Source organism: Xenorhabdus sp. Sc-CR9 (assembly GCF_963897815.1).
Taxonomy (GTDB): domain Bacteria; phylum Pseudomonadota; class Gammaproteobacteria; order Enterobacterales; family Enterobacteriaceae; genus Xenorhabdus.
The window spans coordinates 1-43,249 of sequence record NZ_CAWQTY010000169.1; the positions used below are offsets into that span (position 1 = coordinate 1).

At 42.5% G+C, this 43,249-nt stretch carries 48 protein-coding genes, 2 tRNA genes and 3 pseudogenes; 39 read left to right on the forward strand and 14 right to left on the reverse strand.

Annotated elements, in window-relative coordinates; translation table 11 throughout:
• The first annotated feature begins 128 nt into the window (after nt 1–128).
• The 16 genes and pseudogenes from AACQ81_RS09040 (at nt 129) to AACQ81_RS09115 (ending at nt 6,613) form a co-directional block, all read left to right on the forward strand.
• Nucleotides 129–383, forward strand: a complete 255-nt coding sequence (locus AACQ81_RS09040; RefSeq protein ID WP_237386998.1) for a hypothetical protein — start codon at nt 129–131, stop codon at nt 381–383.
• A 51-nt stretch (nt 384–434) separates the two neighbouring features.
• Nucleotides 435–806, forward strand: a complete 372-nt coding sequence (locus AACQ81_RS09045; RefSeq protein ID WP_237386999.1) for a hypothetical protein — start codon at nt 435–437, stop codon at nt 804–806.
• Nucleotides 803–1,129, forward strand: coding sequence for a hypothetical protein (locus tag AACQ81_RS09050; protein ID WP_237387000.1), 327 nt, complete (start codon nt 803–805; stop codon nt 1,127–1,129). Before AACQ81_RS09045 ends, AACQ81_RS09050 begins: the two co-directional genes overlap by 4 nt.
• Nucleotides 1,116–1,538: a hypothetical protein gene (locus AACQ81_RS09055; protein ID WP_237387001.1), complete on the forward strand. Its 423-nt coding sequence runs from the start codon at nt 1,116–1,118 to the stop codon at nt 1,536–1,538. The genes AACQ81_RS09050 and AACQ81_RS09055 overlap by 14 nt, the downstream gene beginning before the upstream one ends.
• A gap of 72 nt (nt 1,539–1,610) precedes the next feature.
• Nucleotides 1,611–1,946, forward strand: coding sequence for a hypothetical protein (locus tag AACQ81_RS09060; protein WP_237387002.1), 336 nt, complete (start codon nt 1,611–1,613; stop codon nt 1,944–1,946).
• Nucleotides 1,943–2,224 (forward strand): ANR family transcriptional regulator, encoded by a 282-nt coding sequence (locus AACQ81_RS09065; protein WP_237387003.1) that lies wholly within the window; start codon nt 1,943–1,945, stop codon nt 2,222–2,224. Before AACQ81_RS09060 ends, AACQ81_RS09065 begins: the two co-directional genes overlap by 4 nt.
• Entirely contained in the window at nt 2,211–2,399 is a 189-nt protein-coding gene (locus AACQ81_RS09070) for a PerC family transcriptional regulator (RefSeq protein ID WP_237387004.1), read from the forward strand. The genes AACQ81_RS09065 and AACQ81_RS09070 overlap by 14 nt, the downstream gene beginning before the upstream one ends.
• A complete protein-coding gene (locus AACQ81_RS09075; RefSeq protein WP_237387005.1) occupies nt 2,399–3,262 on the forward strand; it encodes an ORF6N domain-containing protein in 864 nt (287 codons plus the stop codon). Before AACQ81_RS09070 ends, AACQ81_RS09075 begins: the two co-directional genes overlap by 1 nt.
• Nucleotides 3,259–3,894 carry a hypothetical protein gene (locus AACQ81_RS09080; RefSeq protein WP_237387006.1) on the forward strand — a complete coding sequence of 212 codons (636 nt, stop codon included), beginning with the start codon at nt 3,259–3,261 and terminating at the stop codon, nt 3,892–3,894. The genes AACQ81_RS09075 and AACQ81_RS09080 overlap by 4 nt, the downstream gene beginning before the upstream one ends.
• A 12-nt stretch (nt 3,895–3,906) precedes the next feature.
• Complete coding sequence (locus AACQ81_RS09085; protein ID WP_237387007.1) at nt 3,907–4,251, forward strand: hypothetical protein; 345 nt, start codon at nt 3,907–3,909, stop codon at nt 4,249–4,251.
• On the forward strand, nt 4,248–4,472 hold the full coding sequence (locus AACQ81_RS09090; RefSeq protein ID WP_237387008.1) for a hypothetical protein: 225 nt from the start codon (nt 4,248–4,250) through the stop codon (nt 4,470–4,472). The genes AACQ81_RS09085 and AACQ81_RS09090 overlap by 4 nt, the downstream gene beginning before the upstream one ends.
• Entirely contained in the window at nt 4,465–4,686 is a 222-nt protein-coding gene (locus tag AACQ81_RS09095) for a hypothetical protein (RefSeq protein ID WP_237387009.1), read from the forward strand. Before AACQ81_RS09090 ends, AACQ81_RS09095 begins: the two co-directional genes overlap by 8 nt.
• A pseudogene (locus AACQ81_RS19710) lies at nt 4,683–5,031 on the forward strand (KilA-N domain-containing protein); the annotation flags it as partial. The gene AACQ81_RS09095 and the pseudogene AACQ81_RS19710, both read left to right, overlap by 4 nt.
• A 241-nt stretch (nt 5,032–5,272) precedes the next feature.
• Nucleotides 5,273–5,416, forward strand: a complete 144-nt coding sequence (locus AACQ81_RS09105) for a hypothetical protein (RefSeq protein ID WP_237387011.1) — start codon at nt 5,273–5,275, stop codon at nt 5,414–5,416.
• Nucleotides 5,389–6,299: pseudogene (locus tag AACQ81_RS09110) on the forward strand (DNA cytosine methyltransferase). Before AACQ81_RS09105 ends, AACQ81_RS09110 begins: the two are co-directional and overlap by 28 nt.
• Nucleotides 6,296–6,613: a hypothetical protein gene (locus AACQ81_RS09115; RefSeq protein ID WP_237387012.1), complete on the forward strand. Its 318-nt coding sequence runs from the start codon at nt 6,296–6,298 to the stop codon at nt 6,611–6,613. The pseudogene AACQ81_RS09110 and the gene AACQ81_RS09115 overlap by 4 nt, the downstream one beginning before the upstream one ends.
• 138 nt (nt 6,614–6,751) lie before the next feature.
• Here AACQ81_RS09115 and AACQ81_RS09120 read toward each other — a convergent pair whose 3' ends face one another.
• A complete protein-coding gene (locus AACQ81_RS09120; protein WP_237387013.1) occupies nt 6,752–8,011 on the reverse strand; it encodes a tyrosine-type recombinase/integrase in 1,260 nt (419 codons plus the stop codon).
• A gap of 204 nt (nt 8,012–8,215) precedes the next feature.
• Here AACQ81_RS09120 and AACQ81_RS09125 point away from each other — a divergent pair.
• The 3 genes and pseudogenes from AACQ81_RS09125 to AACQ81_RS09135 all read left to right on the forward strand — a co-directional run.
• Nucleotides 8,216–8,617: pseudogene (locus AACQ81_RS09125) on the forward strand (MFS transporter); the annotation flags it as partial.
• Between the two features lie 83 nt (nt 8,618–8,700).
• Entirely contained in the window at nt 8,701–9,264 is a 564-nt protein-coding gene (locus AACQ81_RS09130) for a lipoprotein (RefSeq protein WP_237387014.1), read from the forward strand.
• A 160-nt stretch (nt 9,265–9,424) separates the two neighbouring features.
• Nucleotides 9,425–9,553 (forward strand): hypothetical protein, encoded by a 129-nt coding sequence (locus tag AACQ81_RS09135; RefSeq protein ID WP_272903029.1) that lies wholly within the window; start codon nt 9,425–9,427, stop codon nt 9,551–9,553.
• A gap of 25 nt (nt 9,554–9,578) precedes the next feature.
• Here the strand turns inward: AACQ81_RS09135 and AACQ81_RS09140 are convergent, their stop codons facing one another.
• Nucleotides 9,579–10,121: a TorD/DmsD family molecular chaperone gene (locus tag AACQ81_RS09140; RefSeq protein WP_237387015.1), complete on the reverse strand. Its 543-nt coding sequence runs from the start codon at nt 10,119–10,121 to the stop codon at nt 9,579–9,581.
• Nucleotides 10,122–10,204: 83 nt separating this feature from the next.
• On the reverse strand, nt 10,205–11,146 hold the full coding sequence (ghrA, locus tag AACQ81_RS09145) for a glyoxylate/hydroxypyruvate reductase GhrA (protein ID WP_237387016.1): 942 nt from the start codon (nt 11,144–11,146) through the stop codon (nt 10,205–10,207).
• A gap of 313 nt (nt 11,147–11,459) precedes the next feature.
• On the opposite strand from ghrA, the gene AACQ81_RS09150 reads away from it, so the two are divergent.
• Both AACQ81_RS09150 and AACQ81_RS09155 read left to right on the forward strand, forming a co-directional pair.
• Nucleotides 11,460–11,549 (forward strand) — tRNA-Ser (locus tag AACQ81_RS09150).
• A gap of 96 nt (nt 11,550–11,645) precedes the next feature.
• Nucleotides 11,646–11,735 (forward strand) — tRNA-Ser (locus AACQ81_RS09155).
• Nucleotides 11,736–11,838: 103 nt separating this feature from the next.
• Here AACQ81_RS09155 and AACQ81_RS09160 read toward each other — a convergent pair.
• The 3 genes from AACQ81_RS09160 to AACQ81_RS09170 all read right to left on the reverse strand — a co-directional run bounded on the left by AACQ81_RS09160 (nt 11,839) and on the right by AACQ81_RS09170 (nt 14,247).
• Complete coding sequence (locus AACQ81_RS09160; RefSeq protein WP_237387017.1) at nt 11,839–12,612, reverse strand: alpha/beta fold hydrolase; 774 nt, start codon at nt 12,610–12,612, stop codon at nt 11,839–11,841.
• Between the two features lie 23 nt (nt 12,613–12,635).
• Nucleotides 12,636–13,454, reverse strand: a complete 819-nt coding sequence (locus AACQ81_RS09165; protein ID WP_237387018.1) for a VOC family protein — start codon at nt 13,452–13,454, stop codon at nt 12,636–12,638.
• A 100-nt stretch (nt 13,455–13,554) separates the two neighbouring features.
• Nucleotides 13,555–14,247 carry a helix-turn-helix transcriptional regulator gene (locus tag AACQ81_RS09170; RefSeq protein ID WP_237387019.1) on the reverse strand — a complete coding sequence of 231 codons (693 nt, stop codon included), beginning with the start codon at nt 14,245–14,247 and terminating at the stop codon, nt 13,555–13,557.
• A gap of 287 nt (nt 14,248–14,534) precedes the next feature.
• On the opposite strand from AACQ81_RS09170, the gene dauA reads away from it, so the two are divergent.
• Nucleotides 14,535–16,229, forward strand: a complete 1,695-nt coding sequence (dauA, locus tag AACQ81_RS09175) for a C4-dicarboxylic acid transporter DauA (RefSeq protein ID WP_237387020.1) — start codon at nt 14,535–14,537, stop codon at nt 16,227–16,229.
• A 35-nt stretch (nt 16,230–16,264) separates the two neighbouring features.
• Here the strand turns inward: dauA and AACQ81_RS09180 are convergent, their stop codons facing one another.
• Complete coding sequence (locus tag AACQ81_RS09180; protein WP_237387021.1) at nt 16,265–18,208, reverse strand: sigma 54-interacting transcriptional regulator; 1,944 nt, start codon at nt 18,206–18,208, stop codon at nt 16,265–16,267.
• A gap of 246 nt (nt 18,209–18,454) precedes the next feature.
• Here AACQ81_RS09180 and AACQ81_RS09185 point away from each other — a divergent pair, with 246 nt between their 5' ends.
• Genes AACQ81_RS09185 through AACQ81_RS09215 form a run of 7 tightly spaced genes read left to right on the forward strand, consistent with a single transcriptional unit; the run spans nt 18,455 to nt 24,305 of the window.
• A complete protein-coding gene (locus tag AACQ81_RS09185) occupies nt 18,455–18,937 on the forward strand; it encodes an MSMEG_0572/Sll0783 family nitrogen starvation response protein (RefSeq protein WP_237387022.1) in 483 nt (160 codons plus the stop codon).
• 30 nt (nt 18,938–18,967) lie between these two features.
• Nucleotides 18,968–19,960, forward strand: coding sequence for a Nit6803 family nitrilase (locus AACQ81_RS09190; protein ID WP_237387023.1), 993 nt, complete (start codon nt 18,968–18,970; stop codon nt 19,958–19,960).
• Between the two features lie 36 nt (nt 19,961–19,996).
• A complete protein-coding gene (locus AACQ81_RS09195) occupies nt 19,997–21,091 on the forward strand; it encodes an MSMEG_0568 family radical SAM protein (RefSeq protein WP_237387024.1) in 1,095 nt (364 codons plus the stop codon).
• Nucleotides 21,092–21,103: 12 nt separating this feature from the next.
• Nucleotides 21,104–21,667, forward strand: a complete 564-nt coding sequence (locus tag AACQ81_RS09200) for an MSMEG_0567/Sll0786 family nitrogen starvation N-acetyltransferase (protein ID WP_237387025.1) — start codon at nt 21,104–21,106, stop codon at nt 21,665–21,667.
• A complete protein-coding gene (locus AACQ81_RS09205) occupies nt 21,664–22,713 on the forward strand; it encodes a sll0787 family AIR synthase-like protein (RefSeq protein ID WP_237387026.1) in 1,050 nt (349 codons plus the stop codon). Before AACQ81_RS09200 ends, AACQ81_RS09205 begins: the two co-directional genes overlap by 4 nt.
• On the forward strand, nt 22,701–22,991 hold the full coding sequence (locus tag AACQ81_RS09210; protein WP_237387027.1) for an MSMEG_0570 family nitrogen starvation response protein: 291 nt from the start codon (nt 22,701–22,703) through the stop codon (nt 22,989–22,991). The genes AACQ81_RS09205 and AACQ81_RS09210 overlap by 13 nt, the downstream gene beginning before the upstream one ends.
• Before the next feature lie 12 nt (nt 22,992–23,003).
• Nucleotides 23,004–24,305: an MSMEG_0569 family flavin-dependent oxidoreductase gene (locus tag AACQ81_RS09215; protein ID WP_237387028.1), complete on the forward strand. Its 1,302-nt coding sequence runs from the start codon at nt 23,004–23,006 to the stop codon at nt 24,303–24,305.
• A gap of 122 nt (nt 24,306–24,427) precedes the next feature.
• On the opposite strand, the gene kdsA is transcribed toward AACQ81_RS09215, so the two are convergent.
• The 5 genes from kdsA to hemA form a co-directional block, all read right to left on the reverse strand.
• Nucleotides 24,428–25,282 (reverse strand): 3-deoxy-8-phosphooctulonate synthase, encoded by an 855-nt coding sequence (gene kdsA, locus AACQ81_RS09220; protein ID WP_237387029.1) that lies wholly within the window; start codon nt 25,280–25,282, stop codon nt 24,428–24,430.
• A gap of 121 nt (nt 25,283–25,403) precedes the next feature.
• Nucleotides 25,404–26,213 (reverse strand): invasion regulator SirB1, encoded by an 810-nt coding sequence (sirB1, locus tag AACQ81_RS09225; protein ID WP_237387030.1) that lies wholly within the window; start codon nt 26,211–26,213, stop codon nt 25,404–25,406.
• On the reverse strand, nt 26,197–27,045 hold the full coding sequence (prmC, locus tag AACQ81_RS09230; RefSeq protein ID WP_237387031.1) for a peptide chain release factor N(5)-glutamine methyltransferase: 849 nt from the start codon (nt 27,043–27,045) through the stop codon (nt 26,197–26,199). The genes sirB1 and prmC overlap by 17 nt, the downstream gene beginning before the upstream one ends.
• A complete protein-coding gene (gene prfA, locus AACQ81_RS09235; protein WP_237387032.1) occupies nt 27,045–28,127 on the reverse strand; it encodes a peptide chain release factor 1 in 1,083 nt (360 codons plus the stop codon). The genes prmC and prfA overlap by 1 nt, the downstream gene beginning before the upstream one ends.
• A gap of 30 nt (nt 28,128–28,157) precedes the next feature.
• Nucleotides 28,158–29,420 (reverse strand): glutamyl-tRNA reductase, encoded by a 1,263-nt coding sequence (gene hemA / locus AACQ81_RS09240; RefSeq protein WP_237387033.1) that lies wholly within the window; start codon nt 29,418–29,420, stop codon nt 28,158–28,160.
• A gap of 273 nt (nt 29,421–29,693) precedes the next feature.
• On the opposite strand from hemA, the gene lolB reads away from it, so the two are divergent.
• The 5 genes from lolB to AACQ81_RS09265 all read left to right on the forward strand — a co-directional run bounded on the left by lolB (nt 29,694) and on the right by AACQ81_RS09265 (nt 37,251).
• Nucleotides 29,694–30,311, forward strand: coding sequence for a lipoprotein insertase outer membrane protein LolB (gene lolB, locus AACQ81_RS09245; RefSeq protein ID WP_237387034.1), 618 nt, complete (start codon nt 29,694–29,696; stop codon nt 30,309–30,311).
• Nucleotides 30,311–31,216, forward strand: a complete 906-nt coding sequence (gene ispE, locus AACQ81_RS09250) for a 4-(cytidine 5'-diphospho)-2-C-methyl-D-erythritol kinase (RefSeq protein ID WP_237387035.1) — start codon at nt 30,311–30,313, stop codon at nt 31,214–31,216. Before lolB ends, ispE begins: the two co-directional genes overlap by 1 nt.
• A gap of 59 nt (nt 31,217–31,275) precedes the next feature.
• Nucleotides 31,276–32,223 (forward strand): ribose-phosphate diphosphokinase, encoded by a 948-nt coding sequence (gene prs, locus AACQ81_RS09255; protein ID WP_237387045.1) that lies wholly within the window; start codon nt 31,276–31,278, stop codon nt 32,221–32,223.
• Nucleotides 32,224–32,980: 757 nt separating this feature from the next.
• Nucleotides 32,981–34,996, forward strand: a complete 2,016-nt coding sequence (locus AACQ81_RS09260; RefSeq protein WP_237387036.1) for an autotransporter domain-containing protein — start codon at nt 32,981–32,983, stop codon at nt 34,994–34,996.
• 332 nt (nt 34,997–35,328) lie between these two features.
• Complete coding sequence (locus AACQ81_RS09265; RefSeq protein ID WP_237387037.1) at nt 35,329–37,251, forward strand: autotransporter outer membrane beta-barrel domain-containing protein; 1,923 nt, start codon at nt 35,329–35,331, stop codon at nt 37,249–37,251.
• A 116-nt stretch (nt 37,252–37,367) separates the two neighbouring features.
• Here the strand turns inward: AACQ81_RS09265 and ychH are convergent, their stop codons facing one another.
• Nucleotides 37,368–37,634 carry a stress-induced protein YchH gene (gene ychH, locus AACQ81_RS09270; protein ID WP_237387038.1) on the reverse strand — a complete coding sequence of 89 codons (267 nt, stop codon included), beginning with the start codon at nt 37,632–37,634 and terminating at the stop codon, nt 37,368–37,370.
• A 374-nt stretch (nt 37,635–38,008) separates the two neighbouring features.
• Here ychH and pth point away from each other — a divergent pair, with 374 nt between their 5' ends.
• From pth to AACQ81_RS09285, 3 genes are all read left to right on the forward strand, one after another.
• Nucleotides 38,009–38,599: an aminoacyl-tRNA hydrolase gene (pth, locus tag AACQ81_RS09275; protein WP_237387039.1), complete on the forward strand. Its 591-nt coding sequence runs from the start codon at nt 38,009–38,011 to the stop codon at nt 38,597–38,599.
• Between the two features lie 111 nt (nt 38,600–38,710).
• Nucleotides 38,711–39,802 carry a redox-regulated ATPase YchF gene (gene ychF, locus AACQ81_RS09280; protein WP_237387040.1) on the forward strand — a complete coding sequence of 364 codons (1,092 nt, stop codon included), beginning with the start codon at nt 38,711–38,713 and terminating at the stop codon, nt 39,800–39,802.
• Nucleotides 39,803–40,682: 880 nt separating this feature from the next.
• Entirely contained in the window at nt 40,683–40,862 is a 180-nt protein-coding gene (locus tag AACQ81_RS09285; protein ID WP_237387041.1) for a hypothetical protein, read from the forward strand.
• Nucleotides 40,863–41,278: 416 nt separating this feature from the next.
• On the opposite strand, the gene AACQ81_RS09290 is transcribed toward AACQ81_RS09285, so the two are convergent.
• The gene (locus AACQ81_RS09290; RefSeq protein WP_237387042.1) at nt 41,279–41,455 is read right to left on the reverse strand and encodes a hypothetical protein; all 177 of its coding nucleotides are present in this window, start codon (nt 41,453–41,455) and stop codon (nt 41,279–41,281) included.
• 259 nt (nt 41,456–41,714) lie between these two features.
• On the opposite strand from AACQ81_RS09290, the gene AACQ81_RS09295 reads away from it, so the two are divergent.
• Entirely contained in the window at nt 41,715–42,749 is a 1,035-nt protein-coding gene (locus AACQ81_RS09295; RefSeq protein WP_237387043.1) for a TAXI family TRAP transporter solute-binding subunit, read from the forward strand.
• Between the two features lie 52 nt (nt 42,750–42,801).
• The gene (locus AACQ81_RS09300; RefSeq protein ID WP_237387044.1) at nt 42,802–43,146 is read left to right on the forward strand and encodes a hypothetical protein; all 345 of its coding nucleotides are present in this window, start codon (nt 42,802–42,804) and stop codon (nt 43,144–43,146) included.
• Nucleotides 43,147–43,249: the final 103 nt, after the last annotated feature.

Consider the following 43,249-nt stretch of genomic DNA (forward strand, 5'->3'; position numbering starts at 1 on the left):
TATCACGAGTCGTATCGTGCATCAATTCGAGGGCGCGTTTTTGTTCTGGTGTCAGATGAATTTTCATGGCTGCAAGCATGATCGGGTTTGGATAAGAAATCAAGCATCTTCAATGGCGATTGGTATACATGGGCGCACCAATAATTATTAAAGAAATTAATCACGTTCCAGAAACACCAGAAGAGAATTTATGCCTTTCAGCAAAATCAGCAGCTAAATATGCTCAGGATCTTTATGATGAATTTAGTGTTTTGGGTAGCATAATGGAGGATCGATATCCTAAAGAAGCCGTCAGGCTAGTCGAACTTATGAGGCATTTATTAACAATGACAAATATAACCAAAAATAGAGCTGAAAAACTAATAAAATATAAATCTCAATAAATTATGAATTAAATAATAACTTTGAGTAAAAATAAAATTTCAGGGTGATATATGAATAATAAACTACAAACCGCCGTCGAGATTGCAGAAGAAATTGAAGCATCAATATCTCCTGTAATGACAGCAATCCAAAATGAAGCTGAGCCTGATACTCATTTAATGTGTCGCGGTGTGCATCGTCAGGCATGTAATCTAGCTCAGCAATTAAGGGAAATAAATAAAGAATATATCATGCCAGATAATCAAGCATTCGGTGAATTAGAAGGCGTTGCGTGTGAAATAGAAAATCTAAGAACATATGTTTCTTTATTAATGGATACGGATAAAAGTCTTGGTGGCCCACAATTACTTAGTATTGCATTGATCGCAGTAGATAACATTAGTAAAGAAATAGCACGCATCCGAGGAGTAGAATACTCATGAATAATATCTACAAACATACTCGTGTTAGTAACGCTCGAATACCTGAAATGAGCGATAAAGATTTACAGTTTTTATCATCATCAAGCGAAGAGGTTATTTATTCAATAACAAATGGAATGAAGTCTATTGCCAATCTAGCGAACGCAGCCATTAACAGTGAAGAATATTCTCAAGATGATGCAATGACCGATCTCAATAGATTATCCCGGCTATTTTCTGTATTACCTTTTATTATCGAAGCTGAACATGAGAATCATTGTAATGCTATCGATGAACTAAAAAGAAGACGGCAAATAATAAGGAATCTCCATGAAAACATTTGAACCCATTGAAATCGCCACTAACCACGATATCAAAATTGAACTGCGTACAGTCTATGTCGTTCGTGGTGACAAAAAGGATTATTTCAGCGTAAAAAGCGCACTGAATAAACTGGCTTACGTTCGGACGCAAGAGCAGTTTAACGAGGAAGGCAAGGAAAGCAACTTTCCCTATAAATTGGTTAAACAAGAAGACGGAACCTCTCACTTATGCCGTGGTGACATGCGCCCTGAGTTTATAGAACGACACGTACAGGTACTGGAAGAACTGAAAGCCAATTTTAATCGAGAGAGGAAACGAGAGAATGAAATTATTCTACTCAGAAAGGAATATCAAAAAGCAAAAGAGAAACTTTTAAAAGTCTCGAATGATTTAAAAAACGCAGAACACGAATACAGAAATTTAAAATAAAAACAACAAAACAAATTTAATTACAGTGTCATCACTGGGGAATTGATCACGCTAAAAACAGGAAATAAAGAAATGACACAATCAACTTTGCTTGAAAGAAAGCGAAAGGCACTTATTTACGCCAAGCTGGATACATTAAAAAAGAAGTACGGCTCTTACTCTGAATTTATTGAAGTAAATAACTTTAATTACAGACTCGATTTAGACGAGGAGATATTAACGCTGGCTTTAATTAACTTATTTGAAAAAGATGCAGTAGCCGCCGGAGAAGAGAAGTTGCTTATTGAGTCATACAGTAACTTTTACACCCAACACGGAAATTTAACCATAGAAGGCAATGAGTTCATGAATGAAATATTAAAACTTGTTGCCTGTAAAACAGAACCTATAAACGGAAATAAAAAATGAAAAATAAAACTTATTCAGACCTTGCTAATACCGCCATCCAAAATGAGAAAGAAGAAAAGTACGATCTGGCAGCCATAGAGTGGGGAAAAGCCAGAAAGGTAGCCACCAGCCTTAATGCTCAATTATGGTCTGAATGTCGCCGAGAGCATAACGAGAAAAGACATTCATTACATCACCGCCGTAGCAAGGCATTAAGCAGCCAGAAAGAAAACCAACGCATTGCCTCAGCATTAAAAAGGCACATGAATAAACAGGCGGTGAATCATGACAGCATATGAACAGGCAAAAGCATTGGCGCAGTTTTTAGAGCTGAGAGGCTTATTTCGCCGCGCTGCTGATAAATGGGGAGAAGCACTTTCATTCTCTCAAAATAAAAACCAAGAACAGGAATGCATTAAAAACGGTTCCCGTTGTATTCGGCAAGCAAAAATTATTATTCGGGAGGGGTGGTAATGACTAAGAAAAACGAATTAGTACCAGTATCCGCCAAAGAATTGCAGATCGTTGAATATCGCGGCCAGCGTGTTGTGACCACTGAGCAACTAGCTGCGGGGTATGGGGCAGATGCAAAAAATATTCAGGATAATTTCCAAAAAAATCGCCAACGATTTATTGAGGGCAAACATTACTTTTGGCTTGAAGGTGAGGAATTACAGGTTTTTAAGAGGCTCCCCGATAATTTCGGGGTGGCTAATAAATATACAAGCCGCCTCATTCTCTGGACAGAACGCGGCGCAGCGAATCACTCCAAAATGTTGGAAACCGATCAGGCATGGGGCTACTTCGACGACCTGACCGAATTCTACTTTACTCGCCGCGACAGCATCACAACGGAAGCTGAACTGCTAAGTAATCCAGCTAAGTTACGTTCAATGCTGTCTGTTTATGCTGAAAACGTTGAACGCCTTGAGGGGGAAAACAAAACCCTGAATGCCACCGTAGACAGTCTGGAAAAACACTTCACCAAAGGCATGACCCTGCCCGCTTTCTGTAAAGGCCTGAACGGGGTCAATACCGCCAAAATCATGTGGTGGGCAATGGAGCGGAACTGGCTTTACAACGAACAGAAAGATCCGGAGAAAAAACCGCGCTGGCGTGTCGCTTCTTATGCCCGTGACCGTTATCTCACCGAAGACGAAAACGAGATAAAGCCTCACGGACAAGACCCCTTTATCACCCGTACTGCTGTGTTACTAGAGAAAGGTTGTCACCGCCTGTACGCCCTGTACATGAAGGGAGAACTTCCCATGAAGAAATCATGGAACGGCGAGTACCACCACGACAAAGCCATTTATACCCCGGAGGTGAAATCATGAGCAAACATCACACCAAACCAGCAGGAGTAATCATGGGCGCAGCAAAACAACTCACTGAATTTGATTACGGAAAGTATGGCGTCATTGTCCTCACTGAGGCAGCGAACAGTGAAACCATAGGTTATATGGAAGCGTTGAAATCGTTGGATACGGGTAAATATGACCATGATTTATTGCTGGGCTTTGATTTAGTGCTGACTATTTTTCATGGCTGGAAAGCGGATTTTTATGTGCCGACCAGTGAACAGCAGTTGATGTTGTGGCGGTGGGTTGTGTCTGCCTCATTTGTGCAAGAACAAATAGACAGAAACGGCACTTGTGAGGTTGATAACGGCAAAGGGGGCACTGATACCGGGGCTATTTACGTTAATGGCGTGTCTTCAATCACGGTATATCCATCAGCCGAGCGCCTAATGTTAGCAAACCATGTTGAGGGGATCGCCTTTGAGCAGCTTGGTAGCGAAGAAGGCGCGGATATGGCGGTAAGAATGTACATGGATTTTATCAATATGCAGCCAGAGAAAGGTAACTGGCTATCTGAGAAAGGACGCGAGGGGCTTTCTATCTTGCACGATGACTTAATCAAAGCGGTAGAGGCTGGCGAGTTTAACACTATGCCCGTCATTCATTGATAGGAGGCTCACATGATAACGAAAAACTTTCGCCTCAACGCACTGGCGAACACTTACTCAGCCGCTATCTATCACGACGCAACAGCCCGTAACGGCGGCGATCACTTCACGATGCAAGTCGGAAAAACAGAAATTAATGTCGCTATTGTCGATGGTGTAAAAGGCATTCGTGAACTGGTTGACAGTTACGTACTGGGAGCACTACAGCAGAATTACCCAGCATGGGAAGTCATAGCCATTAACCTGCTGGAAAAATGTGTAGTCAATGACTATCTGACGGGACACGGACGCGAGATATGGCAGAGCATGATCAATGACATGGGTGACACGCTGGCAGCTAAGGGAATGTTTCAATGAAAATCGACTATCAGGACAAAGGCAGCACGGCACAAATTATTATTACCAGTTTCATTACTGAACGCCGCAAACATCATCGCTGTGTTGATGCTGCCCTGCTGGCTACACCTGTTCGCGCCTCTTCTGTCGGTTTCCTTTTCAGAAGAACGGTTATCACCGGCAAAGCAAATCACATGATCCGCGCTTACAAAATCATTTGTGAGGAGGCAGGCCGTGACTGAGCAGCACCGCCAGATGGTGGACATTGAAGACGAGCTGGTCAGAACTATAGTCCACATCGACGACGGCAGGGACTACACGCAGCAAATTATCCACCACATGAAGCACAACCTTTACATTCACGAGGGCATCTGCCCTCCCCTGCCACCCGCACCGAAAGTGGCAGGCGTGAAGATAACACCGATTAAGAAAGGCAAGCGAGGTAAAAAATCATGACAGGCAAATTACTACCGGTGGTTGTCGGTGTTGAAATCCCCCTCGATGAGTTCGGGCGTTATAACCTGAACACGTTACATAAGGCCAGTGGAGAGAACGAGAACAAAGTCCCCAATCAATGGCTCAGAACTAAACAAGCCAAAGAGCTTATCGCAGAATTGGAGGCTAAGTTATTGAAAAGCAATCAGACGGCATATTTGCAGTCTGGTCAAAAAACCGTCGATATAAACAATGGCGGAACCTCTCCCGGCACCTATGCCCATGAGTTAATAGCGGTCTCCTACGCGGGATGGATTCGACCAGATTTCCAGCTTGACGTGAACCAAGCGTTTATCGATTTCAAATCGGGAAATTCAGGCATCGGGATTAATTCCTTGCCTTCTCTCGATCACATGGTTGGGCGCTTTGATGAATTACGCCACCAGCTGGCACATGACGAGAAGAAAGAAACGGAACTGCTTTCTGTGTGTAGCCAAATCATGAACGCACGCAAAAAGACCAAAGGGAAGCGCCAGAAAATGATTAGTGCGCTTAAAGACGCAGGACAAATGGCGATCGACCTCGATAACCCCAACGGAGAAAAATAATGATAAGCATCGATAACGCACAGAATGAAATTGGTTTATCCGAACTCATTGACGACGGGCGCGAGTGGGCAGACTGGTTATTGAAGAAAGCGGATGAACAACAAGGGGAAATTCTGTGTACGGAGCCTACTACAACGAAATAGATCCCTACGCCGCCCAGTGGCTCAGGAATTTAATTGCAGCCGGTCACATAGCGCCGGGTGATGTTGACGAACGTTCAATTGAGGATGTGAAACCTGATGACCTACGAAATTACACCCAATGCCACTTCTTTGCCGGAATTGGCGTCTGGAGTTATGCCCTGCGCCGTGCAGGATGGCCGGATGACAAACCAGTCTGGACAGGCTCTTGCCCGTGCCAGCCTTTCAGCGCGGCAGGCGCAGGCGCTGGGTTTAATGACGAGCGGCACCTATGGCCACATTTCCATTATCTCATCGAACAGTGCAGACCTTGCGTTGTGTTTGGTGAACAGGTTGCGAGCAAAGACGGCCTCGGCTGGCTCGACCTTGTACAATCTGACCTGGAAGGAACGGGTTACACCTCAGCAGCGATTGATTTATGCGCTGCGGGCGTCGGCGCGCCGCATATCAGACAAAGACTCTTTTGGGTGGCCGACGCCAACGATCAGGGATTGGAAAGACGGAAAAGAAAGCAAAGCAAAAATCAATGCAAAGTTAGGAACGACAGTTTGGTTGAGTGGATGGGCGACACCGAACACAATGGATTCAATGGCAATGAGATCGCCGGAAGCATTGGAAAGAGCGAAAAAGAAAGGCGGTTGTTCGAACCTAAAAGACCAGATCCACGAGATAGCGTATTGCACTCAAATCATCCGACTAACGGTTACTGGAGAGATGCAGACTGGCTGTATTGTAGAGATGAAAAGTGGCGGCCAGTTGAACCCAGCACATTCCCGCTGGCTCATGGGATTACCAACCGGTGGGACGACTGCGCGCCTACGGAAATGCCATCGTTGCGCCAGTCGCGGAAACGTTCATAAGGGCGTATATGGAGGCAATCAAGTGACAACAATCGATCTACATCTCGCTCAGGTTATCAAATCGGCATGGGGTGATCCGTCTGATATCACTGATGCCATCTGGCAAGCCGGATACCGTAAGCCAGAACGGGGAGAAAAGGAAATCGCTGCGCTGACTATCGACATTATGGAAGGGGTGCCCGATCAGGTGCCCTACTCAGCAAGACCAAAGAATTTGGATGACATTCTCAGTGAGGAGCTGAACAGCATCATATCTGATGCGACATGGAGTGATCTTGTCAGGCCAGCAGCCTTAGCAATAATAATTTTGGAGAATGGGTATCAGAAAGGGGTAAAATGATGACTGAATCACCTTATATCAAAACTCAGGAACTGGCAGGCCGATACGGTGTAAAGCCACATACGATAAGGTTGTGGTGTAGCAATGGGAAGCAAAGGCGCGAAGGCTTCCCAAAACCCAAGTTTTTATCTGACCAGCTTAACTTTTTACGGCAAGACATTCTTGACTGGGAGAACGGGAAACAATTCTAGTCAGCTTCTCCCACCAGCGCTCGTATGCCTCTCTCTGCTCATTCAGGTAGGTGTGCTTATCGTACACCTGCCATATCCCCGGCAATTTATGGCCTATCATGATTTCAGCCACGTGAGGTGATGTTAATTCAGATACCCCAGTGCGCATCGTTCGGCGTAAGTCGTGGATTGACCAGCTTTCATAATTAGGCAAGTAAGAAGCCATTTTTTTATTAAGATATTTAACTATTGCATTGTATGAACTTTTTGCAAAAGGCCCTCCGCTTGATACAATAAACAAATATTCATTTCCATGGTTCAATGTCTTTGCCTGTTCAATTAATTCCTTAGCGGCTGGAGTAATTGGCCTGATAATGGGTTTTTTAGATCTTCTCCCTGTCTTATGGTTTTTTGGAGGAATGATCCAAACATCCTTCTCATAATCAAAATCACTTACTTTAGCTTTCAGTAACTCACCAATGCGGCACCCAAATAACAAACATAATTTTATTATCAGTGTATTACGTGGATTATACCCAGAGGCATTGATAAGCTGGAAAAGCACCACTAACTCCTCTTCGCTTAATGTCCTTTCACCTATCTCAGAATCTAAATTAGTATCGTCATATGTATCTTTTCCGCTTAAATCACTTTTTTCCACATCGGATAGTGGAGTGAAATTAGTCATTCCTCGCCGAACGGCCCATTTATGCGCTTTTTTGGAGTATGTTAATATACGGTTACCAATTGATGGTGCTTGTTTAGTAACATCTTCAATCAAAGTTAACCAAACATGAAGCGTTACCTCATCATGAGGTAATTTCCCTATCTTGGGGAAAACGTAAATTTCGAAAGAGCGTAATACCTGGTCAGCATTAACCTTCGCTCCCTGCATTGTTGTCTTCCACCAGTCCCGAGTTAACCCTTCTACAGTCACCGCGCTTAATACGGATTCTTTGCGAACACGTTTAACTATTTTAGGGTTGCGGTGCTGCTCTAATTCCCCCCGATAGAAAGTTACTGCGTCACGAGCATCCTTTAGGCTGGTTGCTGGATATGTGCCAATATCAATCCGATCTCCTTTGTCGTTCCAGCGATACCTAAATTGGAATATGATTTTTCCTTTAGGGGTAACACGAACAGACAGGCCGTCCCTGTCGGATTTGGTGGTGATTTTTTCTTGGGGCTTACCATTGGTAGAGCGGAGCCATGAATCAGTAATAGCCATATTACCTTCCTCGAAAAATAACATTGCTTTTAATGTAGATCATGTACACTCATGTGTACATTTTTTTCATGACACCAGATGAATATTTGTGACTATTAATGATTACACAAAACAAAAATAAAAATTAATTAATTTAAAAATCAATAAATTAAATAAAAATTCATGACTGCGCGTGACTGCCAATGATTAAGGATGACTGATTGAAGGTATTTTCGACAGGAACAACGCCTGATGGCCGGGCTGTTTTTAATGAGCCTCTGTATGTTCCCAATCGGTTGGGCAGATCAACTGCATCTCTTGTTTGGCCTGATTTGTCTGTTCTATCTGGGCATAGTGACAGCAGAACCTGCACGTGAAACACTCAGTGCTTCACTGGCTGATCCACGGGCTCGTGGTAGTTATATGGGATTCAGTCGACTGGGGTTGGCGCTGGGAGGTGCATTGGGCTATACCGGCGGCGGATGGCTTTATGACACAGGAAAAACCTTGAATATGCCACAATTACCATGGATTTTGCTGGGTTTGACAGGATTAATTACTATTTATGCTCTTCATCGTCAATTCAATCGGAAAAAAATTGAACTCATCATAATGAGTCAGCCTTAACCATGTAATACATAAATCATGTAATACGTTCATCATGTAATAAATAGTGTAAGATCTACCCGTTGCAAATAAAAGGAGACAAGATGAGACAGTTTTTATTAGGAGTAGTATTGATACTGGTAGGGTTAGTCAGTGGCTGTGACCAATTCAAAGAATTCAGCATCAACGAAGGCCTACTCAATGAATATTTATTAAAAAGAGTTCATTATCAGAAGCAAATTAGCCTTCCCGGTGCAGCCAAAGCCAATATTACACTAGGGGATTTAACCAGTCAGGTCGGCCGCAAAGATCCAGAAAAAATTGAACTATCCAGTCAGGCACAAATTCAGTTAATCACTTTATTGGGTAATGTCCAGGCTGATATGAAACTTACTATCAGAGCTAAACCGATATTTGATGCAGAAAAAGGGGCGATTTTCATTAAGGGACTGGAAATTGTAGACTACCAGACAACACCAGAAAAAGTCGCCGCTCCAATTAAGGTGTTAATTCCTTATCTGAATACTTCTTTGAGTGAATTTTTTGACACTCATCCTGTTTATGTCTTAAACCCAGAAAAAAGCAAGACTGAAGCAGCCGCATCAAAATTAGCCAAAGGTTTGGCAGTTAAACCGGGTAAATTAGTTATTGACTTGGCTGATAAATAATTTTTATTGTCAATGAAATAATAAGAGCCAGTTACTAACTATAATTGGCCCTTATTTGATCCACAATCTACCAATAATCTCGTCTATTTAAATATACCTGTCGTCTTTCAAGTTGCCGCTTTGTTGGCTGCGCTCACTCACCCCGGTCACATAGTTATCTATGCTCCAGGGGATTAATGAAAGGCTCCTGCCTTTCACCGGAGGCCAGCCTTTGGCTGGGCAAATTCGTTCCCGACGAATTTGTCATTCCCTTGCCGTCGCGCTGCATCTTGAAATCCAATGGGTATAGATACCAGCCTGATAAAGTGACATTGTCACTCAGATTCAAGTTCTTCACGCAACGCTTGCAGTGCTTCACGGGTAACAATTGCCAATGTTCGATAAAAACTGCTAGTTGCATGAGCTTCCACTTTACCGAGAAACTTTCCGCACCAAGGCAGTAAATATTCATCAAACAAAGTGATTTGGGCTTGAACTTCATCTTCTGCTGCCTGATCTTCCAACCATGACGCAGCCAATAACAAAGAGCCAAATTGATCAGCCGGTGCATCAGACAAAGGCATACCCCGCTCTGCTAAAAACTGACGCACTTCACTTTCTTTTTCATCCGTATAATCAGTACGGCAAGCTGCAACACTTGCTGACTCTCCGATAAACAGGGCGTGATAATCCGCTTCGATAACCGACAATTCACTGTTTTGCTGCAATCGCTCCAATAACTCATCCTGCTCCAAAGGCCATGCTTGTTTCAATTTTCCATCTGCAATCATGGTAATGAGGGGTTGCAGAACAGGATCTTTTGGTGCCCGATTAAATAACGTTCCCAAAATACGACAAACAATAGAAAACTCGTTCATAACTTCATCCAATCCCAATAACTTACCTAAATAATGAATTCAGTTATTGTCCCTAATCGTCTGCCTTGCTGTAAAGCAGCTTGTTAATAACCGCTGTTAATATCAACGAGACCAAAAGGTTGCTTACCATTTTCCATCCGTCGGATATTTTCGCAAATAGCATCCATAGCCTCATCAGGAATGGTATTTGCTGCAATATGCGGAGTTATATTAATGCGAGGATGAGTCCAGAAAGGATGTAAATTTGATAATGGTTCTTCGGCAAAGACATCAAGGGTCGCACCAGCAACATAACCTTTATCAATTGCAACCAGCAAATCCTGCTCGACGAGTTGAGCACCGCGTGCAATATTGATTACATATGAACCCGATTTTAACTGACTGAATAGTGAAAGATTAAGAATACCACGAGTTTCCGTTGTATCTGGCAGGATATTAATCAGCACCTTACATTCAGAAAGAAAATCGCCCAATTGCTCTTTTCCGTAAAAACTTTCGACGTTATCAATTTGTTTTGGTGTTCTGCTCCAACAACGCACATGAAAATCAAACCCCTTCAGTTTTTCGATAACGCTGCGCCCTAAAACGCCGGCACCTAAGACGCCAATAACAAAATCCTTTCTATTATATCGAGCCAAAGGTTTCCAAAGACGCTGTTCCTGATATTGCTTATATTCATCCATGCGACGGAAATAGTGTAAGACTGAAGTCATCGCATATTCCTGCATTTGCTGCGCCATTCCGGTATCTTCAAGACGTATCAGCGGAACGCTCGCAGGTAGTGTGCCGGGTTTTTTCAACTCTTGCTTGAGAACGGAATCGACACCCGCTCCGAGTACAAATAGACCTTTTATCTCCTGATGATTAGCCAACATTTCATAAGGAGGAAGCCAAACTAAAGCGTAATCGGTAGGAGCATTATCACCACGAACCCATTGCCGAACTTTAGCTTCAGGTAACCTAGCCTGTATCCCCTGAATCCATTCATCAGCATTAAAATAAGGGTGGAAGAAAATGATGTTCATAAAATCTCATTCCTTTTTGTTTTTCCGATAGGGTCAACCTATTGCTTGGAGGTTGCAAGCCTCTGATGTAAAGGAGTGAATGAAAATATTGATAATGTTATCTGGTTAACATATTTTTCATGATTCGTTGCAAAAAAAGAGGGTTCCCTTCCGTAATTGATTGCCAAGCGCACAAATTGTTTTTTATTTGTCTAATCAGTCAAAAAGCCAGAAAAAATACTTATAAGCATGTTGACGCCCGCCCTGCTTTTCCCTATAGTAGCGCCCCGTTGCAACGGTGAACACAATCTGAATTCCTGTAGCAACAAAATGTGGTGAGGTGTCCGAGAGGCTGAAGGAGCACGCCTGGAAAGTGTGTATACGTGAAAACGTATCGAGGGTTCGAATCCCTCCCTCACCGCCATATTCTATAAGAGAGCCTGAACAAAACGCTCAGGCTTTTTTAGTGCCTTAGAAGGCAAATAGGTATCTTCTATAAAGATATTGAAAAACAAAATTCGGTGAGGTGTCCGAGAGGCTGAAGGAGCACGCCTGGAAAGTGTGTATACGTGAAAACGTATCGAGGGTTCGAATCCCTCCCTCACCGCCATATTCTATAAAAAAGCCTGAACATATATTCAGGCTTTTTTATTTCTATGTTTTCGCCACATACTTCGGATTCTCTCAGACATGTTTAATTTAGCAAACTGAGATTAATTTAATAAGAATTCTTTCAAAAATGGCACCAATAACTCAGGTTTTTCTTCATGGGGTGAGTGCTCCGTAAAAGGAATATTTAGCAAGCAAGAGTGAGGAACCTGATCGGCTAATTCCGCTGCATGGATACGTGAAACCAATCTATCGTTATCTCCCCGCACTACCAATAATTCACCCACTATTTTACGAATAGTTTGATTGGGATAACCGCTCTCTTTGGTATCTGTCCACATAGGGACAATACTATCAATCAACTTGTTGAAATCCGCTTGCGGGTTCAATCTATGGTAACTGTTATAACTGTCAGGTAGCATTGCGCGCCAGCCTTCAGCCGTTACACTCTTCAGTATCTCCTGCATCGGATCATCTTCTTGTAATGTACAACCAGCGCCAATGACCACTGTTTTATCGACGGGGATGATACCTGCCGCAGCCAAGCGCAACGCAACAATTCCGCCATCGCTATGAGCAATAATGCTGAATTTTTTTAACCCTAAGCGTTTGATCACCGCTTCTACATCTTGTTGAAGGCGCTGATAGGTCAAGTTTCCTTGCCCTAAAGTAGACTTCCCCTGCCCACGGCTATCTATGCCGATGAGCTGGTAGGTATTTCCAAAGTCACCCACTATTCGGTTAAATGTCTCAATGTCACTTAATCCGCCATGCAAAAAAATTAGTGGATAACCATTTGCCTTACCTCGGATTTCATAATAGATATCCGCACCATCAATCTCTAAATAACTGCCATCTTGATGATTAAAACCGAACATACACATTATCTCCTTCATTTGCCTTAATCCAAAGGACACACTCGAATAATATGACCGTCAGGATCTATTACAAGGAAAGTGCGACCAAAAACATCAGTGTAAGGTTTTTGCTTAATTGCAATGTTTGGATTCTTTTGCCACTTTTCAAAGAGTTGATCGACATTTTCTTCGGACGGTAACATAATGCCAATTTCCGAAAATCGCGGAACAGCACTATCAGGTTTTTCTCCCCCACTCCAAATAGCAAAAATGGCTTCTTTATCTGCGGGAAATGCCACATAACGCGGACTGGAAAAGATTGGTTCAGCATTGAATAAGGTTTTATAGAAAGTTGTAGAACGCTCAATATCAGAGACATAAACCAATTGAAGATTAGGTTTAACGAAAGCAGAAATTTCTCTCTCAGCATGTTCAGCTTCTTCAACCACCGCCTTGAGCCTCGATACTGTGACCACCAAATCTTGTGTCACCTGTTTGAAGAAACTTTCCGCTTGAATACTGGGGACATTGGTTTCAGGCTCAAAAGAAACAGTGACCTGAATACGCTCCGCCATATTGTTTTCATCAGTCAGAATTTGATGACAAAAAGTTAACATTCCCATCTGCGGGACATTAATCTGATCAGTAAACTCTTTATTTATTTCAATATTAGCAAGATAAAAGCGGATTTCAGGCATGTCACTTAATGTCATCCAACCATACTGCCCTGTCCTAATTTCCCCCTCGAACTTAAAATATTCGAGATCAATTTCCCATTTTTTCCGTAAATCAAAATCGACATAATGAGCCCAAATTTGTGAAGGTTTGGCGCTCACTGATGTAGAAAAAGTTAGGATTAGCATAAAAAACTCCAACAATTATAAACTGACTTAAAATACCAAGAATCCGCAGAGTAACAACTGGGGATGTCAGTTTCTGTCAGTAGTCTTTTCATGAAAAATATTATGATTGACTCGGTATGTTTTCCGTTTCCCGCCATTCTTTCAGTAATGACTGTCTTGAACGCGGATAACTTTGTTTTTCAATATGCAAACAAATCATCCTATCCGATCTAAAATGGCGTATTGCTTCCCGTAATTCACACCAACCAATGACGATACTGATATTTTCAAAATACCCTAACGCAAATGGCCATATTGTTCTTTCAGATGAGTTGCCTTTCAGATCCAGATAAGAAAAAGTGATTTTATGCCTGTCATTAATAGCTTGACGTATTTGCCGGATATCAATAGAAGGTTGAATTTTTGTAGAAGCAGACCCGACCAATAATGAACTCGTTTCTAAAAATTGTTTAAGTTCTTCTGGAATTACCGCTGCAATTTTACTGATTGCACTATTGGCAGATTGTTTTAACTGTGGATCTGTACGCTTAGATACCCAGTTAGCCCCTAATACCAAGGCTTCTATTTCGTTTTGCGTTAGCATCAGTGGCGGTAAGACAAACCCCGGCCGTAAAACATAGCCTATCCCTGCTTCCCCTTCAATGACGGCACCCTGAACCTGCAAAGTCGCAATATCCCGATAAAGTGTTCTTAAGCTGATATTCAATTTCTGCGCCAATACTTTTCCTTGTACGGGAAAATGATAACTACGTAAAATTTCCATCAGGGATAACAAACGCTGTGCTCTAGACAATTAACCACTTCCCGAATGTTTATCAGCCAATGTAACAAGATTTGTAAAACTCATCCTCACTGATCCTTATTTTACTTTAAATTATCAAAAGTCAAGATCATTGTTATCACAAAAATATAAAATACTATTATGTAAAGATAATTCTGGTGACTTTTATGTTAATGTTAAAACGCTAACCTATTAGTTAACTTTTTGACATATAACACCTTTCAGGTCTGGTAAAAACGATATGCTAACATCACTTTTTTCAGACTGTCATCGACATCTTATTTTTGGTTTTTATTTCAATGAATACTCGTAAAGTTAAGGGGATACGTCCATTTAGTGCGTTTATTGACTCATGTTGGAAGGAGCCTTACTCTTTTTCCCGTTTTATCAAAGATATCATCGCTGGGATTACCGTGGGAATTATTGCAATCCCACTGGCAATGGCTTTAGCAATCGGCAGTGGAGTTGCACCACAATATGGCCTGTATACCGCAGCTATTGCAGGCATTGTTATTGCTCTCACCGGAGGTTCACGTTACAGCGTTTCCGGACCAACCGCTGCTTTTGTCGTGATCCTTTACCCGGTTTCACAGCAATTTGGCCTGAGTGGATTACTAATCGCAACACTCATGTCAGGCATTATTCTGGTCATCATGGGGTTAGCGCGATTAGGCCGGCTTATTGAATACATTCCCTTGTCTGTCACGCTTGGGTTTACTTCCGGTATTGCAATCACTATTGCCACCATGCAGGTGCAAAATTTCTTTGGCCTGACTCTGGAACGTGTACCGGAAAATTATATTAATAAAGTCATGGCGCTCTTTCAGGCTTTCCCTTCTCTACAACTAAGCGATACCCTCATCGGCTTCACAACCTTGCTGGTCTTGATTTTCTGGCCAAAGTTGGGATTAAAGTTACCCGGTCACTTACCCGCCCTGATTGCTGGTACGGGTATTATGGGTCTTATGCACTTACTGGGTCATGATGTGGCAACGATCGGCTCATCATTCAGCTATATGCTGGAAGATGGCACACAAGGTCAGGGTATTCCTCCTATTCTTCCCCAACTTATTTTGCCGTGGAATTTACCGGATACCCATTCTTTCGATATCAGTTGGAATACCGTATCAGCATTACTGCCTGCCGCATTTTCGATGGCAATGTTGGGCGCCATTGAGTCACTGTTATGCGCCGTCATTCTGGATGGCATGACCGGCAAAAAACATCACTCCAACAGTGAATTATTGGGTCAGGGAATGGGGAATATCGTTGCCCCTTTCTTTGGCGGGATCACGGCCACTGCGGCCATTGCCCGTTCAGCCGCCAATGTCCGTGCAGGCGCAACATCACCCATTGCGGCAGTTATTCACTCTCTGTTGGTATTACTGACGTTGCTGGTTCTCGCACCGATGCTCTCGTATCTTCCGCTGGCGGCTATGTCAGCTATTTTACTGATCGTCGCTTGGAATATGAGTGAAGCTCATAAAGTTATCGATCTCATTCGCCGTGCCCCTAAAGATGACATTATCGTCATGCTGCTGTGCCTGTCCCTGACCGTTTTGTTTGATATGGTCATAGCGATCACAATCGGCATTGTGCTGGCCTCACTCCTGTTTATGCGCAAGATTGCCAATATGACCCGCATCAGTACATCACCTTTAACGAACAGCGATAAAGGATTGCTGGTTGTCAGAATCAATGGCCCTTTATTCTTTGCTGCCGCAGAACGCATTTTTGCTGAGCTGAGAGAGAAAGGCGCTGATTACCACACCATTATTATGCAATGGGATGCCGTACCCGTGCTGGATGCCGGCGGCCTGAACGCCTTTCAGGGGTTTATCCGGGATACCGGGGGGGAAAAACATATCGTTGTGTGTGATATCCCTTTCCAGCCCTTGAAAACATTGGCCAGAGCCAAAATAGTTCCCATTGAAGGGCAATTGAGTTTTTATGCGACGTTATCCAAGGCGCAGAAAGAAATGGAAATTATTTAATTTAACAGCCTGCTTCCGGATAAGATTTTTAATTTTTAATAATTAATCTCCAATTTCTTTAAGCGTGAGATCAAGGTTGTTGGGTTTATTCCCAACAACCTTGCTGCGCCGTTATCACCAAAAATTTTCCCTTTACATTGTTTAACCGCAAGGGAAAGATTTTTAATTTCCAACGCCTTGAATTGTTCTATAGTCAGCACGCCTTCGGTTTGTTGATGGTCATTGTGAATATCCTGACGCGGAATCTTAGGTTGCTGTTGATCTTGCTCTAACAAATATTTAAAGGAAACAGCGCCTTGCCTTGCCGTAATCAGCGCCCGTTCGATGACATTTTGCAGCTCACGGATATTACCGGGCCAGTCATATTGCTGAAGTTCCAAAATATGTTTTTGTGAAAATGGCAGATACTTAATTTTACGATTGTCACAAATCAGTCTGGTAAAATGTGTCACCAAAAGCGGAATATCTTCCTTACGGTCACGTAAGGCAGGGGAATGAATCGGAAAGACATTTAAACGGAAATACAGATCTTCACGAAAGCGTTTGTCTTTCACATCTTCTTTTAAATTGCGGTTGGTGGCGGCAATAATCCGCACATTTACATGCCGCGTTTTTTCTTCGCCAACCCGTTCAAAGGTGCCTTCCTGCAATACCCGCAGCAGTTTACTTTGTAACTCTGGTTGAATGTCACCAATTTCATCTAAAAATAATGTGCCCTGATCTGCCAATTCAAAACGACCGATACGGTCACGCACAGCGCCAGTAAACGCGCCTTTGACATGCCCGAAAAATTCACTTTCAAACAATTCCGAAGGAATGGCGGCACAGTTGACCCGAATAAGTGGTTGCTGTTTACGGTGACTGGATTGGTGAATGGCACGGGCAATCAGTTCCTTGCCTGTACCGGATTCACCATAAATCATCACGTTGGCATCCGTGGAGGCGACTATCTTGATTTTTTCGATAATCTGTAGAATAGAGGCACTGTTACCGACAATTTCATGGTATTTATTTTCTTGTAAAATTTCTTCCTGCAAATATTCGTTTTGCTGTTCCAGCCGGCTTTGCAAATCTTGCAGTTCTTCAAGGGCATGAGTCAGTTGTTTTTCGGTATTCAGCCGATCGGTAATATCGCGGAATACCACCACAGCACCAATAATTTCACTGTCACGGATCACGGGGGTACTGGTAAATTCCACCGGAAAGCAACTACCGTCACGCCGCCAAAAAATTTCCTGAATACCTTCATACACAATACCATCATGTACCGCTGCGTAAATCGGGCACTCCTCAACAGGGTAATGTTCACCATTTTCATGAGTATGATGATGAATTTCATGAATATTATTACTTAGCACATCTTCCGGTTGCAGCCCCAGCATTTTAGCCCCGGCAGGATTGATAAAGGTGCACAAGCCTTGCTTGTTGATACTGTAAATACCGTCACCGACTGAACTCAGTAATAAGTGTTTGCCTGTATCGGAGTCGATAAACAGTTCTTGCAAGGCTTGCCATTCTTTTAAATCTGTACGGATGGCTTTATCGGTATTTTTTTTAAGTTGACGAAGTTCTAACTCTTTAACATCCACCAACGACCATATCAGCAATGTCTTGTTTTTGTAGGGCAATGAAATGGAAGTGATCTCTAACTGAATTTTTTCACCCTGTTTATCAAAAGAACATAGCTCATTGCTCCAAGCCCAATCATTTTCCAGCGCTTCTTCGGTAAATGCCAGCAGGTGTGGCAATTGGCTTAAATGACCAAAAATGGAAGTGACTGTTTTTTGAATAATTTCATGACGTTCATAACGCAATAATCGAGTGGCACTGATATTCACATCAATAAACTGGTTTTGATGTGGGTCCAGCACAATTAATGCCTGTGAGGTGTGTTCAAATACCAGCGGGCGAATCGAGTTTTCAGAAGTGACCCAATCCGAAATAAAATCAGTTGCATTCATGTTATTCATCATATTCATATTATGAAGTTTCATAGTTGAGACTATAAAAATTCATAATACTACGGAAAATCATAGCATCCCAGCAGTTCCACTTATATTAATAAAAATATTTTATATAAATTTTACTTATATTTTTCAAAGAGATAAGTACAACTCCCCTGCCCCGCAATATAACTTGGCATAGCTTTCGCAATAACCTTTTGCAATAAGACCGAAAGACGACAGATCGATTCATTCCAAAACAACATTGAACTAGGAGCTGTTATGCCAAAAGTTGATATCGAACAATATAAAGATGGCGATTTTCTTGTTGATTACGAAGAAAAAGTGTTTGAGGACGTTAAAGCACAGCCGGGTGAAAAAGCCTTGTTGACTTTCCATACCGTTGCATTTGAAGGGTCAATCGGCCTGATCAATGTGTTACAGGCAAAGCGTTTATTGCGCAAGGGCTTTGAAACCAAAATATTGCTTTATGGCCCGGGTGTGCAATTAGGGGTTCAACGTGGTTTTCCAACTTTAGGGGCTGAAGCTTTTCCGGGTCATTTAGCCGTCAATAACCAATTGAAGGCCTTTATGGAAGAAGGCGGCGAAGTCTTTGCCTGCCGTTTTGCGTTGCAAGCAATGTATGGTCAAACCGAAAAAGCACTTATTCCGGGAATTCGTCCGATTAATCCATTGGATGTGATGGATTTAAAACTGCTGATGCGTCGTGAAAATACCTTAATTATTGATACCTGGACTGTTTAAGTAAGCACAAACTCATAAGGGGAATAAGACATGAACCGAATCATTAAAGCTGCCGCAGTGCAATGTAGTCCAGTACTTTACAGCCAAGCCGCAACAGTAAAAAAAATCTGTGGCATTATTTTAGAGCTTGGAAAACAAGGTGTGCAATTTGCCGTTTTTCCTGAAACCGTTGTGCCTTATTACCCTTATTTTTCCTTTGTACAACCGCCATTTGCCATGGGAAAAGAGCATTTAAAGTTGTTGAATGAATCAGTGGTTGTCCCTTCCGAAGCAACGCTGGCGATTGGTCAAGCCTGCCTTGAAGCCAGCATGGTGGTATCAATTGGCATTAATGAACGTGCAGGCGGGACGATTTATAACGCACAACTGTTATTTGATGCCGATGGCTCAATCATTCAGCATCGCCGCAAAATTACGCCAACTTACCATGAGCGCATGGTCTGGGGTCAAGGTGATGGCAGTGGCCTGCGTGCCATTGACTCCGCAGTGGGACGAGTTGGTTCGCTCGCATGTTGGGAACATTACAACCCGTTGGCACGTTTTGCCTTGATGGCAGATGGTGAGCAAATTCATGCGTCCATGTTTCCCGGTTCATTAGTAGGGCAAATTTTTGCCGATCAAATCAGTGCAACCATTCAACACCATGCGTTAGAGTCCGGCTGTTTTGTGGTCAATGCTACCGCATGGCTGCATCCTGAACAGCAGCAACAAATTATGCAGGATACTGGCTGTCACATCGGGCCAATTTCAGGGGGATGCTTTACCGCCATTGTTTCTCCCGAAGGCAAATTCTTAGCTGAACCGCTCACGCAAGATGAAGGTTATTGCATTGCCGATCTGGATCTTAGCCTGATTGATAAACGCAAACGCATGATGGATTCAGTGGGACATTACAGCCGCCCCGAATTGTTCAGCTTATTGATTGATCGCCGTCCGGCAAATGTATTGCACGAACTAAAAATTGAAATACCGGCTCAAAATCATCTCGAAAAAGACTCAAAACTTAATGAAACCCAGATCTGAACCGTATTGATTAAACCCAAGTAATAGGGGGTAGAAATGTCTGCAACGCAATTACCTGCAACTCAATTACTGACCGATTTGCAATGTAATGGTCTGAAATGGGAAGGCGAGCTTGGTTTATCCCGCAAAGGGGGCGCAGGCCCAAGCGATCATAAGGCACTGAGCCTTAACGGGAAGACTATGATGATTCCTGTGCTGAACCTTGCAGCACAAGACTCTCTCTATACCGCAAAGCCTGAGCTGAACTCCGACAAGGTCACTGTCTTTAAAAACCGAATTCCGGTGGCAACCTTAACGATACCTGCACGGCCCCGGTTTTATGATTTAAAAACCGCCGAAGGTATTGCCTATGAGCAAATTGCGACCTTACATAGCCATGATGTATTGGCAACGACAGTGCTACAGCATTGCATCCGTATGAATGATAAGGCAACGGCGTGTCAATTTTGCTCAATTGATCAGTCTCTGATAGGTGGGCGAACCCTGATCCGTAAACGTCCGGAACAGTTGGCAGAGGTGGCTAAAGCAGCCGTTGAGCTGGATGGTATCAAGCAAATGGTGATCACCACAGGTACGCCAAATACGGGAGATCGCGGGGCAAAAATTTTATATGACTCAGTCAAAGCGATTAAGGCACAAGTAGATTTACCAATACAGGTACAGTGCGAGCCACCCGATGATTTTGCATGGTTTCAACGTCTAAAAGATGTGGGAGCGGTATCGATTGGGATGCACCTTGAGGCGGTGAGCGAGCGTGTGCGGCAGAAAATTATGCCGGGCAAAGCCGAAGTCTCGCTGGAAAAGTATTTTTCAGCCTTTGAAGCCGCCGTTGCGGTGTTCGGCCGCGGACAAGTCAGTACCTACATTTTGGCAGGATTGGGTGATACCGAACCGGAAATCGTGGAAATGACCGCCAAACTGACTGAAATGGGAGTGTATCCCTTTGTGGTGCCGTTTGTGCCAATTAAAGGCACACCATTGGAACATCATCCTAAACCTGATCACGCCTTTATGCAGTCGCTCTATCCGAAAATCGGACTGCAACTCAAACAACATGGCCTGAATTCAGAAAATACTCAGGCAGGTTGTGCCAAATGCGGCGCTTGTTCTTCGCTGAAAGCCTATGAATAAGGAAAATATGCTATGAAACTTTCTCGTTATTCTTGGCTGCTTGGGCTAAATGAAGAGCTGAAACAATTTATTAGTGATGACATTGCCATCAAAATGGTGTCGGAAGATTGGGAGCGTCGCCAATATTATCGTTTGCGTGAAGTGACCTTTCGTGATGAACAGAAAATCTTGCAAGAAGATCGTGACGAGTACAATGTTAAAGCATTAGGCATTGTTGCCATTGGGAAAATGTCTGGTGAGCATGACCGTGTGATTGGCGCAGTGCGGATTTTTCCCGATGGCGAACAGACATGGTATGGCGGACGTTTATGTGTAGAACCTCTCTATCGACGCCACCATACCATTGGTAAAGCGTTAATCAATGCAGCGGTATCAACCGCCAAGAACTTGGGATGCCGTACTTTTTTAGCCACTGTGCAAAGCCAGAATGAACGCTATTTCCAAAGATTGGGTTGGGATAGTTTGCGTCAGTTAACCGTTGCCAACATTCCCCATGTGTTGATGCAGGCACAGATTGAAAACTATCCATTGCAGCACATTCCGATGCAAACCTATATACAGAAGGAGACGCAATGATGGATCTCAATCAGTTACTCGAGATATTGAGGCACACATCCGCCATGCAGTCCAAACAGGCGATTGCACCCAGTATTTCAGCCAATACCGATTCAGCCAATACAGTTTCAACTAATACAACTTGCCATATTGATTCATTGGACAGCTTATATGCTTACCCCGGGGATGATGCGGCAGCACTGCCATTGAATGGTCAGTATGTATTGCACGCCTGTGAAGGTATGTTGCCAGATTTTGTGGTCAATCATCCTTATTTTGCAGGATGGTCGGCAGTCATGGCGAATATTAGTGATATTGCAGCCATGGGCGGTCGGGCGTTGTCAGTGGTGAACAGTCTTTGGCATACCAGCAGCGAACAGGGTCAGTTGTTAATGCAAGGCATGCAGGATGCTTGTCGTGCTTATGGTGTGCCATTGGTCGGCGGACATACCAATCTTAGTGAAGTTTATCAGCCCGCTTTATCGGTTGCGATTCAAGGCACAGCACAAAAATTGCTTTCAGTACTGCATGTCAGACCACAACAAAAAATCCTGATCGCTTTAAATCTGCAAGGGCAATTCCACCCCGATACCACTTATTGGAAATGCTTTGAGCATGTACCTGACTGCGTTTTACAGTCACAAATTGCCTTGTTGCCGCAATTGGCGGAAGCAAATCTGCTTCATGCCGCCCGTGATATCAGCAATGCCGGCATTTTAGGCAGTTTGTTGATGTTGCTCGAAGCTACAGCTTCTGGGGCTGATATCAATCTAGATGCCATTCCTAAACCTGATGATGTGGACTGGTCTGAATGGCTGCAAATTTTTCCCAGCTTTGGTTTTTTACTGACTGCCAATGCCGATCAATGTGAAGAAATTATCAGGCTGTTTCACAGTCAGAGCATTGCCTGCACTGTGATTGGCGAAACCAATGCCAGTGGTGTGGTTACCATACAGCAACAACAGCAACGCGGCATATTTTGGAATTTTAACCACCACGTATTCACCGGTTTTTGTTATGCCGATGTTTTGAAAGTACAGCAGGAGCCTATGTTATGCCCAGTGTGAATTTTACGGTGAAGTGGCCCAATGGAGAACAGATTCAATATTACTCACCTTCAACCGTGATTTATAAATATTTGTCCATGAGTCAGTGTTACCCAAGTACGCAGTTTTTGCATCAGGTTGAAAATGGTCTGTATGCCGCATCGGAAAGAGTACGGGCATGTTATGGCTTTGCCTGTAGTTCGGCGATGGACAATCTGGCAATGATCAAACACCAGGCCAAACTGTTCGAACTCAGTCCCAAAGATCAAATTACAGTTATTGAAATGACGAATAAATGAGAGGCATGTTCTATGTTAAATAGCCAAAATCAAATATTACAGCCAAATTATGATGTCGTGATTGTTGGTGGTGGTCAGGCAGGTTTATGTATCAGTCACTATTTGCAGAAAGCAGGTATTAATCATGTGATATTGGAAAAAGAATCCGAGTTAACCCATAGCTGGCGCCGTAAACGTTGGGATAATTTTACTTTGGTGACACCGAACTGGCAGTGCCTGTTGCCTGAACATCCTTATCAGCAGCAAGATCCCGACGGATTTATGAAAAAGCACGAAATTGTGCAATATCTTGATGAATTTATTGAAAAACTCAATCCACCTGCCATTTTAAACATTCAGGTAGAGCATGTGAAAAAAGTGGCAGCCCATAAGTTTGTCATTAAAACTAATTACGGTACTACCACAGCCAAACAGCTTGTAGTCGCAGCAGGTGGATATCACACCCCGATTTATCCAGAATTAAGCGACGCTTTGCCTGAGCATATAAAAGTCATGCATTCGGAAGAGTATCTGAACGCAGATCAATTGCCTCAAGGAGCGGTGTTGGTGGTCGGCTCAGGACAATCTGGAGCACAGATTGCCGAAGACTTGCATCTGGCAGGCAAAAAAGTCTATTTATCGACAGGTGATGCTCCACGCTGTGCCCGGTTCTATCGCGGCAAAGATGTGGTGAAGTGGCTGTTTGATATGGGCCATTACAACATGACTGCGAAAGATCATCGCTATAGTGAAGAAGTACGTAACAGTACCAACCATTATGTTACAGGCCGTGATGGCGGACACGATATTGACCTGCGTAAATTTGCTTTAGAAGGTATGCAGTTGCTTGGACGTTTTGATGACTATAAACAGGGTCAACTCGGGTTCAGGCCGGATTTATCAGACAATCTGGATCATGCTGATGTTACTTATAACCGGATTAATGCCTCTATTGATGAATATTTAGCTAAAAATAATATTGCGACTGATGAGCCTGCATCGGTATATCAGCCTGTCTGGCAACCAGAACAAGAAATCACACACATTGATTTAGCAAAAGAAAATATTACTTCCGTGATTTGGTGTATCGGTTTCAGGCCGGATTATTCATGGATTGATTTAGATATTTTTCAAGCCAATGGTTATCCGAAACATGATCGGGGTATTACCGTTGATCCGGATGTCACGTTTATTGGTTTGCCGTGGTTACACACATGGGGTTCTGGACGGTTTCTAGGCATCGATCAGGATGCTGCCTATGTAGTACGGCATATTGAACAAAAGATAAATCAGCAAAATAGCCATAACAAACAAATTGCGGCAATGGCTGAGTGACCATTGCAAGCCCCCAGCCAGCGGGTTGTTTTATGCCACTTAGACGCAGCGGATAAAAATAAGCGGTTACAAGACAGAATGCCTGTAACCGCATCATCAAGCAAACCTGACAGGTTCAGTGATTATTTGCTGGTATCCAGTTCAGGAAAACCCTTCACCACATCATCAATGGCTTTCATCTGCGCCAGGAATGGTTCCAGTTTTGCCAATGGCAGCGCTGACGGGCCATCACATCTTGCATTTTCTGGATCAGGATGTGCTTCAAGGAACAGACCTGCAATTCCTACCGCCATACCCGCGCGAGCCAATTCAGCAACTTGCGCACGACGACCACCAGAAGCGGCACCGAATGAATCACGACACTGCAATGAATGAGTGACGTCAAAAATCACAGGGGCACCTCCGGTTGCCTGCTGCATGACACCAAAGCCCAGCATATCAACAACCAGATTGTCGTACCCAAAGTTGCTGCCACGGTCACACAAAATAATTTGTTCGTTACCGCCTTCTTTGAATTTCTCGACAATATTCCCCATTTGCCCCGGACTGACGAATTGAGGTTTTTTAATATTAATGACTGCACCCGTCTTCGCCATTGCTTCAACCAAGTCAGTCTGACGCGCAAGAAAAGCCGGAAGTTGAATAACATCAACCACCTCTGCAACCGGTTGTGCCTGGGCAGGTTCATGCACATCAGTGATAATTTTCACACCGAAAGTTTGCTTCAGTTCCTGAAAAATTTTCATCCCTTCTTCCAAACCCGGCCCACGGTAGGAATGGATAGAAGAACGGTTAGCTTTATCAAAAGAGGCTTTGAAAACATAAGGAATGCCCAGTTTTTGCGTTACGGTGACATAGTGTTCACAAATACGCATGGCCAAATCCCGTGACTCAAGGACATTCATACCACCAAACAGTACAAAAGGCAGATCATTAGCGACCTTGATGTCACCAATATTAACCACTTTCTGTTGCATGCTTATACCTTCTTGTTAAGGGCAAATAAATTTGCTATATCCATAGTAAAATAAATGAGGTGCAGAGAACTTTTGTCTTTTTTCATCACAACTTCATAGCTGTGTTGCCTCATAATAAAATTCAATGAAGAACAATCAATCTCCGCTCAATCGAGTTAATCTGCATTTTTATCATTTCTGAGATAGGGTCCTCAGGGCAGTGTTCCACAAAATAACTCAAATCCGAAACAGCGATATGATTGCAATCAAGCTGAGCATAAATCAGCCCTCGGTCACGGATTTCATACGGATCATCGGGGTCAAACATCAGTACGATTTCACTCGCCTTAAGTGCCAGTTCCATCTTTTTCTCTTCCATCAAGGAAACTTTGATGGTATCGGTGACTTTACGTACGATACTAATGTTATCCGCTTCTTGTAAGTCTTTATTTTCTAAGCAAACAGTTGGACCAATATTGCCTTTCAACCAGACATCAAGTATATGTTCGTTGAGCGTATCGCCATTCATGGGATTAATAAACCATGTTGGCTCATCAACCAAATCCATCCTCAAGATCAACTGGGTCGGGAATATTACCGGCTGTACGGGTAAAGCCAGCATCTGAGCAATGTGTGAAAAAAGCGTTCCAAGTGCCACAGGCGCGCCTTGGCGTGAACGCAGTACACTATCCAACCACAGAGTATCAGACAAACAATACACCCCGCTTGCCCCACCAAATTTCCATTCACGATAAAACAGTGTCAGCAATGACTGCACCTTGGCTTTGATATCAGTAATTGAAGAAAGCCTCTGCTGAGCTTCTTCAATCAAAGCAGCTAACTGTTCAGCTACCAATATTTGGGGGAAATCAGGACGAATAGCCTGTGTTACTAGAATAATACCGTCAATCAGGGGAGTACTATTGAATTCATAATTAACTATGGGTTTCATTTTTATTCCATCGACCTACCGTGATACGTTCGTTACCACCATAATCCTGAAAAGTCGCTATCTGCTGATAACCTTTCTCCAAAAATAGATTTCTAACAACGGTTCCCTGTTTCCAGCCATGCTCCAATAATAGCCATCCGTTTGCTAACAAGAAATAGCGAGCTTGTTCCACAATTGTTTGCAAATCTGACATACCATTTTGTGCAGCGATCAGTGCAGTGGCCGGTTCAAACCTGACATCCCCTTCGCGCAGATGGGGATCAGCCCCATCAATATACGGTGGATTGCTGACAATCATATCAAATTGTCGATGTCCAACTTCAGTAAACCACTCACTTTGCAAAAAATTCACATTGTGGAAAGACAGTTTTTCAGCGTTGTGTTTCGCCAATGCCACCGCATCAGGATTAATATCGACTCCTGTTACATGGCAATCACGGCGCTCACTTGCCAGCGCCAGCGCAATTGCACCAGTTCCTGTGCCGAGATCCAGAATCTGCGATGGTGAGTCAGGCAATAATTCCAATGCCTTTTCAACCAGACATTCTGTATCTGGGCGTGGGATCAGCGTCGCCGGTGATACCGCCAGGGATAGTGACCAAAATTCACGTTCCCCTACAATATAAGCAATCGGCTCACCCTGAATGCGGCGAGCCAATAAGCGATCAAGCCGATGGGCTTCCTCCGATAAGATTAATGTTTCACTGAATGCAATCAAGTAAGTACGGGAACGCCCTGTCACATATCGCAGCAAAATCTCTGCATCACGCTTAGGGCTGTCACTCTCGGTCAATTGCAAGGCCGCATACTGGAGCCAATATTGATAGTTCATCAATCCTGCTCTGACAATGCGGATAATTGGTCTGCTTGATATTCTGTAATGATAGGCTGAATAAGCATATCCAGTTTACCTTCCATCACTTCTTCAAGGCGATATAACGTCAGGTTAATGCGGTGATCGGTAACCCGCCCCTGTGGGAAGTTATAAGTCCGGTTGCGATCTGAACGGTCGCCAGAGCCAAGCAAATTGCGGCGCTCAGAAGCCTCGGCTTCCTGACGTTTCCGCACTTCAGCAGCACGAATACGCGCAGCAAGCACAGACATCGCTTTGGCTTTGTTTTTATGCTGGGAACGCTCATCCTGGCACTCTACGACGATGCCGGTTGGAAGGTGGGTAATTCGAATGGCTGAATCTGTGGTATTGACGTGCTGCCCACCCGCCCCAGAAGAGCGATATGTATCAATTTTCAAATCACCGGGGCTGATTTCTGGTAATTCTGCGTCAGGAATTTCCGGCAGAATTGCCACTGTACAGGCGGAAGTGTGAATACGCCCCTGTGATTCTGTTTCCGGCACACGCTGGACACGATGACCACCTGATTCGAATTTCAGATGACCATAAACGTGTTCACCAGAAACTTTAGCAATGATTTCTTTATATCCACCATGTTCACCTTCATTGGCGCTCATTATCTCAACTTTCCAGCGGCGGGATTCAGCGTAGCGGCTATACATGCGGAATAAATCCCCGGCGAATATTGCTGCTTCATCACCACCGGTTCCTGCACGAACCTCAAGGAAACAGTTGCGCTCATCATCCGGATCTTTCGGCAGCAACAGCACCTGCAACTGTTGTTCCAACTCTTCATTACGAATTTTTGCGTCTTTGAGTTCTTCCTGCGCCATTTCCTTCATTTCGGGATCGTCAAGCATCATCTCAGCTGTTTCAATATCATTCTGAACACTTTTCCAAGCTTTAAAACAGTTAGTCACATCGGTAAGTTGAGCATATTCTTTTGATAATGCACGGAAACGCTCTTGATCAACGATCACTTCAGCATCACCGAGGTGAGCCAGTACTTCTTCATGGCGTTCTTGCAATGCTTCCAATTTAGCGACAATAGAAGGCTTCATTCGTAATATCAGACCTTAATTAGAATAGGATTAGTTATGATCCAGCCCAAGGCTGTCCCGTAATAGATTCAGGCGTTCCAAATCGCCATCACTGGCAGCCTGTTGAAGTGATTTTGTTGGTGTATGGATCAGACGATTGGTCAATTGGTGAGTCAATTGGTTAATGATCTGTTCTGCATCTGCACCCTGCCTTATGGACATCAATGCCTTTGCCGTCATCTCAGCCCTAATTTTCTCTGCCTGCTCCCGATATTCGCGGATTGTATTAACAGCCCCCTGAGAACGCAACCAATCCATGAAATGGCTGCTCTCTTGTTGCACAATACCTTCCGCCACAATTGCAGCGGCTTTACGCTGAGCAAGGTTTTGTTGAATGATCGCCTGTAAATCGTCCACACTATACAGATAAACATCACTCAATTTTTCAACATCCGGTTCAATATCACGCGGAACAGCTATATCAATCAGAAGCATCGGCTGATTGCGGCGTAATTTCAGTGCCCGTTCAACCATGCCTTTACCGATAATCGGCAGAGGACTGGCAGTGGAACTGATTACAATGTCAGCTTCTGCAAGCCGAGTATCAATATCCGGCAAAGAGATAACTTCTGCATTGACTTCACTGGCAAGTGCCTGAGCGCGCTCTCTTGTGCGGTTAGCGATCATTATGTGACGTACTTTGTGCTCTTTAAGGTGACGCGCTACCAGCTCAATGGTTTCCCCCGCGCCCACCAACAGGATGTTTAATTGAGAAAGGGATTCGAAAATCTGCCGGGCAAGTGTACAGGCTGCAAAAGCCACGGAGACAGCATTTGCTCCAATATCTGTTTCTGTTCTGACCCGCTTGGCCACCGAGAAAGATTTTTGGAACAAGCGCTCCAGTTCACCCGACAGAGATCGATAATTCTGCGACTCGGCAAATGCTTTTTTCACCTGACCCAAAATCTGCGGCTCTCCCAATACAAGGGAGTCCAAGCCACTCGCAACACGCATCAAATGACTGACAGCGTCATTATCCAGATACCAGTAAAGGCTGGATTTCAGGTCTTCGGGATTGATCTGATGATAACGGCATAGCCAATTAATCAGCTGCTCTTTAAAATTTTCCTGCTGTTCAACACTGAGGTATAGCTCTGTGCGGTTGCAAGTTGACAGCACAACGCCGCCCCGCACCAGCGGCTGCTGGAGCAAGTCATCAAGCGCAAGCCCTATCGTGTCAGGGGAAAAGGCCACCCGCTCACGTAAAGAAACGGGCGCTGTATTATGGTTGATACCGAGTGCTAATAAAGTCATTTTAACTGCGTTGAGTTATCACAGGGATCAAATTCATGATGATATTAATAACTATTCTCATAAACTCACACCCTTCATAAGGACTCTCATTGGCCGAGCATTTTACTTGATGCATCAGTTCAATAAAAGTCAATCGAACGGTTCTGCGTTAATTTATTCGAGAATTTTTGCCAAATTTTCGCTAAATTAGCGCGCTGATTATAGACTTGGATGGCACATCCTATACCCAATGGATTTCAAGTTTCAAACTATCTTATTGCCAAGGGTCATTATATGAAAATATCCTCATTCCTTCGCCTTCTCCCTCTTTCGGGTGTTTTACTGACTGCCTGTACAGTCACTCAGCCCCCTGCGGGCACTGGCTCAGCGGATACCCCACAATGGCATGCCCGTGAACAACAATTGCAAAAACTGGAGCATTACCAGACCCGTGGTTCATTTGCTTATCTGGCCAATGATAAAAAAGTGTATGCCCGTTTTTTCTGGCAACAATATTCGTCTGATAATTATAAATTGCTGCTGTTAAATCCGTTGGGTACAACAGAATTGGAATTGTTCGTCGAGCCAAATATGATCCAACTCACGGACAGCGATGGTAAAAAATATCTCAGCAATGATCCTGAGACCTTAATTTATCAACTTACAGATATGAATATTCCTCTGGATAATCTGAAGAGTTGGATTATTGGCTTACCCGGCGATGCCAATAATTTTCAACTGGATGCAAATTACCTGCTTAAATCCGTGAGTGACCGAAAAAGTGGTGAAGTTTGGCGCGTGAATTATCAAGGATACGATACATCAACAATCCCGGCTTTACCCAATCGGCTTGAACTCACTCAAGGAAAAAACCGCATCAAATTAAAAATGGATAACTGGACGATTCAATAATGACCTTAACTTGGCCCTCTCCGGCAAAATTGAATTTATTTTTATATATCACAGGCCAGCGTCCCGATGGCTACCACGAACTGCAAACACTGTTCCAATTTCTGGATTATGGTGATGAAATCACCATAACACCCCGTATGGATAGCCAGATCCAACTGCTGACTCCCGTTGCTGGTGTAGATCATGATGATAATTTAATCGTGCGTGCAGCCCGGTTATTACAAGAACATTTATTACAAAAGCATTCATCGCAGGATAACAGAAAGACATCTCAATTTGAAACCAAACACTTAGGTGCGGATATTCACATTGATAAATGTTTGCCTATGGGTGGAGGTTTAGGCGGAGGTTCTTCCAATGCCGCGACCGTATTGATTGCCCTGAATTATCACTGGAAAGCTAATTTGTCCGATGATGAACTAGCACAGATTGGTATCAGCCTTGGCGCAGATATTCCTGTATTTGTCAGAGGACATGCTGCGTTTGCTGAAGGAATAGGCGAAAAACTCCAGCCAGCTTCACCAGAAGAAAAATGGTTTTTGGTTGCCCACCCCGGAATTGAGATATCAACCCCGACGATCTTCACAGATCCTGAATTAAAAAGAAATTCTCCGATTCGTTCTTTACCCGCATTATTACAGGTACCATTCGAAAATGATTGTGAACCAATCGCAAGAAAACGTTTTCGTGAGGTTGAACAGCTTCTTTTATGGCTGTTACAATACTCACCGTCGCGCCTGACCGGAACTGGTGCATGTGTTTTCGGCGAGTTCGAATCAGAAGCATCGGCCCGTAAGGTGTTAAATCAAGCCCCAGAGTGGATGCAGGGCTTTGTTGCGCGTGGTGTTAACATTTCTCCATTGCATAAATTCCGCTCTGGGATACCCGTGTTATTGAACCAATGAACAATGTTTGTTCGATTGGTCAACAATATCTCTCTGGACGCAAGCCTGAGGTTTATCCCGTGCCCGATATGAAGCTTTTTGCTGGTAATGCTACACCTGAACTAGCACAACGTGTTGCCAACCGCCTGTACACTAGCCTGGGAGACGCTGCCGTTGGCCGTTTTAGCGATGGTGAAGTCAGTGTTCAAATCAATGAAAATGTACGTGGTGGCGATGTTTTCATTATCCAGTCCACCTGTGCACCGACCAACGACAACCTGATGGAATTAGTCGTTATGGTTGATGCTCTGCGTCGTGCTTCCGCAGGCCGTATTACTGCTGTTATTCCATACTTCGGTTATGCTCGTCAGGATCGCCGTGTCCGTTCAGCACGTGTACCTATCACAGCCAAAGTTGTCGCTGATTTTTTGTCCAGCGTTGGTGTGGATCGTGTTCTCACGGTAGACCTGCACGCTGAACAGATCCAAGGCTTCTTTGATGTTCCGGTTGATAATGTATTTGGTAGCCCAATCCTTCTGGAAGATATGCTCCAGAAAGGTCTGAAAAACCCGATTGTTGTCTCTCCAGACATTGGTGGTGTTGTTCGTGCCCGTGCGATTGCTAAGCTGCTGAACGATACAGATATGGCTATCATTGATAAACGTCGCCCACGCGCAAACGTTTCTCAAGTTATGCATATCATTGGTGACGTTGCTGGCCGTGATTGCGTTCTGGTTGATGACATGATCGACACTGGCGGTACTCTGTGCAAAGCCGCTGAAGCACTGAAAGAGCGTGGGGCTAAGCGAGTGTTTGCTTATGCAACTCACCCTATTTTCTCTGGTAACGCAGTAGAAAACATCAAGAATTCAGTGATCGATGAATTTATCGTCTGTGACACAATTCCTCTGGCTGATGAAATCAAGGCGTTAAACAAAGTTCGTACTCTGACACTATCTGGCATGCTTGCCGAAGCTATTCGCCGTATCAGCAATGAAGAGTCAATCTCTGCCATGTTTGAGCACTAATGCTTGAGAGTCTTAGTGCAGATATTAAGCACAAACTTATTCAAGTGATTAAATAAGTCATTGTCTGAAAAACCCTGTTGATGCATCCGCGTAGCGGGGTTTTTCAGTTTATTTAACAAACACCATTAATAATTTCATTAAAAAATAAATAACATTTGGTAATGTTTTTCTTAAAAAATAATTAGTAGTATCAATTTGTTAAGTTAATTTATGTAAATTATTTCCACTCTGACATTCTGCTTTATTTATAAACAAATAAAAATTCATATTCTATAAGAATAATATTTCATCTGGTACGTCCAGTATTACAATTCTCTGAGAATACTGGTGTCATTGAAAAGTTGCTGCTAACCTGTGGCGCAATTAATGACGGTAGGTTTTTATTTCCTTACATCATAATACTGTATGGATAAATAAGTATTATTTCCAACCTAAAAAATAAACTTTACTCATAGATAAGCTACTAACACCTCAATTTGAGGTGACGGTTTCTTTTAGCCTAAATTTAACCAAAATTATCTTTTTATCAAGTTATTGCCAAAGGAAATTTAAAAGATGAGTGTATTAACATCACATTATATATAAAAAGCTCAAATCAGTGTGGCTGATTACCAACCAGTAACCATACTTAATCGCAGGCAGTCGTTATCAACAAGTTAACTGTATGATAAGGATTTATTTCAACGACTCAATGCATCAGCCCAAAAGCAATGGGCTGATCGAAATAACAAAAACAACTTTTTTAAGGAGAGTGCCAATGAAAAAGGCATTTTTATTTACACCTGCACTGTTAGCGCTTTCAATCAATGCCATTTTTATTGGCAATGCTTATGCCATTGATTGTACAAGCTTTGGTGATAGTCTTAGTGATACTGAAACGGTGTATACAACGGATGGACAGAAAAACAAACCGTTTAATAAGATTATATGTAATGTGTTAGAAAACTATGCTAAGGGCGGCGCTACAGCTTATGACACACAAAAACAAGTCAGTGATTACCTAAAATCCCATAACAATCGTGCTAATCCTAACGGCACATACATTCATTGGGTCGGTGGCAATGATCTTGCCAAGGCCTTAATTGCCGGTGCTACAGCAAGTGCACAAATTGAAGATCCAAAACAAAGACAAAAAATTGCCCAAGGTGTTGCTCAGAATATAGTTCTGGGCAGCGCGATGGAAGCATCCAGCCAAATTAACTCTCTCGTTCACGCCGGAGCAGGCTTAATTATCTCCCCTACTGTTCCTGACGTCGGCACTACACCTAGGTTACTAGAATTCGTATTAACTCAGGCTGCTAAACCAAAAGGTTACAACACTCTATCCGAGGGACAAAAAAAAGCAGTTGATGCCAAAATCAGTGGAATGCTGAAATCAGTCCATGATGGTATTAATAATTTTGATACTCCTAATGATAAAGTTCGCAATTTAGTTCTTGAAGGTACGTTTAAAAAAATTGCTACACAATCAATTTCAGATGTAGATTCAGATGGAAAAGCTAAATCTCAAAATAAAATTGAAGCTGAAATTGAAGAAAATTATCAAAAGCTTCTCGCTGCCTATAATCAAGCCAGCCAAGGCGGGTCAAATCTCACCACTCTCTATAACGAGGAAATAGACAAACAAATCAGCCAAGGAAACGGCAATATCTTACGTGCCGATATCAATGGCCTGCTGAATGAAGTCATCGCCAACCCGCTGATTTATGGTATTCAGAATACATTAGGTTATGCCTGCCCATATGGCAAGGGTGCCAATGAATGTTCCTCAGGTGACGCAGGTTTCACAAAAGACAAAGAATTTTTATTCTCTGATACTTTCCACCCAACGCCATTAGGGCACAAGATAATGGGGCAATACATTACCTCTATCTTCATTGCCCCCACACAAGTCATGGCGCTGGCTCAAGCCAACCGTGCTCCGGTTAAAAGCGCCCTCTCCTCCCTTGACGGCCACCTACAGCAACTGCGCAATGGCGGTAATGAACAAGGTAAATTCGGTGTTTTCGGTGGCTACACTGGCAGCCAGAATAAAACCTTCACTCTGGGAGGGGATTATCAATTGATAGATAATTTGTTGTTGGGTGCAATGTATTCTAACTATAAAGACGAACGCACTCCAGCGGCTAACTTCTCTTATGAAGGACGCGGTCATGTGTTTACAGCGTATGCGCTGTGGAATTATTACAACAACGGCTGGCTGAGTGGCGATGTTCACTATTCACACACCAATTATGACAGTCTGACCCGTATCATTCAGCTTGGTGAATACACTCGCAGAGAAACCGGCTCTACCACAGGTAAACAACGGGGAGCGCGTATTACCGCAGGTTGGGATATCCCTGTCACGAATTACCTGACCACCAGCCCAATCGTTCAATATGCTTGGGATAAAGGTGATGTCGATGGTTACCGTGAATCCGGTAATAACAGCTCCTCCATGAACTTTGGTAATCAAAATTACAGCTCCAAGGTTGGAACTCTGGGATGGCGGGTGGACACTAAACTGGGTCGCTTCAATCCTTACGCCTCTGTCCAGTTTAACCATCAATTTGATGATACACACTATAAATTGAGCGGCGCGATTAATAGCTCCAGAACCTCTTTTGTGCAGGAAAGTGGAAAACAGAACACCAATTGGCGTCAGTATACTGTTGGTGTGAACGCAAACCTGATCAATAACGTGCGAGGTTTTGCATCCGTGACTCGTAATGACGGCAATGCTCAAGATCCTAACTACAATTTCAGTTTAGGGATCAACGCCAGCTTTTAATTCTGTATAAACACACTACCTAAAAACTGAAATAGAACCCTCAATCAAAATGTAAGGCATGACTATCAATGCCTTGCATTTTTTTGTCTCTTCTCTACTCAATATTCAAATGAAAACATTAACACCACGTTGAATCCTCATATATACAGCCAGAAGTAGTATCAAACTGAAATGATAAAAAATCAGGCCTCAACCAGTAAAATGGAGAAATTATTCTGCAATTAATTCAAGGTTGTGTGCTGGCGTAAAAATAGTGAATTGTTTTCAGGAGAATCAGGATGAAAAAAGCACTTTTTTTAATATCAGCTATAACAGTCGTTTTAATGAATTTCATGACAAATGCGCATGCCTATGATGATATCTATGTTTTTGGTGATAGTTTGAGCGATGGTGGGAATATAGGAAAATTCACTATAGATGGGAAAAAGGCTGAACTTTACGATGAATATATAACTAGAAAGCTCACAAACAAAAAGTTAACACCATCTAAATATGGTGGAAATAATTACGCACAAGGTGGTGCAACGACCAATGGCTCAGAAAAACCTAACATATTCCTTAACCCCACAACACAAAATCAAATCGCCACATATTTAAAGAAACATTCTGAAAAAGCTGACCCCAATGGTATTTATATACACTGGGTGGGAGGTAATAATATCGCTGAAGCTCTGAGTTTTTTAGCAAAAGGCAATAAAAACAAGGCGGAATATATTATTAATAATAGTTCCGCATCCGCTGCATCTCAGGTCAATCAACTCATTAAAGCTGGGGCCGGTTTAATTATTGTTCCTAATGTACCTGATATTGGTAAAACACCCAGAATCATGGATGAAGTACTTACAGGAGCATTACAAAAAAGTAAAATTCCCAGTGCAGAAATTGATAAAATTCTTAAACAGACCCACAAAGCCATTAACCAGTACTCTACACCAAATGCTGATATTCGAAACAAGGTAATCTCAGGCGTTTTCAAAAAGATTGCAGAAAATAAAGCTCCCCACGATCCAATTAAGGCTGACGAGATCTACAATCAGTTATTGAATGCTTATAATAAAACCAGCAAAACTGCCTCCCAATTTTCTGACAAATATAACCAAAAAGTAGACGAACAACTCGGTAACGGCAATATCCTTCGTGCCGATGTCAACCGCCTCCTGCAAGAAGTAATTGATGATCCGACTATCTATGGCTTTTCCAATACACTGGGTTATACCTGCCCACAAGGCAAGTATGCCGTATTTTGCGTTTCTTCCGATCCAGAGGTTGATAAAAACCAATCTTACTTATTTTCCGATAACTTTCATCCAACACCTTATGCACATCGGTTGATTGGTCAGTATATTACGTCCATCTATGAGGCCCCTCTACAGGTGATGGTGCTGAATCAAGTCAACCGAATACCAACCAAAAACGTTACTTCCTCACTGGATGGTCATCTGCAACAGCTACGCAATGGGCATAATGACCAAGGTAAAATTGGTATATTCGGCGGTTATACCGACAGTGGCAATAACACTTTCACATTGGGTAGCGACTATCAATTAACGGCTAATTTACTATTCGGATTAGTAATTTCTCATTATCAGGATGAACAGAACCCCTCCTATAATTTCCATTATGCCGCGAATGGCCATGTTATAGCCACTTATGCGCTATGGAACTATGCGGGTAATGGCTGGTTGAGTGGTAATCTTCATTATTCCCACACCAATTACAATTATCTGTCACGTACCATCCAGCTTGGACAAGCCACGCGCAGAGAATCAGGTTCAACAATTGGTAAACAGTGGGGTTGGAGAATTACGGCAGGCTGGAATATTCCTATCACGCAATACCTGACCACCAGCCCAATTATCCAATATGCGTGGGACAATGGAGATATCAATGGTTACCGTGAATCCGGCAATAACAGCACCTCCATGCACTTTGGTAATCAAAACTATAACCCCAATGTAGGTTCAGTGGGCTGGAGAATTGACACACAATTAGGCCGTTTCAATCCATACGCCTCAATCCTGTTCAATCATCAGTTCAATAACGAACGCTATACACTGCGCAGTGCCATCAATTCCACCATAACATCATTCGTACTGCAAAAAAAACAAGCCAGAAATCATGTTCAATACACGGTAGGAGTGAATGCTAATCTGACCAACGACTTTCGCGCATTTGCCGCTGTATCACATGAAAACAGTGCTAACGATTTCTCGCGTAACTATAATTTTAATTTCGGTTTGAATGTCAAATTTTGATAAGATTAATTCAAGATAAAAATTAGAAAATTTATAAAAAGAAAAGCAATTAAGGCGGTAATTTTTTTACCGCCTTAATTAAATTAGTTACTTTTTAATCTATTAATCATGGGAGTCTATGTTTTTTTGCGACGATAACGTTCATCGTAATTTTTTAACCACCAATACTTATCAGCCACTTGTTCCCGTCCACCAATACTGGCTCCCGCCAACCAAATTAATGCCCCTACAAACAGCCCCATTAATGCAACGCCCGTCAATAATTCAGACAGCCCCAAATTAAAGACATGACCGAGCAATACATAGGCCAAACTGAGAAACATTGCAGCCATTCCCAACCCCATGAGAATGTTACCAAAGATAAAAGCCTTTTTACGCTTCATAACCAACCTCCAATACTTTTTGCGAACGCAATTTGCAAACCCAACGAACTAAAAAGCACGAAAGTAGATATCTTTCTTTGTATTAATTATAGCCTTGATTTTTCAAAGGTTATTGAGGTGGTGATCACAATCCGTACAAACTTGAACCTAATTTTTTACATTATGTCGGAATAATATTTATTAATAGTTTGCATTTATCCAAACTAGATCTGCCTAAATAACGGTAGCATGACGAGTATATCCTTCATCTTTCAAACTACGCCTTTGTTTTCTGCCTCTAAAAAATAAAACACATAATGAGTTTTGTACTCAGGCCTTTAGATAGGTAAACTAATGCCCTTTTTTGTTTTATTGCCAATAAGCGAACCAAAACTGTGAGTAACATAAAATTAATCGTTGGCCTGGCAAATCCTGGAACTGAATATGCGCAGACCAGACATAACGCCGGGGCATGGTTTGTCGATTCATTAGCACACCGCTATAACCAATCCCTGAAAGAAGAAAATAAATTTTTTGGCTATACCGCCCGTATCAATATAAATGGGCAGGACATCCGCCTGCTGGTGCCAGCCACTTTCATGAATCTCAGTGGTAAATCTGTCCTTGCCCTTGCCGGGTTTTATCGCATCCAACCGGACGAGATTCTGGTAGCACACGATGAATTGGATCTACCGCCTGGTGTGGCAAAAATGAAGTTAGGCGGCAGCAATGGCGGTCATAACGGCCTGAAAGACATTCAGAACAAATTCAGCAATAACCCTAACTTTCATCGCCTGCGCATTGGTATAGGCCATCCGGGTGATAAAAATAAAGTTGTGGGATTCGTACTCGGCAAGCCACCTGCCAGTGAGCAAAATCTGATTGACGATGCCATTGATGAAGCATTGCGCTGCACTGATATTCTGATTAAAGATGGCATGAGCAAGGCAATTAACCGTTTACACGCATTCAAAGCCAGCGCCTGACTGGGAGTACGTGGCGCAGCGGGTTATTGCGTGTATAATAGCGCCAATTTGTATAACTCACCGACAAGCATATTGCTCGTTGGTTTATAAGTGATTTAAGGTGATAAATATATGGGATTCAAATGCGGTATCGTTGGCCTGCCTAACGTTGGGAAATCTACATTATTCAATGCGCTGACCAAAGCAGGTATCGAAGCAGCAAACTTCCCGTTCTGCACTATCGAGCCAAACACTGGTGTTGTGCCGATGCCAGACTCACGTCTTGACCAATTGGCTGAAATCGTCAAGCCACAGCGTATACTGCCGACCACAATGGAGTTTGTGGATATTGCCGGTCTGGTAAAAGGCGCTTCAAAAGGTGAAGGCTTGGGTAACCAATTCCTGACCAACATCCGTGAAACAGAAGCAATCGGCCATGTTGTGCGTTGCTTTGAAAACGACAACATCATCCATGTTTCAGGTCAGGTTGATCCTGCTGCCGATATTGACATTATCAATACTGAACTGGCTCTGTCGGATCTGGATACCTGCGAACGCGCTATCCAGCGTGTACAGAAAAAAGCCAAAGGTGGTGATAAAGACGCTAAAGCAGAGCTGGAAGCTTTGGAAAAGTGCCTTCCCCACCTCGAACAAGCAGGTATGCTGCGTGCTTTAAACCTGAGTGCAGAAGAAAAAGCGGTTATTCGTTATCTGAGCTTCCTGACGCTGAAACCAACCATGTACATTGCTAACGTCAATGAAGATGGTTTCGAGAATAACCCACATCTTGACACTGTTCGTGTCATCGCAGAAAAAGAAGGTTCTGTCGTTGTTCCTGTTTGCGCTGCGATTGAAGCTGATATTGCAGAACTGGAAGATGCCGACCGCGAAGAATTCATGGCTGAACTGGGTCTGGAAGAACCAGGGTTGAATCGTGTTATTCGTGCGGGCTATGAGCTGCTGAACCTGCAAACTTACTTCACTGCCGGTGTAAAAGAAGTTCGTGCCTGGACAATCCCTGTAGGCGCTACGGCTCCACAAGCAGCGGGTAAAATTCATACTGACTTTGAAAAAGGCTTTATCCGTGCCCAAACCATCGCGTTTGAAGATTTCATCACTTACAAAGGTGAACAAGGTGCGAAAGAAGCAGGTAAAATGCGTGCAGAAGGGAAAGATTATATCGTCAAAGACGGCGATGTGATGAATTTCTTATTTAACGTCTGATTTTTTATGTCTGAGGCATCTAACGATGCCTTATCCCTAGCAGAAAAGTCATTAAAATCCACGTAATTCAACGTGGATTTTAACTTTTATAATATCTCAAAATATTTCATCAAAACGCATTAAAAATAACTCTCGGATTTATCCCGTTTGTCTCACACTCCCCCACACTATTTCCCCATTATGGAATATAGAGGTTCATGAAAAGATACATGCCTCTGCCTTTATAGCATAGATAACCGTATGTTTATAAAAAGATAAGTATGCGTAATCAACAAATCTGCGACTGAAAAGACGACAGTTATAATATCCCCATATACATAGTAATAAAAAGCCTAATTTATAATAAAAATAGAAATGATATAATTAAATATCAATTTAACTGGATATTTCTCTTATAAATCATTCAGTAGCTTTTTTATATAAAAATCTCAGAGATACATCATTGTTATTTTATAAACAAATCATAAATGCATTGGACAAATAGATAGCCAAAACATAGAACAATTGCAAGAATAATCACGTTCAATTCTGATATTGAACATGTTGTAAACGTCGATATATTTATCCATTATGACTAAATGAGATATGGAATCATGAATAGAAAATTAGTTGCTTTTATACTGTCATGAATCATAGTATCGACTATCACTGCTAACGCCACAGAGTGAATCTCGGTATATTTTTTGGCGAGTAAAAAATACTCTCTAAATAATCTATAACCTGATTCCTAATAGTGGTAGACATTATGTTATTAAACGCCTTTTCTAATAAGCCATATATTATAGCTTAAAGAAAAATCTAGTAACATTAATGAATGCAGCCAACAAGGCTGGAAAACGACAAGTACTTTTATTTACACACAAAAATAGGGTATGAAATTATGAACAAAAAATTAGTTGCTTGTATACTGACCTTTATTATCGGAACAACTGTTACTGCTAATGCCTCAGCTCTTGCTTGTAATATCTTTGGTCCTTCAGCCAAACAAATCTGCTTAGGGGGCTGCGATTTGCTATCAGATAAGGGTTTCTTAGGTTTCCTCAAAAAAGTCTGTATATAATCAACATCCAGTATATTTAAAATATAAATTCTGTTTCATCAATGAATGTATAAAATAAATCTGAATATCAGGTATGTAACCATGAAAATCATTTTCAATGTCCTTCATGTAACAATCATTGGTGAACTGTTTGTGTTTAATGCTTATTTATAATTATTGATTTATAATTTAAACTGGATTTTTAGCATAAAGAGATTTAAACTAAATTATGATTAATAGTTTGGTTTATTAAATTATAATGGCGGGAGTTTTTACTGCGTTACTGTCCAAGCATGTAATTAAAACTCCCACTATTATTGATTATTATCAATTCGCATTTATTGAGTTTGTTTTCTTCATAATTTGATATTAATATTTTTCTATTCACATTTTGATATTCTCCTTAAAAATCATAGAGAAAATCAGTAAAAATACGATTAAATAACTCTGGTGCTTCCCAGAAAGGTTCTGCACCAGTTGATATCGGTGGAGTGCCACAAAACATCAACCCGATCATTTCCAATATGCCCTCCCAATGACCAACCAAAAACCACAACGCTGTTAATAGCTAACTTTTCCAATACCTCAATGACACTAAGCGCATAACCAGACATTGAATACTCCTGACGAGGTTCACTAGCGTTTGATGACGCGCCATGCCCCGGTAAATCTAACGTTTACCTCTTTAAAAATTATTTAGTGATTTTATCACTCAAAAACCATCAATTATTTCATATTTCCTGTTTCACTTCTAACATTTATAAAACGCTTATCACAAATTTATGACATTAAACTCTAAATTAGAGGAGTAATGTTGTATACAAATTAATATAAATATTAAGAATTTGTTACATAACATCCGGTAATCACATTATGAAAATAAAAAAAATAAAACTCCTTCTGGTGATACTCGCCATCTGTATATTGGTCGTCATGGCCATTGCAGGAAAGGTGGAGAATACCCATAAACGCTTTCTCTCTGTAGCTACTGCTTCCACTGGTGGAACTTATTATCCGATGGGAGTGGGATTAGCCAATATCTGGAGTAATCATTTAAAACAGGAGAATATTCAAGTTACAGGACAATCTTCAGCAGGTTCAATTGAAAATATTGATTTACTCCAAAAAAATGAAGCGCAACTCGCTATCTTACAGAGTTTGATCGCCCTCGAAGCTTATCAAGGAGTTCGGAATTTTGAAAACCGCTCTTATCAGGATTTGCGCTCAATTTCAGTACTCTGGCCTAATGTTGAGCACTTTGTTCTATTAAATGAAAAAATCAAAGATGGTACGTTGAATGATATTTCTGGTACTCGTTTTTCTGTCGGGCCACAAGCCAGCGGTACCGAACAATCTACGCTGATTATTCTGAAAGGAGTTAATCTCAGCAAGCAAGATATTCAACCAGAATACCTTGGCTATGGTGATACAGTTTCGGCCATGCGAGACGGTCGTCTTGATGGTGGTTCCCTGCCTGCGGGTATACCCGCATCAGCAGTCACGGATATGTATGCCAGTGGTGTTCCGGCCCGAATCCTGAATGTGACAGATGAACAACTGGATAAAATTAATGCCATCGCCAATTCATGGTTCCGCTTCATCATTAATCCAGAAACTTACCCTCGTCAGAAATGGGCCATTCAAACTATTGCGCAACCCAATATTCTAATGACAACACGCGGAATAGACGAAAAAACCATCTATGAATTGACCAAAGTAATGTTTGAAAATCAGAAAGAAGTCCATCAAATTCACAGTTCAGCAAAGTATATTCTGCCGGAAAACGCACTCAAAGGTGTCTCTGTGCCACTACATCTCGGTGCTTATCAATATTATCGCGAAATTGGTCTGGATATACCTGATTACCTTGTACCACCAGAACTTAGTTCCATGCCATCCCAGCCATAATTCACCCTGAGTTTTCCCATTATGTTATTGACCATAATATTATGGAGTCGCCATGAGCACTGATAATGTCGCACTATCTTCCGCAGAACTGGATAAAGAAGCGGGTTCCGGCAGCCGCCACTTAGGTGGTTTCTACCTGAAATTGACAACCATACTTGCCATCGCTATTTCTCTGTATGCCATCTACTCAAATGCATTATCCAATACGCAGGAATTTTACCGTAATGCCATATTCCTCAGCGGAATTCTGGTCTTAGGTTTTATTCTGTTTCCCATTTCAGAACGTTATTCAACCCAAAAATTCAATTATTTGGATTACTCTTTCATTCTGCTCACGTTGGTCAGTTACGGATATTTTTACTTCACCTACACTCAGGGCGCGAGCATACTTTTTTAACATCTATTGAATGAAAATTAATAGCATGATCTAATTAGCCTTATTTCTCTTCTAATCGCTTACCTATGACCCTGATTGAACATTTATCCGTTGTTAAAGAAAC

Bases quoted from the DNA above. Each gene is read 5' to 3' on its own strand.
- AACQ81_RS09040 (WP_237386998.1), top strand. From the start codon at position 129: ATGGGCGCACCAATAATTATTAAAGAAATTAATCACGTTCCAGAAACA.
- AACQ81_RS09045 (WP_237386999.1), top strand. From the start codon at position 435: ATGAATAATAAACTACAAACCGCCGTCGAGATTGCAGAAGAAATTGAA.
- AACQ81_RS09050 (WP_237387000.1), top strand. From the start codon at position 803: ATGAATAATATCTACAAACATACTCGTGTTAGTAACGCTCGAATACCT.
- AACQ81_RS09055 (WP_237387001.1), top strand. From the start codon at position 1,116: ATGAAAACATTTGAACCCATTGAAATCGCCACTAACCACGATATCAAA.
- AACQ81_RS09060 (WP_237387002.1), top strand. From the start codon at position 1,611: ATGACACAATCAACTTTGCTTGAAAGAAAGCGAAAGGCACTTATTTAC.
- AACQ81_RS09065 (WP_237387003.1), top strand. From the start codon at position 1,943: ATGAAAAATAAAACTTATTCAGACCTTGCTAATACCGCCATCCAAAAT.
- AACQ81_RS09070 (WP_237387004.1), top strand. From the start codon at position 2,211: ATGACAGCATATGAACAGGCAAAAGCATTGGCGCAGTTTTTAGAGCTG.
- AACQ81_RS09075 (WP_237387005.1), top strand. From the start codon at position 2,399: ATGACTAAGAAAAACGAATTAGTACCAGTATCCGCCAAAGAATTGCAG.
- AACQ81_RS09080 (WP_237387006.1), top strand. From the start codon at position 3,259: ATGAGCAAACATCACACCAAACCAGCAGGAGTAATCATGGGCGCAGCA.
- AACQ81_RS09085 (WP_237387007.1), top strand. From the start codon at position 3,907: ATGATAACGAAAAACTTTCGCCTCAACGCACTGGCGAACACTTACTCA.
- AACQ81_RS09090 (WP_237387008.1), top strand. From the start codon at position 4,248: ATGAAAATCGACTATCAGGACAAAGGCAGCACGGCACAAATTATTATT.
- AACQ81_RS09105 (WP_237387011.1), top strand. From the start codon at position 5,273: ATGATAAGCATCGATAACGCACAGAATGAAATTGGTTTATCCGAACTC.
- AACQ81_RS09120 (WP_237387013.1), bottom strand. From the start codon at position 8,011: ATGGCTATTACTGATTCATGGCTCCGCTCTACCAATGGTAAGCCCCAA.
- AACQ81_RS09130 (WP_237387014.1), top strand. From the start codon at position 8,701: ATGAGACAGTTTTTATTAGGAGTAGTATTGATACTGGTAGGGTTAGTC.
- AACQ81_RS09135 (WP_272903029.1), top strand. From the start codon at position 9,425: ATGCTCCAGGGGATTAATGAAAGGCTCCTGCCTTTCACCGGAGGCCAG.
- AACQ81_RS09140 (WP_237387015.1), bottom strand. From the start codon at position 10,121: ATGAACGAGTTTTCTATTGTTTGTCGTATTTTGGGAACGTTATTTAAT.
- ghrA (WP_237387016.1), bottom strand. From the start codon at position 11,146: ATGAACATCATTTTCTTCCACCCTTATTTTAATGCTGATGAATGGATT.
- AACQ81_RS09160 (WP_237387017.1), bottom strand. From the start codon at position 12,612: ATGTTCGGTTTTAATCATCAAGATGGCAGTTATTTAGAGATTGATGGT.
- AACQ81_RS09165 (WP_237387018.1), bottom strand. From the start codon at position 13,454: ATGCTAATCCTAACTTTTTCTACATCAGTGAGCGCCAAACCTTCACAA.
- dauA (WP_237387020.1), top strand. From the start codon at position 14,535: ATGAATACTCGTAAAGTTAAGGGGATACGTCCATTTAGTGCGTTTATT.
- AACQ81_RS09180 (WP_237387021.1), bottom strand. From the start codon at position 18,208: ATGAATATGATGAATAACATGAATGCAACTGATTTTATTTCGGATTGG.
- AACQ81_RS09185 (WP_237387022.1), top strand. From the start codon at position 18,455: ATGCCAAAAGTTGATATCGAACAATATAAAGATGGCGATTTTCTTGTT.
- AACQ81_RS09190 (WP_237387023.1), top strand. From the start codon at position 18,968: ATGAACCGAATCATTAAAGCTGCCGCAGTGCAATGTAGTCCAGTACTT.
- AACQ81_RS09195 (WP_237387024.1), top strand. From the start codon at position 19,997: ATGTCTGCAACGCAATTACCTGCAACTCAATTACTGACCGATTTGCAA.
- AACQ81_RS09200 (WP_237387025.1), top strand. From the start codon at position 21,104: ATGAAACTTTCTCGTTATTCTTGGCTGCTTGGGCTAAATGAAGAGCTG.
- AACQ81_RS09205 (WP_237387026.1), top strand. From the start codon at position 21,664: ATGATGGATCTCAATCAGTTACTCGAGATATTGAGGCACACATCCGCC.
- AACQ81_RS09210 (WP_237387027.1), top strand. From the start codon at position 22,701: ATGCCCAGTGTGAATTTTACGGTGAAGTGGCCCAATGGAGAACAGATT.
- AACQ81_RS09215 (WP_237387028.1), top strand. From the start codon at position 23,004: ATGTTAAATAGCCAAAATCAAATATTACAGCCAAATTATGATGTCGTG.
- kdsA (WP_237387029.1), bottom strand. From the start codon at position 25,282: ATGCAACAGAAAGTGGTTAATATTGGTGACATCAAGGTCGCTAATGAT.
- sirB1 (WP_237387030.1), bottom strand. From the start codon at position 26,213: ATGAAACCCATAGTTAATTATGAATTCAATAGTACTCCCCTGATTGAC.
- prmC (WP_237387031.1), bottom strand. From the start codon at position 27,045: ATGAACTATCAATATTGGCTCCAGTATGCGGCCTTGCAATTGACCGAG.
- prfA (WP_237387032.1), bottom strand. From the start codon at position 28,127: ATGAAGCCTTCTATTGTCGCTAAATTGGAAGCATTGCAAGAACGCCAT.
- hemA (WP_237387033.1), bottom strand. From the start codon at position 29,420: ATGACTTTATTAGCACTCGGTATCAACCATAATACAGCGCCCGTTTCT.
- lolB (WP_237387034.1), top strand. From the start codon at position 29,694: ATGAAAATATCCTCATTCCTTCGCCTTCTCCCTCTTTCGGGTGTTTTA.
- ispE (WP_237387035.1), top strand. From the start codon at position 30,311: ATGACCTTAACTTGGCCCTCTCCGGCAAAATTGAATTTATTTTTATAT.
- AACQ81_RS09260 (WP_237387036.1), top strand. From the start codon at position 32,981: ATGAAAAAGGCATTTTTATTTACACCTGCACTGTTAGCGCTTTCAATC.
- AACQ81_RS09265 (WP_237387037.1), top strand. From the start codon at position 35,329: ATGACAAATGCGCATGCCTATGATGATATCTATGTTTTTGGTGATAGT.
- ychH (WP_237387038.1), bottom strand. From the start codon at position 37,634: ATGAAGCGTAAAAAGGCTTTTATCTTTGGTAACATTCTCATGGGGTTG.
- ychF (WP_237387040.1), top strand. From the start codon at position 38,711: ATGGGATTCAAATGCGGTATCGTTGGCCTGCCTAACGTTGGGAAATCT.
- AACQ81_RS09285 (WP_237387041.1), top strand. From the start codon at position 40,683: ATGAACAAAAAATTAGTTGCTTGTATACTGACCTTTATTATCGGAACA.
- AACQ81_RS09290 (WP_237387042.1), bottom strand. From the start codon at position 41,455: ATGTCTGGTTATGCGCTTAGTGTCATTGAGGTATTGGAAAAGTTAGCT.
- AACQ81_RS09295 (WP_237387043.1), top strand. From the start codon at position 41,715: ATGAAAATAAAAAAAATAAAACTCCTTCTGGTGATACTCGCCATCTGT.
- AACQ81_RS09300 (WP_237387044.1), top strand. From the start codon at position 42,802: ATGAGCACTGATAATGTCGCACTATCTTCCGCAGAACTGGATAAAGAA.